At 58.5% G+C, this 57,671-nt stretch carries 38 protein-coding genes and 2 pseudogenes (1 of these 40 running past the window's edge); 22 read left to right on the plus strand and 18 right to left on the minus strand.

Going from position 1 to position 57,671, the window contains the following annotated elements:
• Window positions 1-2,400, minus strand: a 2,400-nt coding sequence (locus GQX66_RS19010; RefSeq protein ID WP_240870463.1) for a retention module-containing protein, incomplete at its 3' end; no start/stop codon positions are given.
• 531 nt (window positions 2,401-2,931) lie between these two features.
• Here GQX66_RS19010 and GQX66_RS19015 point away from each other — a divergent pair.
• The 3 genes from GQX66_RS19015 to GQX66_RS19025 all read left to right on the plus strand — a co-directional run bounded on the left by GQX66_RS19015 (window position 2,932) and on the right by GQX66_RS19025 (window position 8,002).
• On the plus strand, window positions 2,932-4,290 hold the full coding sequence (locus tag GQX66_RS19015) for a TolC family outer membrane protein (RefSeq protein WP_064383226.1): 1,359 nt from the start codon (window positions 2,932-2,934) through the stop codon (window positions 4,288-4,290).
• Window positions 4,291-4,470: 180 nt separating this feature from the next.
• Window positions 4,471-6,630, plus strand: a complete 2,160-nt coding sequence (locus GQX66_RS19020) for a type I secretion system permease/ATPase (RefSeq protein ID WP_102686009.1) — start codon at window positions 4,471-4,473, stop codon at window positions 6,628-6,630.
• Between the two features lie 10 nt (window positions 6,631-6,640).
• Window positions 6,641-8,002 (plus strand): HlyD family type I secretion periplasmic adaptor subunit, encoded by a 1,362-nt coding sequence (locus GQX66_RS19025; protein WP_085605682.1) that lies wholly within the window; start codon window positions 6,641-6,643, stop codon window positions 8,000-8,002.
• A 167-nt stretch (window positions 8,003-8,169) separates the two neighbouring features.
• Here GQX66_RS19025 and GQX66_RS19030 read toward each other — a convergent pair whose 3' ends face one another.
• Together GQX66_RS19030 and GQX66_RS19035 are read right to left on the minus strand one after the other, a co-directional pair.
• Window positions 8,170-8,763, minus strand: coding sequence for a DTW domain-containing protein (locus GQX66_RS19030; protein WP_240870465.1), 594 nt, complete (start codon window positions 8,761-8,763; stop codon window positions 8,170-8,172).
• Window positions 8,764-8,767: 4 nt separating this feature from the next.
• On the minus strand, window positions 8,768-9,661 hold the full coding sequence (locus GQX66_RS19035; protein WP_007956593.1) for a LysR family transcriptional regulator: 894 nt from the start codon (window positions 9,659-9,661) through the stop codon (window positions 8,768-8,770).
• A 430-nt stretch (window positions 9,662-10,091) separates the two neighbouring features.
• Here GQX66_RS19035 and speB point away from each other — a divergent pair, with 430 nt between their 5' ends.
• The 6 genes from speB (at window position 10,092) to GQX66_RS19065 (ending at window position 15,603) form a co-directional block, all read left to right on the plus strand.
• Entirely contained in the window at window positions 10,092-11,042 is a 951-nt protein-coding gene (gene speB, locus GQX66_RS19040; protein ID WP_007956591.1) for an agmatinase, read from the plus strand.
• 10 nt (window positions 11,043-11,052) lie between these two features.
• On the plus strand, window positions 11,053-11,475 hold the full coding sequence (locus GQX66_RS19045) for a nuclear transport factor 2 family protein (RefSeq protein WP_240870466.1): 423 nt from the start codon (window positions 11,053-11,055) through the stop codon (window positions 11,473-11,475).
• A 55-nt stretch (window positions 11,476-11,530) separates the two neighbouring features.
• Complete coding sequence (locus GQX66_RS19050) at window positions 11,531-13,042, plus strand: cytosine permease (protein ID WP_085747168.1); 1,512 nt, start codon at window positions 11,531-11,533, stop codon at window positions 13,040-13,042.
• A 79-nt stretch (window positions 13,043-13,121) separates the two neighbouring features.
• Entirely contained in the window at window positions 13,122-14,501 is a 1,380-nt protein-coding gene (locus GQX66_RS19055) for a sodium:solute symporter (protein WP_240870468.1), read from the plus strand.
• Between the two features lie 84 nt (window positions 14,502-14,585).
• On the plus strand, window positions 14,586-15,311 hold the full coding sequence (locus GQX66_RS19060) for an MBL fold metallo-hydrolase (protein WP_102717551.1): 726 nt from the start codon (window positions 14,586-14,588) through the stop codon (window positions 15,309-15,311).
• Window positions 15,312-15,354: 43 nt separating this feature from the next.
• Entirely contained in the window at window positions 15,355-15,603 is a 249-nt protein-coding gene (locus GQX66_RS19065) for a hypothetical protein (protein ID WP_007956577.1), read from the plus strand.
• A gap of 94 nt (window positions 15,604-15,697) precedes the next feature.
• On the opposite strand, the gene GQX66_RS28515 is transcribed toward GQX66_RS19065, so the two are convergent.
• Window positions 15,698-15,826, minus strand: a complete 129-nt coding sequence (locus GQX66_RS28515; RefSeq protein ID WP_003184145.1) for a PA1414 family protein — start codon at window positions 15,824-15,826, stop codon at window positions 15,698-15,700.
• Between the two features lie 142 nt (window positions 15,827-15,968).
• Entirely contained in the window at window positions 15,969-16,862 is an 894-nt protein-coding gene (locus GQX66_RS19070; protein WP_240870470.1) for a LysR substrate-binding domain-containing protein, read from the minus strand.
• Window positions 16,863-16,966: 104 nt separating this feature from the next.
• On the opposite strand from GQX66_RS19070, the gene GQX66_RS19075 reads away from it, so the two are divergent.
• The gene (locus tag GQX66_RS19075) at window positions 16,967-18,148 is read left to right on the plus strand and encodes an MFS transporter (protein ID WP_102686004.1); all 1,182 of its coding nucleotides are present in this window, start codon (window positions 16,967-16,969) and stop codon (window positions 18,146-18,148) included.
• Here the strand turns inward: GQX66_RS19075 and GQX66_RS19080 are convergent.
• The 3 genes from GQX66_RS19080 to GQX66_RS19090 all read right to left on the minus strand — a co-directional run bounded on the left by GQX66_RS19080 (window position 18,093) and on the right by GQX66_RS19090 (window position 20,537).
• Window positions 18,093-19,025, minus strand: a complete 933-nt coding sequence (locus tag GQX66_RS19080) for a DMT family transporter (protein ID WP_102686003.1) — start codon at window positions 19,023-19,025, stop codon at window positions 18,093-18,095. The two genes, GQX66_RS19075 and GQX66_RS19080, sit on opposite strands and share 56 nt — an antisense overlap.
• Window positions 19,026-19,250: 225 nt before the next feature.
• The gene (locus tag GQX66_RS19085) at window positions 19,251-19,655 is read right to left on the minus strand and encodes a DUF2177 family protein (protein ID WP_240870474.1); all 405 of its coding nucleotides are present in this window, start codon (window positions 19,653-19,655) and stop codon (window positions 19,251-19,253) included.
• A 45-nt stretch (window positions 19,656-19,700) separates the two neighbouring features.
• The gene (locus GQX66_RS19090; protein WP_085747174.1) at window positions 19,701-20,537 is read right to left on the minus strand and encodes a S1-like domain-containing RNA-binding protein; all 837 of its coding nucleotides are present in this window, start codon (window positions 20,535-20,537) and stop codon (window positions 19,701-19,703) included.
• Window positions 20,538-20,888: 351 nt separating this feature from the next.
• Here GQX66_RS19090 and GQX66_RS19095 point away from each other — a divergent pair, with 351 nt between their 5' ends.
• The 3 genes from GQX66_RS19095 to GQX66_RS19105 all read left to right on the plus strand — a co-directional run bounded on the left by GQX66_RS19095 (window position 20,889) and on the right by GQX66_RS19105 (window position 22,958).
• Window positions 20,889-21,077, plus strand: a complete 189-nt coding sequence (locus GQX66_RS19095) for a hypothetical protein (protein WP_016985943.1) — start codon at window positions 20,889-20,891, stop codon at window positions 21,075-21,077.
• A 217-nt stretch (window positions 21,078-21,294) separates the two neighbouring features.
• Window positions 21,295-22,011, plus strand: a complete 717-nt coding sequence (locus GQX66_RS19100) for a TorF family putative porin (protein WP_085747175.1) — start codon at window positions 21,295-21,297, stop codon at window positions 22,009-22,011.
• Window positions 22,012-22,088: 77 nt separating this feature from the next.
• Window positions 22,089-22,958 (plus strand): DUF6279 family lipoprotein, encoded by an 870-nt coding sequence (locus tag GQX66_RS19105; RefSeq protein WP_240870476.1) that lies wholly within the window; start codon window positions 22,089-22,091, stop codon window positions 22,956-22,958.
• Between the two features lie 62 nt (window positions 22,959-23,020).
• Here the strand turns inward: GQX66_RS19105 and GQX66_RS19110 are convergent, their stop codons facing one another.
• Window positions 23,021-23,413 (minus strand): transcriptional regulator, encoded by a 393-nt coding sequence (locus tag GQX66_RS19110; protein WP_240870481.1) that lies wholly within the window; start codon window positions 23,411-23,413, stop codon window positions 23,021-23,023.
• A 177-nt stretch (window positions 23,414-23,590) separates the two neighbouring features.
• Between GQX66_RS19110 and GQX66_RS19115 the strand changes: the two genes are divergently transcribed.
• Window positions 23,591-24,331 carry a thioredoxin family protein gene (locus tag GQX66_RS19115; protein WP_240870486.1) on the plus strand — a complete coding sequence of 247 codons (741 nt, stop codon included), beginning with the start codon at window positions 23,591-23,593 and terminating at the stop codon, window positions 24,329-24,331.
• Between the two features lie 229 nt (window positions 24,332-24,560).
• On the opposite strand, the gene GQX66_RS19120 is transcribed toward GQX66_RS19115, so the two are convergent.
• On the minus strand, window positions 24,561-24,953 hold the full coding sequence (locus GQX66_RS19120) for a hypothetical protein (RefSeq protein WP_236189416.1): 393 nt from the start codon (window positions 24,951-24,953) through the stop codon (window positions 24,561-24,563).
• The gene (locus GQX66_RS19125; protein WP_240870489.1) at window positions 24,950-38,113 is read right to left on the minus strand and encodes a hemagglutinin repeat-containing protein; all 13,164 of its coding nucleotides are present in this window, start codon (window positions 38,111-38,113) and stop codon (window positions 24,950-24,952) included. Before GQX66_RS19125 ends, GQX66_RS19120 begins: the two co-directional genes overlap by 4 nt.
• Window positions 38,114-38,556: 443 nt before the next feature.
• Here GQX66_RS19125 and GQX66_RS19130 point away from each other — a divergent pair, with 443 nt between their 5' ends.
• The 3 genes from GQX66_RS19130 to GQX66_RS19140 all read left to right on the plus strand — a co-directional run bounded on the left by GQX66_RS19130 (window position 38,557) and on the right by GQX66_RS19140 (window position 40,278).
• Window positions 38,557-38,832 carry a hypothetical protein gene (locus GQX66_RS19130; protein WP_007956561.1) on the plus strand — a complete coding sequence of 92 codons (276 nt, stop codon included), beginning with the start codon at window positions 38,557-38,559 and terminating at the stop codon, window positions 38,830-38,832.
• A 249-nt stretch (window positions 38,833-39,081) separates the two neighbouring features.
• Window positions 39,082-39,666, plus strand: coding sequence for a papain-like cysteine protease family protein (locus GQX66_RS19135; RefSeq protein ID WP_240870491.1), 585 nt, complete (start codon window positions 39,082-39,084; stop codon window positions 39,664-39,666).
• Between the two features lie 12 nt (window positions 39,667-39,678).
• Entirely contained in the window at window positions 39,679-40,278 is a 600-nt protein-coding gene (locus GQX66_RS19140) for a hypothetical protein (RefSeq protein ID WP_240870493.1), read from the plus strand.
• Between the two features lie 63 nt (window positions 40,279-40,341).
• Here the strand turns inward: GQX66_RS19140 and GQX66_RS19145 are convergent, their stop codons facing one another.
• The gene (locus tag GQX66_RS19145) at window positions 40,342-41,682 is read right to left on the minus strand and encodes a DEAD/DEAH box helicase (RefSeq protein WP_240870502.1); all 1,341 of its coding nucleotides are present in this window, start codon (window positions 41,680-41,682) and stop codon (window positions 40,342-40,344) included.
• Between the two features lie 191 nt (window positions 41,683-41,873).
• Between GQX66_RS19145 and GQX66_RS19150 the strand changes: the two are divergent.
• Window positions 41,874-42,718 (plus strand): annotated as a pseudogene (locus GQX66_RS19150) (mechanosensitive ion channel family protein); the annotation flags it as partial.
• A 340-nt stretch (window positions 42,719-43,058) separates the two neighbouring features.
• Window positions 43,059-44,813, plus strand: coding sequence for an SMEK domain-containing protein (locus tag GQX66_RS19155; RefSeq protein ID WP_240870504.1), 1,755 nt, complete (start codon window positions 43,059-43,061; stop codon window positions 44,811-44,813).
• 286 nt (window positions 44,814-45,099) lie between these two features.
• Here GQX66_RS19155 and GQX66_RS28520 read toward each other — a convergent pair whose 3' ends face one another.
• The 4 genes from GQX66_RS28520 to GQX66_RS19175 form a co-directional block, all read right to left on the minus strand.
• Window positions 45,100-47,259, minus strand: coding sequence for an SEC-C domain-containing protein (locus GQX66_RS28520; protein WP_276613588.1), 2,160 nt, complete (start codon window positions 47,257-47,259; stop codon window positions 45,100-45,102).
• A 161-nt stretch (window positions 47,260-47,420) separates the two neighbouring features.
• Window positions 47,421-48,188 (minus strand): hypothetical protein, encoded by a 768-nt coding sequence (locus GQX66_RS19165; protein WP_240870506.1) that lies wholly within the window; start codon window positions 48,186-48,188, stop codon window positions 47,421-47,423.
• 415 nt (window positions 48,189-48,603) lie between these two features.
• Complete coding sequence (locus tag GQX66_RS19170) at window positions 48,604-51,933, minus strand: UvrD-helicase domain-containing protein (RefSeq protein ID WP_240870511.1); 3,330 nt, start codon at window positions 51,931-51,933, stop codon at window positions 48,604-48,606.
• A gap of 1 nt (window position 51,934) precedes the next feature.
• Entirely contained in the window at window positions 51,935-53,158 is a 1,224-nt protein-coding gene (locus GQX66_RS19175; RefSeq protein ID WP_240870513.1) for a hypothetical protein, read from the minus strand.
• On the opposite strand from GQX66_RS19175, the gene GQX66_RS19180 reads away from it, so the two are divergent.
• A complete protein-coding gene (locus GQX66_RS19180; RefSeq protein ID WP_240870520.1) occupies window positions 53,142-54,290 on the plus strand; it encodes a TauD/TfdA family dioxygenase in 1,149 nt (382 codons plus the stop codon). The two genes, GQX66_RS19175 and GQX66_RS19180, sit on opposite strands and share 17 nt — an antisense overlap.
• Before the next feature lie 66 nt (window positions 54,291-54,356).
• Here GQX66_RS19180 and GQX66_RS19185 read toward each other — a convergent pair whose 3' ends face one another.
• A complete protein-coding gene (locus GQX66_RS19185) occupies window positions 54,357-55,805 on the minus strand; it encodes a hypothetical protein (RefSeq protein ID WP_240870521.1) in 1,449 nt (482 codons plus the stop codon).
• A gap of 192 nt (window positions 55,806-55,997) precedes the next feature.
• Between GQX66_RS19185 and GQX66_RS19190 the strand changes: the two are divergent.
• Window positions 55,998-56,534 (plus strand): annotated as a pseudogene (locus GQX66_RS19190) (mechanosensitive ion channel family protein); the annotation flags it as partial.
• 63 nt (window positions 56,535-56,597) lie between these two features.
• On the opposite strand, the gene GQX66_RS19195 reads toward GQX66_RS19190, so the two are convergent.
• Complete coding sequence (locus tag GQX66_RS19195; RefSeq protein ID WP_007956548.1) at window positions 56,598-57,239, minus strand: hydrolase; 642 nt, start codon at window positions 57,237-57,239, stop codon at window positions 56,598-56,600.
• A gap of 169 nt (window positions 57,240-57,408) precedes the next feature.
• On the opposite strand from GQX66_RS19195, the gene GQX66_RS19200 reads away from it, so the two are divergent.
• Window positions 57,409-57,671: the 5' end (the start) of a LysR family transcriptional regulator gene (locus GQX66_RS19200; protein WP_240870524.1), read on the plus strand. It continues 643 nt past the right edge of the window; the window shows 263 of its 906 coding nt (coding positions 1-263); the start codon lies at window positions 57,409-57,411; its stop codon lies beyond the right edge, outside the window.

Genomic DNA, 57,671 nt, shown 5'->3' on the forward strand with positions numbered 1-57,671 from the left:
CTCGTTGAGCACGTTGGCACCATTGGCAGTCGGGTGCGCTTCGTTGTCGACCAGGGTGTAGCTATAGCTGACGACGCCGGTTGCAGCGTTGAAACCGGTGATAGTCAGTGTGCTGCCCAAGGGAGTGACGGTAGATTGCGGGAAACCTGCTGCCACGCCATTGGTGACTACAGCGATGCCGCCGATGGTCAGTGTGGTGACGCCGTCCAGCGCGGTGATGGTGAAGGTGCCGCTTTGGGTCAGGGCTGGCGCATCGGGGCTGCTGCCGTCGCCGAGGTTTTTCTCGTAGACGGTGAGTTCTCCGCCATTCACGTCGAGGCCGTTGATGATTACCGGGTCGTCGTTGTTGTGGATCTGCAGCACGAGGTTTGCGGTGCTGGAGTCGCCGTCGGCATCGGTGATGGTGTAGGTGAAGGTCTCGGTGCCGTTGCCGCCGCCGTGCAGTGCTTTGAAATCGGCGTCGCTGGTGTTCAGCGTGTAGGTGTACGTGCCGTTGGCGTTCAGCACCAGAGTCCCGTAAGTCCCGGTGAAAGTGCCCGCCGTGATCGGGCCGGCATTCGGGCCGGTCGGTACGCGGTCGGCGCCTTGCACGTCGTTGGTCAGGACGTTGCCACTCAAGGTGAGATTGGTTTCCGAGGCAGTCCCGGCGTTGCTGTCGTCCACGCCTTTCGGCAGGTCGTCGACGATGTTCACGTCCAGCGTGGCGTTGGCGGTGGTGCCGTTGTCGTCGACCACGGTCACGGCGAATTGCTCGTTGAGCACGTTGGCGCCATTGGCAGTCGGGTGCGCCTCGTTGTCGACCAGGGAGTAGCTGTAGCTGACGACGCCGGTTGCAGCGTTGAAGCCGGTAATGGTCAGCGTGCTGCCCAATGGGGTGACGGTGGATTGCGGGAAGCCTGCTGCCACGCCGTTGGTGACCACGGCAATGCCGCCGATGGTCAGCGTGGTAACGCCGTCCAGCGCGGTGATGGTGAAGGTGCCGCTCTGGGTCAGTGCTCCAGAATCCGGGGCGCTACCGTCGCCGAGGTTTTTCTCGTAAACGGTGAGTTCACCGCCCTCGACGTTCAACCCGTTGATGATCACTGGATCGTCGTTGTTGTGGATCTGCAGCACGAGGTTGGCGGTGCTGGTGTCGCCGTCGGCATCGGTCAGGGTGTAAGTGAAAGTCTCGGTGCCATTGCCACCGCCATGCAGATTCTTGAAGTCCGCATCACTGGTATTCAGCGTGTAGGTGTAGGTGCCGTTGGCGTTGAGCACCAAGGTGCCGTAAGTCCCGACGAATGTACCGGGGGTGATCGGGCCGGCGTTTTCGCCGACGGGTACGCGGTCGGCGCCCTGCACGTCGTTGGTCAGCACGTTGCCGGTCAGCGTCAGTTGAGTCTCTGTCGCCGTACCGTTGTTGTCATCGAACGCTTTCGGCACGTCGTCGGTGATGTTGACGTCCAGCGTGCCGGTGGCGGTGTCGCCATTGCTGTCGCCGGCGATCACGGTGAATTGTTCGCTGAGGTTATTGGCACCGTCGCCCGCCGCGTGGGTTTCGTTGCCGTTGAGGGTGTAGCTGTAGCTGACCGTGCCGGTGGCCGGGTTGTAGCCGGTGATGGTCAGGGTGTTGCCCAGTTGTGTGGTGATCGATTGCGGGAAATCGATCGGCACGCCGCCGACAATCACGTTGATGCCGCCGATGCTCAGGCTGCTCAGACCGTCCGGCGCCGACACCGTGAAGCTGCCGGTCTGGGTCAGCGCGCCAGGGTTGGCGGCGGAACCGTCGGGCAGATTGGCTTCGTTGAGATTCAATTCGCCACCGGCAACAGACAGCCCGGTGAGTGTTACCGGAGTGTTGACTGGCGGTGGTGGTGGAGCGATCGGCGCGGTGTCGTCACCGTTGTCGATCACCGCGTTGTGGCGTTCTTCGGGAAACTCGGGAATGCCATTGAAACCGGCGGTGGGGAAACCGATGACCGGATCGACCCGGCCCGCCACTTCAGTCAACAACACGAAACTGTGACCGCCACCCAGCGCGCCCGGCGCGCCACCGGTGGCTCCGGGGCCGGCCGCGGTCGCTTCGGCGGATTGGGTCGGGTCATCGCCGGCGGCAATGGCTTTCTGGATCTGTTCGACGTCGGTCAGTTGCGACTCGCTCGGGGTCACCGCTTCCGGTGCATTGACGTGAGCCGCCTGATCGGCGAGCAACTGGCCGGTCATGGTCAGGCTGCTGTCGCGGCCGAGGGTCAGTTCCTGGCCGTTTTGCAGATGAACGGCAACCGCCCCCTCCGCCCCGGTGATCAATTGATCCCCTGCAAACAGCCGATCGCCTTCGACCAGTGCGCGACGAGTGCCGTCCGCCGACTGAGCGAAAACCTGACCAATGACTTTAGTGACGATCCCGATGAGCGTTGCCATGTGCATTCCTCCGCTGCCGACCACCGTCGGCGCTGGTTCGCGAAGCAGCCCATGGCTCAAGCGGGTTGTCGGGGCGACGCTCGCACCTCGACAGTTCGTTTCGCAGGTTGCGCAAATCCAGAAACGCCAGCGCCATCAGGCACTTGGAATCTCTGTTCGATGCAGCACGCCCACTAGCGCTACGTAACGGTGGTGAATCACCCGAGTGACAAAAAACTGTCGCTCATCAGCCGCTACGCGTCCCTCCCCTTTAGCAGTACTTCGCCGTATGTCGCAAAGTGAGTGGAACTTTCCTCAAGCCTTTCTGTGCTCCCTAAAGCGCATAAAACAAAGGCTTTCGAGTGGAACAATGTGCTGGATTTGGCGAACCGCATAAGTTTTTTTTGGCATAACCCTTATGAAAATTTTTTCTTAGCTACGCTTCAGGATGTTCTTAGCTCTGTTGTTACAGGCATGAAACGCTTTTTACTAAAAATATCGTCAATAAATTGGCGACAGCGAAACACCATCAGGACTCAGGGAGATGCACCCATGCGCGTACTAACCCCCCTCTGCAGCGCGGTTTTGCTGGCCATGGCTTGCACTTCTCAAGCCCAGGCCATGAACCTCACCGAAGCGATCCAGAGCACCATCGCCACCCACCCGGAACTGGCCTCGCGCGTGGACGCGCGCCTGTCAGCTGATGAACAGGTGAAGGTCGCCAAGGGCGGCTTCTATCCGTCGGTGGATCTGAACGCTGCTTACGGGCGCGGCTACAGCGACAACACCAACACCCGGGCCTTCGGTAACCACCACACCGAAATCCTCAACTACACCCAGTCCGAGCTGCGGCTGCGGCAGATGCTGTTCGACGGTTTCAACACCGCCAACGAAGTCGAACGCACCAAGGGCGTTTCCAACTCGCGCGCCTATTACGCGCAAGGCACCGCCCAGGATTTGGCCCTGCGCACCATCGAGGTCTACCTCGAAGTGCTCAAGCGCCGTGAACTGGTGACCCTGGCCAAGAACAACCTGCAGGCGCACTTGCGCGTCAACGATCAGATCGGCCTGCGCACCGAGCGTGGCGTGGGCAGCACCGCCGACTCCGATCAATCGGTCGCCCGTAAGGCGCTGGCGCAGAACAACCTCGACACCGCCGAAGTCGATCTGGCGGATGCCGAATCGAACTTCTACAGCGTGGTCGGGCGTATGCCCGATGAGCTGGAAACCCCGGCCTCTACCCGCGGCGAATTGCCCGCCACCTTGCCTGAAGCCCAGCAGAGCATGGTCGAGAACAACCCGTACCTGAAATCTGCCCAGGCCGACGTGCAATCGGCCGAGAGTCAGTACGAAGTCGCCAAGTCGCCGTTCTACCCACGCTTCGATGCCGAAGCCGCCGTCGGCGCCAACAACAACGTGCAGGGTGACGAAGGCCACGACAACGAATGGCGGGTCGGCGTAGTGATGAACTACAACCTGTTCCGTGGCGGCAGCGACAAGGCGCGACTGGCCTCCGACGCGCACCAGATCAACCAGGCGATGGACATCCGCAACAACGCCCTGCGTCAGCTTAACGAGAACATTCACCTGGCGTGGAACGCCATGCTCAACGCCAAGAAACAGACCCCGACCGCCCGCGAATACGCTGAAACCACCAAGCGTGTACGCGCCGCGTATCAGGATCAGTTCGGCCTCGGCCAGCGCACCCTGCTCGATGTGCTCGACAGTGAAAACGAGCTGTACAACGCCAACCGTCGCTACACCGAAATCCGCTACACCGAGGAATATTCGATGTACCGCGTGCTGGCGAACATGGGCCAGTTGTTGAGCAAGCAGCGCGTGGTGCTGCCGGCCGATGCGATTGCTGCGACCGAGGTGAAGAACGAAGCGCGCTTGCCCGAGCTGAAATAACCACTCTGCCGGAGCTGCCGAAAGCTGTGATCTGATCGTTCCCACGCTCCGCGTGGGAATGCAGCCCGTGACGCTCCGCGTCACTGGACGCGGAGCGTCCCTAGAGGCATTCCCACGCGGACGGTTCGACGCCTCGACGTGGGAACGATCAACTGAAGTAATGCCAGGGGAGCGATCAATATGACCAGCATGCAACCCGGTAACGCCGGGATCGATCCGCGGCTGAGCTTCGATGACCCGTTGCTCGACGGTCTGTTGATCCTCTGCAAACTCCATGGCGCGACGGTCAGTCGCGCCAGCCTGAGCGCCGGGCTGCCCCTGGACAAACAACGCCTGAGCCTGGACCTGCTGCCCCGCGCCGCCGCCCGGGCCGGGTTGCAGGCGCGCTTGTTGCGTCGGGAACTCAAGGACATTTCACCGCTGAACCTGCCGGTGCTGTTGCTGTTGGGCAACGGGCGTACGGCGGTGTTGCGACGTTTTGCCGAAGACGGCAAGGCGCTGATCCTGCCCAGCGAAGCCGACGGCGGCGAGCAATGGGTCAGCCGTGAAGAACTCACCGAACACTACAGCGGCCAGGCTCTGTTCGCCCGCCCCCGGCATGAACTGGAGGACTTGCGCTCACCGTTGGTGCCACGGGTGCAGGCGTGGTTTCGCGACACCCTGAAACTGTCGAAATGGCTGTACAGCGACGCGATCCTCGCCAGTTTCCTGATCAACCTGCTGGGCCTGATGGTGCCGCTGTTTGTCATGCAGACCTACGACCGCGTGGTGCCGAACCAGGCCACGTCGACCCTGTGGGTGCTGGCCATCGGGCTGTTGATCGGCACCGGTTTCGAACTGGTGCTGCGGGTGGTACGTGCGCATCTGCTGGACACCGCCGGCAAGAAGACCGACGTGATCCTTTCCGCGACTTTATTCGAGCGCATCACCGGCATGTCGATGAAGGCCCGGCCGGCGACCATCGGCGGATTCGCCCAGAGCATTCATGATTTCCAGGGCCTGCGCGAATTTCTCACCGCCGTGACCCTGACCAGCCTGATCGACCTGCCTTTCGTGGTGTTGATGCTGGTGGTGATCGGCCTGCTCGGTGGCTGGCTTGTGGTGATTCCGCTGCTGGCGTTTCCAATCACGATCGTGTTCGCGATGATCATTCAGGCCCGCCTGCGCGACACCGTGCAGAAAAGCCTGAGCCTCGGCGCCGAGCGTCAGGCGTTGCTGATCGAAACCCTCGGCGGCCTGGAAACCCTCAAGGCGTGCAGTGCCGAAAGCGAGCGCCAGCACAAATGGGAAAGCACCCATGGCGCCCTCACCCGCCTCGACAGCCACGCCCGTAATCTCTCGGCGCTGGCCACCAACGGCACACTGTTCATCCAGCAGTTTTCGGGGATGGCGACGATTGTGGCCGGGGTCTACAGCATCATCGCCGGCAACCTCAGCGTCGGCGCACTGGTGGCCACTTACATGCTCGGCAGCCGCGTGCTCGCGCCGCTGGGCCAGATCGCCGGGCTGATCACCCGCTACCAGCAAGCGCAACTGACCATGAAAAGCACCGACGCGCTGATGTCCCTGCCTCAGGAGCGCGACGGCAAACAACGGCCACTGGAGCGCACGCAACTGCAAGGCGCGCTGGACGCCAACGCGGTGACCTTCCACTACAACGGCCAGAACGCGCCGGCCCTGAACAACGTCAGCTTCAGCGTCAAACCCGGCGAGCGGATCGGTATCATCGGCCGCAGCGGCTCGGGCAAAAGCACCCTGGCGCGGCTGGTGATGGGCTTCTACGAACCGGAAGAAGGCCAGCTGCTGCTCGACGGCCTCGACCTGCGGCAGCTGGATGTCGCCGACCTGCGCCAGCAGATCGGTTACGTCGCCCATGACCTGCCGCTGCTGGCCGGCAGTCTGCGCGACAACCTGACCCTCGGCGCGCGCTACATCAGCGATTCGCGGATGCTTGAAGTGGCCGAACTGACCGGCGTTACCGAGCTTGCACGGCAGCACCCGCAAGGCTTCGACCGGCCGGTTGGCGAGCGCGGGCAATTGCTCTCCGGCGGCCAGCGCCAGGCGGTGTTACTGGCGCGGGCGCTGCTGCTAGACCCGCCGATCATGCTGCTCGACGAACCCACCAGCGCCATGGACAACAGCAGCGAAGACGTCCTGCGCCAGAAGCTGCACGGCTGGGTACAGGGCAAAACCTTGCTGCTGGTCACCCACCGCACCTCGATGCTGAGCCTGGTGGACCGGTTGCTGGTACTGGACAACGGCCGGATCGTCGCCGACGGTCCGAAAGAAGCGGTCATCGATGCACTGCGCAAGGGCCGGGTCGGCTCGGCAGCGGTCTAGGAGTTGCCCCATGTCTGCTTCTTCCTCTTCAAAACCCCGCGGTTATTTCGACAGCTTCGGTAAAAGCGCCGAAGCCGAATTCATGCCGGAAACCGCCGGCGCCTCGTTGCAGGATTCGCCACGCTGGTCGCGCATCACCGTGTGGCTGGCGGCGGCGCTGCTGATCAGTGCGCTGGTCTGGGCCAAGTTCGCGGTGCTCCAGGAAGTGACCATGGGCGAAGGCAAGGCGATTCCGTCGAGCAAGGTCCAGGTGATCCAGAACCTCGAGGGCGGGATCGTCACCGAGATCTTCGTCCGTGAAGGGCAAATGGTCAGCAAGGGCGACACCTTGCTGCGGCTGGATGACACGCGGTTTCTGTCGAACAAGGGTGAGAGCGAGGCCGATCGTTATGCCCTGACCGCGCAGGTCGAACGCTTGTCCGCCGAAGCCGAAGGCCGGCCGTTCAAGCTCTCGGACGAGGTGATCGCCAAGGCCCCGCAAGTCGCCGAGGACGAGCGCTCGCTGTACGAGCAACGTCAACGGCGGCTGGCCAGCGAGCAACGGACCCTCAGCGAACAACTGCGGCAGAAGGCGCAGGAACTGGCGGAATTTCGGTCGAAACAGGGGCAATACAGTTCGAGCCTGGCGCTGCTGCAACAGGAAATGAACATGTCGGAACCGCTGGTGAAAACCGGCGCGGTTTCGCCCGTGGAGATTCTCCGCCTGCGTCGTAGCGCAGTGGAAATTCGCGGTTCGTTGAATGCCACGACGCTCGCCATTCCCCGGGCCGAATCGGCGATCAACGAGATCAAGAGCAAGATCGACGAATCGGAACAGACCTTCCGCTCCGAAGCGGCCAAGGAGCTCAACGAGAAACGCACCGACCTGTCGAAAATCACCGCGTCGAGCATCGCCATCGACGACCGCGTCAGCCGCACCACCGTGACTTCGCCGGTGCGCGGGGTGATCAAGCAGATGAAGGTCAACACCATCGGCGGCGTGGTGCAGCCGGGCAGCGACATGGTGGAAATCGTGCCGCTGGAAGACAACCTGTTGATCGAGGCCAAGGTCCGGCCGCAGGACGTGGCGTTCCTGCATCCGGGCCAGAAAGCCATGGTCAAGTTCAGCGCCTACGACTACACGATCTACGGCGGGCTCAGCGCCAAGCTTGAGCTGATCGGCGCCGACACCATCACTGACGACAAGGGCAACAGCTTCTACCTGATCCAGGTGCGAACCGACAAAAACCATTTGGGCGGGGATGTGAAACCGCTGCTGATCATTCCGGGGATGGTGGCGACGGTGGACATCATCACCGGAGAAAAAAGCGTGCTGGATTACCTGCTCAAACCGGTGCTGAAGGCCCGGACCGAGGCGATGCGCGAACGCTAGTGATTGATCGCTCTCACGTTGATCGTTCCCACGCTCTGCGTGGGAATGCATCCAGTGACGCTCTGCGTCATCGTCGCGAAGGGACGCGGAGCGTCACGGGCGGCATTCCCACGCGGACGGTTCGACGCCTCGACGTGGGAACGATCAGGCGATCAGTACCCGTCCGATTAGCCACCGTGATTCTTCTGGAAAGTCTCCTCCCCCATCGCCGCAATCTGCCCCTCGATCAACGCCTCGAACGGCTTGAGCAACGGCTCGAACGACGTCGGCGCTTCCAGCGTCTGCAACGCCTGAACAATCGCTTCGATCGTCGACAACGCCCCCGGCCCCGGTGCCTTGCGCAGCCGATACCGCGACACCCCACCCTCCGCCAAAGTCACCCGTGGCAACGCCGCCAGCAGCGGATTGAGGTGCAGCATCTTGCGCGCCTTGCGCCACGTGCCATCCGGCACCACCAGCAACAGCGGTTCATCGGACGCGGCGTAAGCCTGCATCGGTTGCGCATCGTCTGCCGGAAACAACAACCGCGCCCGATACCCCGGCCGGTTCAGCAGCGCGGGCAGATCCTCGAACACTTCGCCAACAATCAGCTCGGCATTGTTCAAACCGAGCGCCGCCAGCCGAGCCGTGTTGAGCGCGTGATTGACCTCGCTCGGGTGCTGCAACAGCAACACCCGGGTGCGGCTGTCGAGGCTGGGGATCAGCGGGCAAAGGCAATGGGTTTGTGGGCGCAGGCAGCGCGGGCATTGGGGTCTGGACATGTTCTCAGGCCTGATTGAGCTGCGCTTTGAGCAGGTCGCGGAAAGTCTGTATCAGCGGCTCGCGGCTGCGGCCACGGCGCATGATCATGGAAAACGGCGCCTGATAACCGAAGGTCGCCGGCAGCAGCACCCGCAGATCGCCCTTATCGGCCCAGGCCTGGGCGTAGTGCTCCGGCAGATAACCGATGTAGGCGCCGGACAGCACCAGAATCAGCTGCGCCTCCATACTTTCCACGGTCGCGGCGCTGTGTTTGAAACCGTGGCGTGCGAGTTCGGCCTGGCTCCAGTAACCGCGTCCGACCATGCGTTGCTGGGTGATGACCTGCTCGGGAATCCGCCGCTCGTTGAACAACGGATGACGGCTGCTGCAATACAGCCAGTGCTGCTCGCGGTACAGCGGCATGTACACCAGACCGCTCATGCGCGTTGAGAATGCGCCGATGGCCAGATCGAGGCGGTTGTCCTGCACGCCGAGTTGCAGTTCGTAAGGGCTCATCACCGACAGATGCAAATGCACCGCCGGGTGTTCCTGGCTGTAGGCGCCGATGGCTTCGGCGAACGGCAGGGCCTTGTCGCTGACCGTCGAGTCGATCACCCCGAGGTTGAGCGTGCCGCGCAATTCGCCCTTGAGCGCTGCTGCGTATTGCTCGAAACCTTCGAGTTCGGCCAGCAGGCGCAGGGTTTCCTGATGGAACAGTTCGCCCTTGCTGGTCAGGCTGAAACCGCCGCGCCCGCGATGGCACAGCACCAGACCGAGCGCGGCTTCGAGCTGGCTCATGTAGGTGCTGATCGCCGAGGTCGACAGGTTGAGTTCCTGCTGCGCGTTGGCAAACCCCTGATGACGCACGACGCTGACGAAGATGCGCAACAGTTTCAGGTCGGGTAAAGCGTTGGCCATGTCTACTCCGGGCTTTGGAACTGTGTTGTCTGGTCAATCCACCCCTCACCCCAACCCTCTCCCCAGAGGGGCGAGGGGGAAAGGGAGCCGATCTCCATGGCCTTCAAATCTTGCGTCTGCCTCAGGACTCTCCTGAGCTCGACTCGATATTTCAGGTCGATGTCCCTCTGGAAAACAACTCCGTCGGTCCCCTCTCCCTCCGGGAGAGGGCTGGGGTGAGGGCAGCGATGTTCAGCCGATCACAAACCCCAAGGCGCACAAAGTCTATCTCCACCCACATCATTAGTTTAGAAATTTCTGAACTAAGTATTTGCCCGTAGCGATTCTTCCGCCCCACTACATTTCGCAGAATCGGCCCACAGCGGTGCCCGTGCCCCTTGCGAATGCGGTGCGCCGACATAAATAAAACAAAGACGATGAGGCCCTACCCGTGGACAAGATTCTTCACCAACCACTGGGCGGCAACGAAATGCCGCGCTTCGGCGGCATCGCCACCATGCTCCGACTCCCCCATGTACCGACCGCTGCCGGTCTGGACGCCGCCTTCGTTGGCGTGCCACTGGACATCGGTACTTCGCTGCGCCCCGGCACCCGCTTCGGGCCGCGCGACATCCGCACCGAATCGGTGATGATCCGCCCGTACAACATGGCCACCGGCGCTGCGCCGTTCGACTCGCTGTCGGTTGCCGACATCGGTGACGTGGCGATCAACACCTTCAACCTGCTCGACGCCGTGCGCATCATCGAAGAAGCCTACGACAACATCCTCGAGCACAACGTGATCCCGATGACCCTGGGTGGCGACCACACCATCACCCTGCCGATCCTGCGTGCCATCCACAAAAAGCACGGCAAGGTCGGTCTGGTACACATTGATGCCCACGCTGACGTCAACGATCACATGTTCGGCGAGAAGATCGCCCACGGTACGACCTTCCGTCGCGCCGTCGAAGAAGGCCTTCTGGACTGCGACCGCGTGGTGCAGATTGGTCTGCGTGCGCAGGGTTACACCGCTGACGACTTCAACTGGAGCCGCGATCAGGGCTTCCGCGTGGTGCAGGCCGAAGAGTGCTGGCACAAGTCGCTGGAACCGCTGATGGCCGAAGTGCGCGAGAAAGTCGGTGGCGGCCCGGTGTACCTGAGCTTCGACATCGACGGCATCGACCCGGCCTGGGCGCCTGGCACCGGCACCCCGGAAATCGGTGGTCTGACGACCATTCAGGCGATTGAAATCGTTCGCGGCTGTCAGGGCCTCGACCTGATCGGCTGCGATCTGGTAGAAGTCTCGCCCGCTTATGACACCACCGGCAACACCTCGCTGCTGGCCGCCAACCTGCTGTACGAAATGCTCTGCGTACTGCCGGGCGTCGTCCACCGCTGAGGGTCGGGTCATGAACGAACGTGATCAGGTTCTGAAAGCGGCCGCCGATCTGGTGTCCGCCTTCGCCCGCAACGATCGCGAAGCCTACTTCGGCGCGTTCAGCGCCGATGCCAGCTTCGTGTTCTACACCCTCGAACAGCCCCTGCTGTCGCGCGATGCCTATCAGGCGTTGTGGGACAGCTGGCGCGCCGAGGATGGCTTCGAGGTGCTGTCCTGCACCTCGAGCAACGCCTTCGTCAGCCTGCAGGGTGACGTGGCGATTTTCATCCATGACGTGGCCACCGAGCTGCGCATGCAAGGGGAGCGACATTTCAGCCAGGAGCGCGAGACGATTGTTTTCAAGAAACAAGCGTCAAGCCTAGAACAACAAGGCCATTGGCTGGCCTGCCACGAACATTTGTCCGCAATGCCGGAAGGGCTGCCATCCCCTTAGCCAAGACAGGTGACGCTCACGCACGATGAGCGCGCCTTTATGATCGGAGCAGATCATGAATAACAACAACAAAGACCAAAGCCTTACGCAGATTGAAACCCACGGGGTCGAACAGATCCCGGACAACGAACGCACCGCCGGTCCCGTGGACTTGTTCCGCATGATCTTTGGCGGCGCGAATACCTTTGCCACCGCCGTGCTCGGCAGTTTCCCGGTGCTGTTCGGCCTGTCCTTTCAGGCGGGCGTCTGGGCGATTGTCTCGGGCGTGCTGCTCGGCTCGCTGATCCTCGCACCGATGGGCCTGTTCGGTCCGCTCAACGGCACCAACAATGCCGTGTCGTCCGGTGCGCACTTCGGCGTGCACGGGCGGATCGTCGGTTCGTTCCTGTCGCTGCTGACCGCCATCGCCTTCTTCTCGCTCTCGGTGTGGAGTTCGGGAGATGCGCTGATCGGTGGTGCGAAACGCCTGATCGGCCTGCCGGAAACCGACCTGACCCTGGGCCTGGCCTACGGTCTGTTCGCGATTCTGGTGTTGACCGTGTGCATCTACGGCTTCCGCTTCCTGCTGTGGGTGAACAAGGTCGCGGTGTGGAGCGCGAGCCTGCTGTTCCTGCTGGGCATCTTTGCCTTCGCCGGTCCCTTCGATTCGCACTACGCCGGCACCGTCAGCCTCGGCCAGCCGGGCTTCTGGGCCGCGTTCATCGGCGCCGCGCTGGTGGCCATGAGCAACCCGATTTCCTTCGGCGCGTTCCTCGGCGACTGGGCCCGCTACATCCCGCGTGAGACCTCGCGCAAGCGGATCATGGCGGCGGTGGTGCTCTCGCAGATCGCCACCTTCATCCCGTTCCTGTTCGGCCTGACCACCGCGACCATCGTCGCGATCCAGGCGCCGGACTACATCGCGGCCAACAATTACGTAGGCGGTCTGCTCGCGGTGTCGCCGAGCTGGTTCTTCCTGCCGGTGTGCCTGATTGCGGTGATCGGCGGCATGTCCACCGGCACCACATCGCTGTATGGCACCGGGCTGGACATGTCCAGCGTGTTCCCGCGCCTGCTGTCGCGGGTCAAGGCGACGCTCCTGATCGGTGTGCTGTCGATTGCCTTCATCTTCATCGGGCGCTTTGCGGCGAACCTGGTGCAGAGCGTGTCGACCTTCGCCGTGCTGATCATCACCTGCACCACCCCTTGGATGGTGATCATGATCATCGGCCTGGTGGTACGTCGCGGCTTCTACTGCCCGGACGACCTGCAAGTGTTCACGCGCGGCGAGCAAGGCGGACGCTACTGGTTCAGCCACGGCTGGAACTGGCGTGGCCTGGGCGCGTGGATCCCGAGCGCGGCGGTCGGCCTGTGCTTCGTCAACCTGCCGGGGCAGTTCGTCGGCCCGCTGGGTGAACTGGCCGGCGGCATCGACATCAGCCTGCTGGTGACCCTCGGTCTGGCGTCGGTGATGTACCTGATGCTGCTGAGCCTGTTCCCGGAACCGGCGCTGGTCTACGGCCCGAAGGATCCCCGCAGCAAAGGCGCGCATGCGCCGGCTGAAGCGGCGCTGCGTCAGGCTGCCTGAATAAACGAATCGCCTGTGGGGGTCAGCCTTCTCCCACAGTGTTCCACCCCATAAAAAAGACAATCGGAGACACGCCATCATGGCTTTGGATTTATTCGTCGTCCTCATCTACGCCGCCGGCATGCTCTTGCTCGGCTACTTCGGCATGCGCAAGGCCAAGACCAACGAGGACTTCCTGGTCGCCGGGCGTAACCTCGGCCCGAGCCTGTACATGGGCACCATGGCCGCGACCGTTCTCGGTGGCGCGTCCACCGTCGGTACCGTCCGCCTGGGCTACGTGCACGGCACTTCCGGTTTCTGGCTGTGCGCGGCACTGGGTTGCGGCATCGTGGCGCTGAACCTGTTCCTGGCCAAGCCGCTGCTGAAACTGAAGATCTACACCGTTACCCAGGTCCTGGAAAAACGCTACAACCCGATGGCCCGCTCGGCCAGCGCGGCAATCATGCTGGCCTACGCGCTGATGATCGGCGTGACCTCGATCCTCGCCATCGGCACCGTGCTGCAAGTGCTGTTCGGCCTGCCGTTCTGGATCTCGGTACTGCTCGGCGGTGGCGTGGTGGTGATCTACTCGGCCATCGGCGGCATGTGGTCGCTGACCCTGACCGACATCGTCCAGTTCATCATCAAAACCGTCGGCCTGATGTTCATCCTCCTGCCAATCTGCCTGTACCGCGTCGGCGGCTGGGATGAACTGGTGCTGAAACTGCCGGCCACTGCCTTCAGCTTCACCACCATCGGCTGGGACACGATCATCACCTACTTCATGATCTACTTCTTCGGCATCCTGATCGGTCAGGACATCTGGCAACGGGTCTTTACCGTCAAGAACGAAAAAGTCGCTCAGTACGCCGGTAGCTTCGCGGGCATCTACTGCATCCTCTACGGTCTGGCCTGTGCCTTGATCGGCATGGCTGCACATGTGCTGATCCCGGATCTGGACAACGTCAACAACGCCTTTGCCGCGATCGTCAAACTGTCGCTGCCGGACGGCATCCGTGGTCTGGTGATCGCCGCTGCCCTGGCCGCGATGATGTCCACCGCCAGCGCCGGCCTGCTCGCCGCTGCCACCACCCTGACCGAAGACCTGCTGCCGAAACTGCGTGGCGGCAAACAGTCGAGCCTGGGTGTGAACCGTCTGTTCACCCTGCTGACCGGTGTCGTGGTGCTGGGTATTGCTCTGGTTGTGAACGACGTGATCAGCGCTCTGACCCTCGCTTACAACCTGTTGGTAGGCGGCATGCTGATCCCGCTGATCGGTGCGATCTTCTGGAAACGCGCGACCACTGCCGGCGCCATCGCCAGCATGGGCCTGGGTTTCGCCACCGCCCTGCTGTTCATGTTCAAGGACGGTCTGGATGCCAACACGCCGATCTACTACAGCCTGGCTGTGGGTCTGGTGAGTTTTGTGGTGGTCAGCCTGTTTTCCCGTCGCCCTGCCCCGGTGGCCAGCGCGGTCTAAGCTCGCTATAACGACTTGATGCTTTCTTCGGCGGGTGTGGCGTCGGTTGCCACACCCGTTTTTTTCGTCTGGAGAAAATGCTTGATGAAGATTGTTTCTCGCGATCAGTGGTTCGAAGTGCAAACCCTGAGCGACGGCATTCGGCTGATTCACGAGCCGTTCATCCGCCCGTTCTATCGCTGCAACCTCTGGCACATTCAGGGGCGGGACAAGGATCTGCTGCTCGACAGCGGTTCCGGCCTGGTCAGCCTGCGCGAACAACTGCCGTGGCTGACCGAACGACCGCTGGTGGCGGTGGCCAGTCATTGCCATTTCGACCACATCGCCGGGCACCACGAATTTGCCGAACGGCTGGTACATCCGGCCGAGGCGGACATTCTGGCGGCGCCGGATGGTGAGAATGATCTGAGCCGGGCCTTCGTCGGCGACGACATGTTCGAAGCGCACCCGGATTGCCCGTTGTGCTACGCCGAATACCGGGTCAAGGCTGCGCCGGCCACCGGTTTTGTCGAGGATGGCGATGTGCTGGACCTGGGCAACCGCGCGTTGCAGGTGCTGCACACGCCGGGCCATTCACCGGGCGGGATCAGCCTCTACGAAGCGGCCAGCGAAACCCTGTTCAGCGGCGACATCATTTACGACGGGCCGTTGATCGAAGACGCCTACCATTCCAACCTCGACGACTACGCCGCCAGCCTGCGCCGCTTACAGGCTCTGAAGATTCGCACCGTGCATGGCGGTCACTTCGGCAGTTTTTCCGCAGAGCATCTGCACGGGATGATTGACGAATGGTTGCGCCGCCACGCCTGAGGCCTGCTGTACTTCAGTCAGACTAACAACACAAAGATCTGCCATGAGAAGAGCTGCCGTGCGTGCTGCCGTGCACCGGTTCATCCTGCGCCTGCTGGAAAATCGTGAATTCGACGACAACACCAGCCTCGCGCAGCTGGGGCTGGAAAAAGCGGATATCGAGGATCTGATCTTCCATCTGGAAGATGAATTCGGACTGACGGCCTTCACCGCCGAAGAGGACCGGATGCTCAAGACCGCGAAGACCGCGAATGACCTGAGCCGGTTTCTGATGGAAATCGGGCGTCACTGAAAACAAAAGATCGCACCCGCCCGCCACTCCAATGGAGCGACAGCCGGGTGCGATCTTTTGTCGTTTAAATCCTTTGATCCTTCAAAGCGGGGCATTACCGCCGACGTGGCTGACGCCGACGCTGTTCGTCATCGGTGCGAATCGGGACCGGTTGCAGAGGCGGTTCGATCAAGCCGAGGGCAACACCCAAATCGTGCAGCCAGTTTTGAATTTTCTCTTTCATCGTCATGCCCCCTTCAGGGTGGTGCTGAGCGTCCGGAATTCTGAGGCCGCTTCGCACTGATAATAGTCCGAAGTCCTACGCAATGCTCGGCCAAATCCGCAATGATCTGTTACTGAATTGATCCAAATCCCTGACCGTACGTTCAAGCCGTTTCCCGCACGTCTTCGCCAGCCACGGGATAGAGCGTCTGCTGCTGTTCGATCCATGCGTTGAGGTTGGCACCGACCATGCCCCGCCGCCACATGAGCCATGTTGTCGCACTGGCAAAAGGCTCGGCCAGCGGGTGCACCGCCACGCTTTCGCGCCCCGGCAGGCTTGCGAGCATCGACTCCGACATCAGCGCCACACCACTGCCGGCAATCACGCAGGCAAGCATGCCCTGATAGGACTCGATCTCCATCGCCCTCCCCATCGCCGCCTGATAGTGGGCAAACCACGCTTCCAGCCGTGCACGATAGGCGCAGCCATGGCGAAAGGTGAATACCGCCCGACCTTCGACATCCCTGGCGCTGCGTATCGGCGGGTGATCGGCCTCGCTGATCAGCACCAGCCGTTCGTTGCACAGTGGCACACCGTCGATCCCGGCCAATTGCGGCGGGCCGTCCACCAGCGCCGCGTCGAGACGCCCGGTGAGCAGGCCTTCGAGCAATTCACCGCTGGGCCCGGACTGCACCTGAAGATTCACCGCCGGATATTGCTTGTGATAGCGCGCCAGCAGCGCCGGCAAATGGATCGCCGCCGTGCTGTACAGCGTGCCGAGCACGAAATCCCCCGCCGGTTGCCCGCCCATCACCGCTGCACTCGCCTGATCGCGAAGGGCGAACAGTTTGCCGGTGTAGTCCAGCAGGACTTTTCCCGCAGGCGACAACTGCAAACGCTGACGCTCACGGACGAACAGTTCGACACCCAGTTGCTCCTCCAGCTGTTTGAGCCGGGTCGACAGGTTCGACGGCACGCGGTGCAAACGTTCGGCGGCGCGGGTGATCGAGCCCTCCTCTGCCACGGCCTGGAAGATCCGCAATTGGCTGAACTCCACAACCTTTCTCCTGAACAGAACAAGTTACTCACTATTATTCAATTTTAAAGAAAGTCAATCAGTCCTAGCCTGACGGTCATTGAACCTCCAACGGAATTCAGAACATGTCACCGCTGATTCGCTTATCCGCCTGTTTCATTGCCCTGATGATGGCCATGGGCATCGGGCGTTTCGCCCTCACCCCGCAATTGCCGCACCTGCTCAGTGAAGGGCAGATCGACCTGACTGCCGCCGGTCTGATTGCGGCGGCCAACTACCTCGGTTATCTGCTCGGCGCGGTGGATGCGATGTTTTCCCGCCGGCCGGATCAAGTGCAGCGGCGCCTGCACGGCGGTCTGTGGTTGTGTGTGTTGCTGACGCTGGCATCGTTCTGGGCCAACGGTTTCTGGTCGCATTTGTTGCTGCGCTTCGGTACCGGTGTGGCGAGTGCCTGGGTGCTGGTGATGATTACTGCGTTGAGTCAGCCGCTGGCTGCGGCGGCGGGTCGTCCGCGATTGGGCGCGCTGGTCTTTGCCGGGCCGGGGCTGGGGATTTTTCTGACGGGATTGCTGGCGCTGTTCTCACATCTGGCGCAGCAGACTTCCGCGACTCTGTGGCTGATCTATGCCGCCGTGGCGCTGGTGATGTTGCTGGGAATCGTGCGGATCCTGCCGCAACCGGGCGGCGGTGTGCCGGTCGTGCCGGCTGCCGTGAGTTCATCAAATCGTGGCATTGGGCGCTTGGCGGCGGTGTATGCCTTGTATGGCGTGGGCTACATCATCCCGGCCACGTTTCTGTCACAGATGGCCAACGCGCAATTTCACGGGCAGTGGCAGGCCGATCTGTTCTGGCCGTGCTTTGGCCTCGGTGCCGCAATTGGCGTTTTGCTGGTAAGTTTGCGTCGGCACGATCCGCAAACCACCCGGCACTGGTTGATGGCGACGTTGTGGCTGCAGGCTGCCGGGGTGTTCGCTTGCCTGTTGGGCAGCGGCCTCGGTCTGGCATTGGGCGTGGTCCTGTGCGGCACGCCGTTCCTGGCCTGCATGCAACTGGTGATGCAACGCTCCCGGGAACTGGCGCCCCACGCCACCCAGCGCAACGCCGGCCTGCTCACCGCGTGCTTCGCCGTCGGTCAACTCAGCGGGCCGTTGCTGGCGGCGGTCAGCAGCCATTTCAGCGGCGGCCTGCAACCGGCGCTGGTGATTGCCGGCAGCGGTCTGCTGATTGCCGGCGGTCTGGCCTGCAAATCGGTTACGGCTGACCGAGGGCTTTGCGCAAACGCCGACGCACCCACTGTTCCGCGCTGACGAAAGTGATGCCGAGCAACACCAGCACGGCGCCGATGATGAAGTTCAGGCTCAGTTCTTCGCCGAGCAGCACCACGCCGAACGTGACGCCGAACAACGGTGTCATGAAGGAAAACACCGCGAGGTTGGCCGCCAGATAACGGCGCAGCAGCCAGAACCAGGTCAGGTAACTGAAGAACGACACCACCAGCCCCTGGAACAGCACACTGCCCACGGCCACGACGGTCAGGCTGACGTGGGTGATCTGGCCGCTGAGCAGCGCGATCAGCAACAGGCCGATGAAACCGACGATCAGTTGATAGAACAGGGTCAGGGTCACCGGCGCCTCGGACAGGCGCGAGGCGCGCACCACCACGGTGGTCGCGCCCCAACTGGCACCGGCCAGCACGCCGAGGGCATCGCCCATCAACATCCGGCGGTCGAGGTTGTCCCACGACACGCCGCCGGCAAACGCGATGGCAATGCCGACAAATGCGAGGAAGATCCCAACCCATTGCACCGGTCGTAGGCGCTCGCTCGGCAACAGAAAATGCACGCCCAGCGCGGTGAAGATCGGCGCGGTGTAGAGGAACACCGACATGTGCGCGGCGGTGGTCAACTGCAAGCCTTCGGAGATGAACAGGAATTCGAGCCCGAACAAGGCACCGGCCAGCAAGCCGCCGCGCCAGGTAGCGCCGACCTGATCCCAGCCGCCCTTCCAGCAGATCAGCAGTCCTACCAGCAACGCGGATATCCCCGACCGCCCCGCCGCCTGCATCACCGGCGCAATGTCGGTCGCCGCCCACTTGATCATCACCTGCTGCACGCCCCAGATCAGGCACAGGCCGATCATCACTTGCAGGGCAAACCCGTCGGCACTGCGCCGACTGACGCTCACCTCGACACCTCTAACACATACAACATGGCAGTTTTTCCAATGGTCAAACAAAGCCCCGGCTCTTTGTCCGGGGCGAAAAGTAGTGAGTGGATTATTAACCAGTCAGCCAGAAAAAGCCGTCTGGAAAAGACATTTCATGCTCCCGCAACGTCAGCGGAGAATGGCTGACGACTGCGCCGTCAATCGCTGGCAAGCCAGCGATGGCGTCAGGTCAGGCGACCAAGATCAACGAGCTGATCTGCCAAACCGGCTGGCCACAACAAATCCGACCGTACAGGCCAGCGCCGTGGCGAACGTCCCCCAGGCCCAATCCATCAGCGACACCTGCGTCGACCAGCCGCGCAATGTCGCCCAGTTGGTCAGGTCATAGGTGCCATAAGCGACCAGCCCGAGCAGCGCTCCCATCCGGGCGGCGCGTTGCCAGGTCAGCGACGGCAACACCACGAACACCACACAGCCGAAAACATACAGGCAATAAAAAACCGCTGCTGGCACCAGCAACGGTTTTTCGAGCATCAGCGAACCGAGCAGTTCGCGATAGGTCGGCGCCATCAGCACGCCAAGCCAGACGCCGTCGAGCAGAAGAAACGTCAGCAGCGTGGCGACGTAGGCAATCAGTGGTTTTTTCATCTGCCCGACCTCAAGTAAGCCCATGCAACATGGGCCACGTCAGGCTCAGGTTAGTTCAATGCGATCGGCGTGAATGACGATCTTGCCTTCCTTGTACAACGAACCGATGGCCTTCTTGAAGTTGCCCTTGCTGACACCGAACAGGCTGCTGATCAGCGCCGGATCGCTCTTGTCGCTGACGGCCAGGGTGCCATCGTTTTCGCGCAACTTGGAGAGGATCTTCGAGTTCAGGCTGCTGGCTGCTTCCTGCCCCACCGGTTGCAGGCTCAGGCTGATCTTGCCGTCGGCGCGCACTTCCTTGATGAAGCCTTTCTCGCGCATGCCGGAACGCATGAACTTGAAGATTTCATTCTTGTGAATCAGACCCCAGTGCTTGTTGTTGATGACGGCCTTGAAACCCATGTCGGTGGATTCGGCCACCAGCAGATCAACTTCCTGGCCCACGCTGTAGTTGGCCGGGGTTTTGTCCAGATAACGATCCAGGCGCGCGGTCGCGGTGATGCGGCGGGTGTGCTTGTCGAGGTAGACATGCACCACGCAGTACTCGCCGGCGGTCATCTGGCGTTTTTCTTCGGAGTAAGGCAGCAGCAGATCCTTCGGCAGGCCCCAGTCGAGGAACACGCCGATGCTGTTGACTTCAACAACTTTCAAACTGGCAAATTCACCGACCTGGACTTTTGGTTTTTCAGTGGTGGCAATAAGTTTGTCGTCACTGTCCAGATAAATGAAAACATTGAGCCAGTCTTCATCTTCGCTGGGAATATCTTTAGGAATATAACGGTTGGGCAAAAGAATTTCGCCGTCGGCACCGCCGTCCAGATATAAACCGAAGTTAGTGTGTTTAACCACTTGCAAACTGTTGTAACGCCCGACTAAAGCCATTTCCAATACCCTCATTGCGTGGGCGGCATTCTACCCGGTTTTGCCGGGTTCGTCGGTCGCCAGATCGGACGGCCGAGTGAAAATCTGCGGGAGGCCTTGATTTTCCTGGATTTCGCGCCGCACGCGCGCCACTCGTCAGGCCAGCGTGACGGCTTTTGCCTGATCCCGAGGCCGGCCAGCATCCTCAAATCGAATAAATGTTGTTATTTAAAACAGCAGGTTAGCAGGATATTTCGAATAATTAATCGAGAATAATCCACCTGCACGCTGGGTTATTCCGAGGGATATTTACCAAGCAATTGTCAAGTTATTCCTGTACGATGCTTGGCCGAGTTACTTTTCTACAGGTTAATGGCCGCCATGCGTGTAAAAGCATCCACCAGCAAAGCAAAGCCAGCTCCAGCCGTTGAAACCAGCGAATCGATCAACGATCAGATCGCGGCATTCCTCAAGTCCGGCGGCGAGATCCAGCAAATTGCCAAGGGCGTCAGCGGCCAGACGTTCGGCCCGTCCAAGCAGATCAGCCTGGGCAAGAAGTAACACCCCGCAGTACACCTGTCCAAAGGCGCTTTGAGCTTCGAAGCGTCTGGACCGGAATCCCTCGCAAGACCTTTCTTACGTTTAATCAAACATTCAAAACTGCAAAAATCGACGAACGGCCCTCGATGCCGATCATTCGCCGGTATCCTTGCACGCGTCTGGATCAAGCGTTTCAGCAGGTTTGTCGCACCTGCGCTCGCTGCTCAAGGAGTGACGCATGCTCAAATCTTCCTGTTTATTGCTTGTAGGCCTGCTGGCGAGCCCGGTGGCGCACGCGCAAATTTTCCAGCGTGAGCTCGGTGACTTCGACCTCAAGCTCGGCACCACGCCCAGCCGCAGCATGGCCCAGGGGCTGGTCAAGCCTTCGGCGGTCGGCTCGTTCCACGGCGGCCTGGACTTGAGTCACGACAGCGGCCTGTATGTCGGTCAGTACGCACCGAGCATGGGCCTCACGCCGGGGAAGAATCTCGAAATCGATTCCTACGTCGGCTTTAAACAACCTTTCGATCAGACCCTCGGCTACGAAGTCGGGATGATCCATTACAGCTATCCCAAGGTCGACACCCTCGACAGCCAGGAACTGTTCGGTGGCCTGACCTTGCTCGGCAGCCGAATCGGCATCGCCCTGAGCAACGATCCGGACAAACAGAACAACACCCTGTTTGCCGACCTGGGCGGCAATCAGCCGTTCGGCATCGGGATCAGCATGAAATACACCACCCATCAGCTCAACACGCCGGTCTCGGTGGACGGGGGGTATGTCAGCAGTTTTACCGATTGGTCGGTGAAATTTTCCCGGCCGTTCATGGGCATCGACCTCGACCTGATCTACAGCAATTCGAGCCTCAGCGGCAGCGATTGCTCAGCCTATTCCGGGCATAACAGTCAGTGCGACGGGCTGGTCACGCTCAAGGCCGAACGCGCGTTCTATTGATTGGCTGAACTGCCGGGGCCATCCTGCGTTCACATGAGCATCAGACCCTCAAGGCTGGCTTTCGCAAGGACTCGCCCATGTCTAGCTGGTTCAAACGCATCGCGATTCTACTGATCCTGACCCTCGCTCTCGGCGCCTGCAGCCGTGTCGGCCTGGCCTATCGCAACCTCGACGTGATCATTCCGTGGACGCTCAGCGACTACCTGGACATGAACGGCGAGCAGAAAGGCTGGTTCAACGAACGCCTCAGGGAACACCTGAGCTGGCACTGCACCACGCAACTGCCGGGTTATCTCGACTGGCTCGATCGCCTGCAAACCATGGTCGAGACCAATCAGGTCACCGACGCCGCGCTCCAGGCCCGCACCGCAGAAGCCAAGCAGGCGATCGCCGAAACCGCTCGGGAGATCACTCCGTCGGCGATTGAATTGCTGCAAGGGCTGGATGATCGGCAGGTTGCTGAAATGAACGACGCCTTTGCCAAGGATTTGCAAAAGCGTCAGCAGGAATACCTCAAGCCTCCGCTGTCACAGCAGATTGCCGAACGTGGCGCGCGCATGGACAAGCGTCTCAACGACTGGCTCGGCCCGTTGAGCGCCAAGCAGGAACAGCGGGTGATGGCCTGGTCGACCGCCCTGGGCGATCAGAACACCCAGTGGATCGCCAACCGTGCGCATTGGCAGAAGCAGTTCAGCGCAGCGGTGGCGCAACGCAACAGTCCTGAATTTCCACAACGGATCGAGACGCTTCTGGTCAATCGCGAGCGGTTATGGACAGCGGATTACCAAATGGCCTACGCCAATACGGAGGCGCAGGCCCGTTCGCTGTTCGTCGATCTGATGGCCGACAGTACGCCGCAGCAGCGCCAGCGCCTGTTGAAAAAGATCGAGGGAGTGCGCAAGGACTTCAATGATTTGAAGTGCCTGAAGGCCGCACAAAAAAGCTGAGATCACTGCAAAACCCATGTGGGAGCGAGCACGTTCGCTCCCACATTTTTTTGTGCAAAGCCTCAGGCGATCTGCGCCTTGGAGGCCACCTCATCGAACGTCAGCTCATCCAGCGCATCTTCCTGATCATCCAGCACTTCGCGCGGATGATCGTTGCCGGGAATGCTGCTGTCGATCAGGCTCAACAGGCTGGATCCGCGCGGGGTCAGGCTGAAGTTGTTGCCGGTGCTGCCCTCGTCTTCGCCACGGGGCTGGATGTAACCGCGCAACAGCAACAATTGCTCATAGTCGCAGGCGAGCGTTTTCAGGTGATCCAGATTCTCGATCGGCTGGCCCGCCGACGCTTTTTCCGCCGCATAGTCTTCGGCGAAAGACCGTGGCGCAAAGCTGTGGCCCGCGCCGTTCTGCACTTCATGCAGCAGGCGTTCAATCAAATCCCAGTTATAAGTCGTCATCCTGATTCAACCTCCGGTGCGCGTGATTTTTTGGCGCGTTCACAGGTTGTGACCGGAGCGCTGCGCCACCGTTCAGGATTATTCGGCGCCCCGACCGACCGGCGGTCTGTCGATTTCCCGAGTGGTTGAACGACTAGTCTGAGACAGACGGTTTCAACCCCCGCAGGAGAAATCATCATGAACGTTGAGAATCATCCGGTGGTGTCGCGCGAAGAATGGCTCGCCGCCCGCAAGCAGCATCTGGCCGATGAAAAGGCCTTCACCAAAGAACGCGACCGCCTCAGCGCCAAACGCCGCGCCCTGCCATGGGTAAAGATCGACAAGGATTACCGCTTCATGGGGCCGAACGGCGAATTGAAACTCGCCGACCTGTTCGGCAAGCACAGCCAACTCGTCGTTTACCACTTCATGTTCGCCAAGGGCTGGGAGGAAGGTTGCCCGGGCTGTTCATTCCTCAGCGACCACATCGACGGCGCCAACCTGCACCTGGCCCATCACGACATTGCGCTGGTGGCGGTGTCCCACGCACCGTTCGCCGAATTCCAGGCCTTCAAGCGGCGGATGGGCTGGGCATTCGACTGGGTGTCGTCGGACGGTTGCGATTTCAACTACGACTTCGGCGTGTGCACCCGTGCTGAGGATGTCGACGCTGGCAAAGCTACGTACAACTACGAAAAGACCGACAGCGCCGAGGAAGAAATGCCCGGGCTCAGCGTGTTTTATCGCGCTGACAACGGCGAGATTTTCCACACTTACTCAACCTACGCGCGAGGCCTGGACTTGCTGGTCGGTGCCTACAACTACCTCGACCTCACGCCCAAGGGCCGGAACGAGGACGAGATCATGGAGTGGGTGCGGCATCATGACCGGTATGAAGAAGGGGTGAGTGCGGGTTGCTGCCATCGGCCACAAGACTAGCTGTCACGAGTGATCAGACCTGGCAGCCAAAAGGCCTGTCTCAGAGAAACAAAGGGCAAGATTCATTTCGCATTTAAAGCGCCCTTTGTTCTCCCGCCCTCTACCGTGAGCCGACTCCAGATAATTCGAACAAAAACCATCGTCGTATCTTTCCAGAAAGCGCTTGCACTCAAGAAAATTCAACCACACCTCTCTACAAACTCTTGAATACCGAGCGCCAAACTTGGACTTACTCGATCATCTTCTTGAAAATCACAAGCTCATGATCCCTGACGGCATATATCGACTCATACTGAAAGGAAAACAGGAAACGCGTTTCCATGGCTGCTGTAACCTCGGCCATAAAACGATCCAGCTCATGTGCACTTTCCTCCAGCGTACTTATCGGGCAATGCACTACCAGTCTCGCGCCTATCATCCAACCCAAAGGATCCGCTTGATCCGTAGCGATACCTTCCAGACACGGATAATCGCTGTATACGAAAAAAGCATTCGACTCTGAAAAACTCCCGGAAAAGCCGGAACTCTCGAGTTCAAGCGAGGCCCCCATCGTTGCGAGCACATTCTTTATTTTCTCGACGGGAGGATGCCCCTCAAACTCGAACACCATCATTATGCTCATGGCTTGCGTACCTCAATCACTCGGAACTGGCCATCTTTCAATAAGTAAAGCTTCTTTAAATTCGGCACTGGATATTCTGCAATGTTCTTTTCAATGTCGTCAAAACCTAGCGGCGAATCTGCAAGATTCAAAACGATTGTTTGCGCCTGCTTCAAAACTTTATCCTTGATCGTTTGCGATACAGAATATGTGCTTCCGGTATGAGGCGAAGCCACATCCGCTATCTCTCCGTTGATTTTAAGATCCGGATTTGCCGCATTTTTCTTAACATTAGGAAGCTGCTCCACATCAAACCCTGCATTAGCAAGAGCCTTGGCAGCCTCGTTCTGCCTCTTGATAGAGCGAACCATATCTGCCGAGGCATTCCGTGGCGGAAGTTCGGGGTCTCCTGACAGAGAACCTATTTTGGGTAACGTCGAAACACCTGCCTCACTGTCGGTCAACCCGCCCGTTGATGGAGGCTTGGAGTCGATCACCGGTACATCCGAATCCCGCACAACCCCCTGCAGCTTGTTGATTTGATTCTTGATAAGGTCCAGATCAAACGATGCGCTGATTTTTTTGACAGTCTCAACCGTAACGTCAATGCCCATCCGCGACAGAGTCAGGGCGCTATTTGCCGAACTGCTCCCGCCGCCGGCCAACAGTTGTACAACCAGGGCCACTGCCTGACCCATTTGCCTGCCAAGGTTTTCTGCGTTGGCATCGCCGCCCTCAACGACGGCCTGGCCGATTTGATCTATCTGGGACTTGAAGGCAGCAGCCACTGCTTTACCTAAAAGCGCCTGCGCTTCATCGGAAGCTGCAAAATCCTTGACCGCTTGCCAGCTTTCCAGCGGATCGCGCAAGAGCATGACGGCGCTATCCAGGGTCCCCAGGCCTGCTCCGGCCATACCGTCCGTGAAACCTTTCATGACGCCAGTCGTTGTCAGCAGATCCTGACGTACCGAGGTAAGCCCCCACTTCTGGATAATCGCCATTTTCTTGAGCAGATTAGGCTCTTCATCCAGTTCCTTTTTGGCCTGGATATATTGCTGCGTCGCCAGCCAGTTGTTATCGACGTTCGCAACAGCCGCATTGTTGGCAGTGGCTGCACCGTTGGGGTTACCCGCTGCAGCAATGGCGGTAACCAGGCTGGTGATGAGGTTACGTTTGGTTTCACGGTCTGCTGCCGTTTCAGTCGGATCCGGATCTGCAAACAGTGCTGTCAGAACACTGGCTGCTGCTCCACCCAGCGCCCCCGCCGAACAGCTCTGATTGCTGGCAGCCGCACCGGCACAGCCGAGAATCGCATGCAGGCCGGCGTGTACCGGGCTACCTTCTTTTAGTCCTTTTACAACCAACCGCCCGATGTAATCCGATCCCTGTTGCTGAACATAGTTAACGACCATGTTCTGGGCGAACTGCGCACTGCTCCCTGTCACACCTCCACTGACACCCGCAACCAACGCAGTCGTGATCTGCCGATAAGTACCTCCAGGCCCCCAGTTCTTGTTGATGTCCTGAATCTGCTGAGTGAGTTGGAAATAGTTGGCCCGGTGGATCGCCTTGTCGGCGTCCGACAACTTCGGATCATGCGCAGCAGCCAGCTCTTTATCAGCTTGTAGCTTCTTGGCGTCGGCTTCCTTTGCACGACTTTCGATGAACTGCGAAACGTTCTGCACAAACTTGCCGACGATTTCGAAATCCACACCAATTTCCTGGGCGTCGAAAATCGGTTTGAGCTTGTTGCTGCCGTCACGATCGCTGGACACATCAGTGTTGATCGCTGCGATTGTTTGCTCAGCGGTTTTTCCGGTCAGCTCCTGTTGTTTGCCACTGTTAGTGATGGTTACGGCGGCACCGCTGATCCCGCTGTGAGTGGTGCTGCTCGAATCACCGCTGGCAAACAGGACGATCGGTGTATTGGCGTTCGCACCTTCCTTGGAGGTTACGACCGGGCCGCCCCGGGCCGGCGTGCCACTGGCGTTGCCGCCTTCTTTCACATTGAAGCCATAACCACCACTGAGATTGATGCTGCTTGCGTCGTACTCGGCCTTGTTCTTGATGTCGGAGGTGGTCAGCGTGCCCGTGCTCAAGGTGTTTTTGCCATCGGCGACCGCTTTGTCGGTGCTGGCGATTACCGCCCCGACCAGATCGGTATTGCCCTTGACCTCGACCTGAAAGCCCCCGTCGCCAGCCTTGATGCCCGATTGCTCGGACACACTGGCGTACTCGCTTTGCATGTGCTGCGCAGCAATCCCGCCACTGACGCTACTGGTGCCGTAGCAGAATGGCGGAACGCAGATACTCAACCCGACGTTTGCACTCAGCTGTCTGGACGTATAAGTACTGGTGTCCTGCTGACTCTCGACATTGAGATCACCACCGACCTTGACCTTGACCGCTTCACCGGTGGCCACAGCCCCTTTGATGTTGGTGTCACCACCGCTCTGCAGGCTGAGCGTCTGACCCGACTTTATTGAGGTGTTGGTATGGGTGACATCATCACCATCGCTGCTGCCACGTCCCTTGTTGGCAGCGAGCTCGAAGGTGATGCCGTTGCTTTCGCCGAAACCGAAACCGATGCCTGCGCTCCAGCCACTGTTGCTGTTAGCGCTTTGTTGATGAGCGGTATTTTGCGCGGACAACAGATTGATTTCGCCGTCGGCCTTGAGGCTGACATCGCCGCCGCCTTCGATCCGGCTTCCCACCACATTGATGTCACTGTCAGCACCGGCTCCCGTAGCAACAATGTTGACGTTGCCACCGGCGACAACATCGCTGGCGACGACATTGCGGCCACTCTGGCTGCTGTTCATCTGGCTCTGGCTGTTGCTCAGATTGACGCTGACCTTAACGCCGCCTACCGGGTTCTGCATCATCGCCTGGCCGGCATCCAGTGCCTGATTGGCACTCATGGCGGCGTTCACCGCTGCCAGCGCCACCATCCGGTCATCGCTGGTTTTCTGCGCCGCCTCACCCATTTGCTGAATGCCACGAAGGGCATCAACCAGTGGAATGCTGACCGTCCCACCGATAGCCGTGCGGTTTGTACTGGCTGTCTTATTCGTATTGAGCGTATCGAATCCCGCCTCGATATCGACGTGTTTGGCTTTTATATCGATGTCACCCTGAGGCGTAACCAGTTGGCTCGCGCTCTGGGTGTAATGGTCCCCGGCAGTCAGGGAAATATTTCCGCCCAGGGAGGCGATCTGACTGCCCGACTGACGGGTCGAATTGCTCTGATCGGTTTCCTTCGTCTTCACAACCCCGGTAGCGGGCTGCCACCAGGAGCCGATTTGTCCGGATTTCGTACTGCCGGATTTCGAGCTTGAGGACTGGGTGTTTTCGGCGCTGGTTATTTCCAGATTTCGCCCGGCATCGATGCCGATATTCTTGTCGGCCACGAGCGTACTGCCCTCGACAACCGAATCGCGGCCACTCTTGATCTGAATACTGCCGGCACTGATGTCGCTGCCGATATTCTGCGTGGACGACTGTTGGGCATGCTGGGATTTCTGGGTCGACGAAAGCTCGCCCGACAGCGAAAACCCTGTCTTGCCGGAGCTCTTCGACTGGCTGGAGGTTTGCGTCTCTTGAGCAGCACCAATCAGAACATCATTGGCCGCAGTCAGCTTCACCTCGTTTTCCGCACGCAGGGCAGCCGCTTGCAACGTAATGTCGTTATCCGATTTAAGCTCGATATCTTTTGCACTGAGTTCAGTGCTGTTCAGGCGTGTCTGCGTCACTTCACTGCTGCTGGACTTGCTTTTGGTCCAGCCTTTTTTCGATGACGCATTGGCTTGGCTGTAGGTGTCCTCAGCAGCGAGCAGGTTGATATCGCGACCTGCGGTAGCGAGCAGCGTTCCATCGCTGTTGAGCTTGGCGCCGGTCAGATTGATGTCCTGCCCCGCCGACACCACCAGCTTGGAACCCGCTTCGACGGTCGAGCTGACGGACAAGACCGTCTCGCTTTCACTCATCGTCGACTTTTTCTTGCCGAACGAGCCTTTTTTGGTTTTCGAGTAGTAGTCGTAATCGACATCTTCTGCCGTTGCGATATTCACGTCATCACCGGCGAACAAGTACGCCTCGTTGCTGGCGCTGATGCGGCTGGCTATCAGGTTCAAATCCTTGCCTGCACTGACAGCGATGTCACGACCGGAGTTGATCACGCTCGACTGCTGGGACACATTCAGGGATTCAACCTGGGTGCGCTTGCTACGCGACACGAATTCGCTTTCATTCGCAGCAGAGGTCACGAGGACATCATTGCCGGCGCTCAGGCTGAGATCCCGTTTGGCATCCAGGCGACTGGCCACGACTGCCACATCATGATCGGCACTGATCGAAAGATCCCGCCCTGACGTCACTTCAGCGCCATGCTGAGTAATGGTCTGATTGAGGAATTTGCTGCCACGCGAATCCGTGTAACGCTCCTGTACCGAAGTGATGCTCACATCACGCTCGGCATCAAGCGTCATGTCCCCACCGCTTTTCAACACACCGCCGGTATTGCTGATATCGCGCCCGGCGTTGATCTTCAGATCATTGGCCGCTTCGATCCGTGCAGCGTTGTTGAGCACGTCGCGATGCTGCAGCGTGCCGCCGTAGTTGGTGTCGTAGCTATACACATCACGCTGATTGATCACATCGCCACGGGTGGTGGTCAGGCTGACGTCCTTGCCGGAAATAATGCCGCCGGACTTATTGATGATGTCGTTACCGGCCTTGAGCCTCAGGCGATCCCCGGCTTCGATCAATCCGCTGTTGGTGAGGTTGTTTTCGGCCTCTGCCCACAAGTCGTTCGAGGCACGCAGCGTACCCGCGTTGTTCAGGTCGGTACCGGCGATCAGGGTCACGTCGCCGCCCTGAATCAATGCGCCGTTCGGCGCCAGTCGGTTATTCGCCTGGGCCAGATACAGCACCGGCACCAGCACTTTCTCACCGTTCACTTCGTGTTCTTCGAGCCAGACGATGTCGTGGGTCAGCGCCGCCACTTGCTGGGCCGTCAGCGTCACGCCCATCGACAGGTTGAGCTCGTTCTTGCTGGTGACGGCGTTGTTCATCAGGTACTTGAACATCGCTTCATCAGACGTCTGGCCGTCGATAAAGCGCTGGCCGGTCCGGGCCACCACGGCTTGCTGCACCAGGCGTTGTTCAAACAGGCCATCGCCCAGGCGCTTGGCGCTGTTGTCGGGGTCATAGCCAAGTTTGGCCAGCAAGTAATCGGAACTCATGAACTGCTTGAGATCGGTCAGCGCCGGATTGGTCTCGATCAGATATTTGTGCGGGTTAGAGCGCACGCTGGTATCGGGCAGGCCCTGAACACGCGGAACATTGAAGGAAGCGTTGCCACGATTGGGCAGCATTACACCCACCGGCCCGTCACCGGCGACAGCGCCGACATAGACCTGCACGGCCTTGTCGTTGAGATCGAGCGAAAGCCGGGCGGCCAACGCAAGGTCGCGATTTTTTAACGACACAGGGTCATTCTGGTCGAACTGGTAATCGCTGGCCTTTCTGACCGGCATACCGCCCGCATGGCCCGATGTGGCGGCGGTGACGGAGCCAATCGTCCAGGACTGGCCCGCCACCAGAGTCGGCTCACTGCCCCCCTTGCCACTGAGACGGAACAAACCGTTATCACCGGTTGGCAAGGTGAATCCCGGCAGTGCCAACGGATTGACTTGTTGTTGCGCAAGATCCGGAGGCAATTGCGGATTCAAGAAAACCACGGTGGGTTTCGCCGAGTTTTTCACCCCGGTGTCTGCCGTGCCTTTTACCGTGCCGTCGAAATGGGTGTACGGGTTGAGGTTGCCGTTGCTGATCGTGGTTTTAGCGTTGATCCACACGGCTTGCCCGGCCTGGACGATAGAGGAAACACTACCGCCGCCGTTGGTGAAGATCCTGCTGTCGTCTTTGAGCTGGCCGGCTAATATCGCGCCGGGAACGGCAACTTCCGGCCCGACGCCAAAGTTACTGTTTACGGTCGTGGTTTTTTGTTTCCCCAGATCGATCAGTTCATCGCGAGAACCGCCCTTGTCAGGCTCGTGCACCGTTTTCATGTATCGGTAAACGTACTGCGAGTTTCTTCGCGCATAGTCGTTCACCTGACCGCTGAAATTGCCAACGAGCTGGTCGGGGATGTAGGAGAGCTTATAGGTTCGTGAACGAGTAAAGCTGCCTGACTGCAATCCACGATTGTCGAATGAATCAACATCCAGCGTGATGTTTTTCCCGGAAGAGATCGAAGAAGCAATATTGGAGAACGCTCCAACGTTGGCGTTTATGTTTCCCGATACCGATACCGATGCCTGAGGCCCACTGATGGAAGATTGCGAGTCATAGCGTTCATTTACGTAAAAAGTATTGGTTCCCCAGTCCAGGGTGATATCCCCGGAGATAAACTTCTCTTCGCCAATCACCCCTTCAGTCTTGTTATTGAAGCTATTGGCCGACAGCGAGAAGTCACCATCGACATTGATCGAGGCTGCAAGGTTGTTGACGCTGTTCGCGCGTCCGCCGTATTGCCCGCCAATCGTCAGGTTACCAATGCTGTAGACGTCACCGGTCTGGTTGGTGAACTCATTCACCAGCAGGTTCATGTTGCCGCCGCTGAAGATCAGACCGCGATTATTGGTGAGGCTGGCCGTTGTGATCGTCAGATCCTGCGCAGCGCCCAACGTACCGGTATTGCTGACGCCGCCGGCATTGATCGTCATCGCATAGCTGGATGTCAGACGTCCGCCGGCGTTGTTCAGCAGGCCGCCGACGTTAACGGTGGTCAAGCCACTACCGCCGATACTCGCAGCGCTGGTCAAGCCCAGTTGCGCCGCTGTGAAGGTCATATCCCCCAGGCTGCTGACCCGACCATTGCCGCCGTAAGCACCACCGATCTGGAAATCCATGCTGCCATCACTGGCGATCAACCCGTCGTTGCTCCAGTTACCGCCGCGCGCCACCAACTGGTTCGAAGCGAGCAACTGACCGCTCGAGGTCTGCACGAAATTGCCGACATTGACCGTCAAGCGCCCGGCCTGGATCACGCTGCTGTTGGTCCAACTGTCGGCGTTGAGGGTCAAGCCGCCACGAGTCACCAGCGATCCGCCGGCGTTCATCACGTTAGCCGTGGAGATACCGAACTCGCCCAACCCGACATGTGTCACCGAACCGCCGGCATTGAGGAAGCTTGGTGCGGCCAGGGTGAAATCGGTGTTGGCGGTTTCCACCAGGCCGTTGCGGTTGTCGAACAGGCTGCCGATCTGGAAGTCGGTCTTGCCGCTGGTGCCCAGGGCGCGCAGTTTGCCGCTCTGGTTGTCGAGGTTGGTGGCACGCACAGCCAAGGTGCTGGCGCTTTCGATCAGGCCACCACGGTTGCTCAACCCAGTGCCCGCACCGAGATCGATGACCCCGCCGCTGACCTGCCCGCCATTGTTGTTCATCGAGCCGGTGCTGACCTTTACCAAGCCTTTGGCATAGATCCCGCCACCGCTGTTGTCGAGCGCATTGGCGCCAGCGTCGAGCAGGATGTCCCCGGTATTGGCGGCGATACGGCCGCCATCGCTATAGATGCCGCCCAGTGCACGCAGGTCGAGGCGGCTGCCTTCGATCTTGCCGCCCTGGCCGTTGCGCAACACGCCGGTCAGACGGGTTTGCAGCAGGCCCTTGAGACTGGACAGCATCCCGCCCCGGTTGTCGAGACTGGCAGCGGTGATGTTCAGATCGCCGGTCTGAGCGATGAGTTTACCGCCCTGGTTGTCGATGGCCCCGGTACCGGTGTTCACGGTCATCGCAGTGAAACTCTGCACCGCGCCTTTGCCATTGTTCAGCGCGGCGGCGGTCAGGTTGACGGCGGCATCGCGGCTGGAGATCAGGCCGTCGGCGTTGTTGTACAGGGTGCCGTCGGCCTTGAGGTCGAGTTGGCCGTTGGCCGAAATCGTGCCGCCCGCGCTGTTGTTCAGATCACCGTGGGTCAGCAGGTCGAGCAGGCTCTGGCTGATCAACTGGCCGCCGCGGTTGTCGACGCTCGCTGAGCGCTTGATCACCAGCGGCCCGCTGCTGCCAAGCGCGCCGTTGACGTTGGTCAGGGCGCCGAGCAGGTCAAGGGTGACTCTGTCGTCACCGACCAGACTACCGCTGGTATTGTTCAATTGGCCGCCGGTGAAGGTGAGGGCTTTTTTCGCGCTGACGTTGCCGGAAGTGTTGTTCAGGCTGGACGAGCGGAGATCAAGGGTGCCGTCACTTTTGATCAATCCGCCCGAGGTGTTGCTGATCGTGCCGCCGGCCACGGTCAGGATCTGCTTGCCGCCACTGCTGACGGTGCCGCCGCTGTTATCCAGATTTGATGCCTTGATGCTCACATCGCCGGCACCACCCACGCCCCCCTTGCTGTGGTTGAGCAAGGCGCCACTGAGGTCGATGCTCACGTCTGCGAACCGGCTGGAAATCGCGCCTTCCTGGCTGTTGTCGACAGCGCCGCCGCTGACGCTCACGCCCTTCCAGCCAGACACCAGACCGGCCTGATTCTTCAGTTCAGCCGCCGTCACGGTCAGTTGATCGTTGCTGATCAGGTTGCCGCCACGGTTATCCAGACTGTTGCCGGCGAGGCTGAAGCTGTTGACGCTGGAGATCTCGCCCTGCTGGTTGTTCAGGTCACGCAAGGTGGCGATGCTCAGCACGCCTTTGCTGTTGATCACGCCGCTCTCGTTATTGAGATCACGCAGATGGGCAAAACTCAACAGCCCTTTGCTGCTGATCAGACCGTCCTGGTTGTTCAGATCCTGCGCGGTGGCGCCCAGATCAATCGCGAGGCCCGAGACGCCGACAAGCGTGCCGCCCTGATTATTCAGACCGGTGCTGTTGAGGTTCAGCTGCTGCGCGGCGCGAATGCTGCCCTTGCCCTGGTTGTTCAGCAAGCCATCGACAGTGACGTCGATATTGCTGTCGCTGAGCAGTTCCCCTTCGCCGCTGTTATCCAGACTCGCCGCCCGAATCTGTAAGGCTGCCGCCGCGATCTTGCCTTTGACCGACGTCAGCGCGTTGTCGATTTTCAGCGTCAGTTTCTGGTTGCTCAGCAGTTGTCCAGTGCTGTTGTCCAACGAATGAGCAACCAGCTCAAAGGCCTGATCGCTGGAGATCTCGCCGCCCCGATTGTTCAGATCGGCGAGATTTTTCAGCTGTAACCGGTTCGGTGCGTTGATGACGCCGCCCTGATTATTCAGCGAACCACCGTTCAGATCGACACTCACGTCTGCGCCGCTGAACAACTTGCCACCCTGTTGATCAAGTCCTCGGAAATTGGCGATCAGCGTCTTGCCAGCACCCAGACTGCCACCGGTGTTGGTGACCTGACCGGCAGTGATTTCCACCTGGTCGTCAGCGTAGATGCTTGCCTGGCTGTTGTTGAGGGCGCCGGTATTGATTTCCAGTTTTGCCTTGCTGCTGATCACACCGTTTTGCTGATTATCGAATGCGCTGCTGTTGAGGATCAGATTGCTGTCAGTCAGCAGTTTTCCGCCCTGGTTGCTAACAGCGTCACGGGTGTCGACGGTGAGCGCCTTGGCGCTGGAGACGGTGCCGGCATTGTTGTCGAGACTTTGCGCAGCGATCGCCAGAGTACCTTCACTGACGACACTACCTTGCTCGTTGTTCAGATCCGCAGAGAGGCTGATCGCGAGATCTTTCTGGCTGGTGACACGTCCGCTGTTTTCCAGCGTCTTGCCGGTCAGCGTCAGGCCTGTATCGCCAGACAGCAGGCCTTTGTTGCGGTTGATGACTTCGTTGACGGTCAGCGCCAGATTGCCCCCCGCGAGCATGTAGCCACTGTCGCTGTTATCGAGCCACGCGCCGATCAGACTCACTTCGGCCTTGCTCGACAGTTCACCGCTACGGTTGTCGATACGGTCGATGGTGAGTTTCAGCGCTTTTGTCGCGCCTACCAGCCCCTCCTGACGGTTATCCAGTTTTGCAGCGACTACGGTCATGCCGTTGTCGGCGATGACCACACCACCCTGGTTGTCGAACAGGTCAGTCACCGCGAGGTCGACATCGCCCCGGCTCAGAATTTCACCCTTCGTGTTGTCCAGACTGGCGCTGCGCGACTCGAGGCCGGCGGAGGCGATGAGGCCTTTGACGTTGCTCAGGGCACGATCGATGAGCAAGGTGATTTTTTCATTGCTGAGCAGTTTGCCGCCATCGTTGTTCAGGCTTTGGGCGGTCAGGTTCCAGGCTTTGGCAGCGGAGATTTCTCCCCCGCTGTTATTCACGTCCTTGAGGTTTTTGAGCAGCAGCTGACCCGGCGTATGAAGATAGCCGCGCTGGTTGTCGAGCAGGCCGTTGTTCATGTCCAGGGTCAGGTCGGCGTTGCTGAACAACTCGCCGCCGTCCTGCTCCAGCGAAGTGAGCGAAGCTTGCAGCTTGTTCTGGCTGCCGATGGTGCCGCCGGAGTTGTCCAGGTGCGCAGCCGTGAGTAACAGCGTGCCGTCGGTGGCGAGACTGCCGCCCTGACGGTTTTTGAATTCCCCGGTGGTCAGGGTCGAATCGGCCTTGGCGCTGATGATCCCGTTGTCGCTGTTATCGAGGCTGGCGCTATTAAAGATCAGGCCCTTTTGCGAGGCGATGAGACCGCCCTGGTTCGCCACCGCACCGACGCTGGTCAACGCCATCGCTTCGAGGCTCGACAGTTTGCCCAAACGGTTATCGAGGCTGCCGGCCGTGAGGGACATCTGCCCCTCGCTGCTGATCAGGCCGCCCTGGTTGTCCATAATGTCGTCGAAGGTCAGCACCAGCGTGTTCTGGCTGACGATGCGCCCGCCAACGTTGCTCAGGCCGATACCGCTGAGGGTGCTCGCGCCTTTGCTGAAAATCAGGCCGTTGGTGGCGTTGATGATCTGCGCGACTTTCAGGCCCAACGTGGTGTCGGACAGCACTTTGCCGCCCTCGCTGTTGTCCAGGCGTGTGCCGTTGATGTGCAGGTCTTGCTGGCTGGAGAGCGAGCCGCTGCGGTTGTCGATCTGCTCGACGTTGACGGTCAGGGTCTTGAGCGAGCCGACGAGACTGTCCTGGCGATTGCTCAGCGTCTTGCCGGTCAGCAGCAGATTGCCTTCGGCAACCAGTTCGCCACCCTGCTGGTTGAGGTTCTCGATATTGGCGTCGATATCGCCCTTGCCGGAAATGCGCCCGGCATCGTTGGTCACCGTTTTGGCCTTGAGGCTCAACAACCCGCTCGACGTGAGCAGGCCGCCATTGCTGTTATCCAGCGTGTTGCCTTCGAAGGTCAGCGCGGCTTTACTTTCGAGGCGCCCCTTGTCGCGGTTGTCCAGTTCACTGATCAGCAGTGTCGTTGCCTGATCGGCGCGAATTGTCCCGCCACGATTGTCGGTCTGGGTACTGCTGATGGTCAGGGTATTGAGGCTGGAAATCTTGCCCGCGCGGTTGTCCAGGCGCGTGGCCTGCACGTCCATCGCGCCGTTGGCCTGTATCAAGCCCTTGTTCCGGTTGTTCAATTGATCGCTGATGCGGGTGCTCAGCGTGCCTTCACTGGTCAACTGACCCTGTTGGCTGTTGTCGAGTTGTTGCGTTTTTACCGTCAGAGTCTGTTTTGCACCGATCCTGCCGCCACGGTTGTTGATTGCGCCGAGTGCACTGATGTCCAGCAAACGCCCGGCCATCATCAGACCCGCAACGTTATCCAGCGAGGTGACGGTCAGTACGGTGTCGGTCTGGCTGGTGAGTTCGCCGTCAGCGTTGATGAGCTGGCCGATATTGGCGGTGAGGCTGGCGCTGCTGTTGATCACGCCTTTGTTGTTCAGTACCTGACGGGCATTGAGGCTCAATGCGCCATTGCCCTGCACCTTGCCGGCGTTACGGTTATCCAGCGTTCCCGCCGTGATCGCAGTAGTTTGCCCGCTGAGTGTGCCGCCCTGGTTGTTCAGCGTCTGTGCGGTGTTGACCGTCAGGTTGCGGCTGGCGGTGAGACTTTTGCCGCTGTTGTCGAGGTTCTGCGCAGTCAGGTTCAGATCACCGCTGGCGTTGCGGCTGCCGTCGGCATTAACGCCCGACTCGATGGCGCCGGCGTTGGTCAACTGGCCACCGGCACTGAGGTTGATGCTGTCGCGAGCGGCAAGGGTCTGCCGGTTGGTCACGCTGCCCTGGGTCTGCACACCCAGTGCGGTGCCGGCGTAGACCGGCCCGCGTGCGTCGAGGCTGGCGGCTTTGACGTTGACTGCACCGGTTGCCGAGGTGTCGGCCAGACTCAATTGACCGTTGGCGTCGAGCTGGATATCACCGCCGCTGGCGATCAGTTTTCCGTCGAGTTTCACCCCGACCCCGGCTTCTGTGCCGACCAGTTTGATCGCCCCGGCGTACATGCCGCCCAGCGCCGATGAGTCGATGGCCAGTTGCGGTTTGCCGCTGCCATCATCGGCACGCGCCGTGGCATTCAAGGTCTGTGCGTTGACGTCGTTGCGCCCGGCCACAATCGTCAGGTTCTGTGTCTGGATCTCGGCGTTGATCTTTGCGCTGCGGGTGATGATTTCAAAGCGATCGACGTTGGTCGCATTAAGACCTGAACCTTCGATGGCCACAGAACCCTGATCAACCTGAAAGCGATCCAGACGACCGTTGTCGAGTACCGGTTTGCCGGTGGTCAGCGTCACGCGCGGCGAGTTGATGAACCCGCAACCGTTACAGGTAATGCCATACGGGTTGGCGACGATGACCCGCGCCGATTGCCCCGCCACTTCTGTGTAACCACGCAACTGACTCGGATTGCCGCTGATGACTTCGTTGAGAATCGCCTGCGCCGAACCGCTGTTCTTCAGGTTCGGGTTGCCGATGACATGGCCGCCCAGTTGCGTGGCAGACGTCTGGCTCGAGCCGTTGTTGAGGATGACGCCCTGCGCCCCGACGTTGTAATCGTGGAACTGGTTGTGCGACAGCCCGCTGCCATTGGGCGTGGCAATGTTGATGATCGGCACACCGTTGCCGGCGTGATCCAGCGAAGTGTTCGGATTGGCCACCACAATGCCGTCGGCCTGTGCCCACATCGGTTGCCAGAACATGACGTTCGCCAAAAGAAATGCCAGCCCGCGCTTGGGCATGCCCAGGAACGACTTACGGGTTTTCACGGCAGCAGGAGACTGGCGAGCGAGAAAGGCGTATTGGCGAACGTCCATGTTTAATTCTCATTGCAACGGCAAGGGATCGGGAAAAACGACAGGCAAAGCAATCCCTGTCCGGCAGGAAACAGCCATGCCGGAAGAGTGGAAGAAAAACGATGGGGATAAATGCGCGCGTTGGTCAGAACGTCCAAAACGATGCTAAACGTTCGCAAGATGGCCTGCGAAAAGTCTGTTCGATCCCTCGAAACCGCACGCTGATATCAACGTGATGGCGCGATGGTAGATTGCCATCATTCTGGCGTCAATAAGCCGTGACGCAGCATTTTCGACAACCGCTCTAGAACGAAGCTTTGCGCGACGATGATGATTTTTTGGCGTAAATGGCGACTCGTTAGTCAGACGATTTGAGGCTGTTTTCGCAGCAAACCTCTGAACTTTTCACCGGGCACAGCCCTCAACCGGTTAACCCGCCTTAACCGGAACTGAGGCCTGCCCCCATGAAAACTCTGCTCAAGCTCACCCTCGCCGCCACGCTCGCCTGCGCTCTGCCCGTCTGGGCCTGTACGCCGGAAGAAGCCACCGCCAAACGCGAGCAACTGGCCAAGGAAGTCGCGAAGCTCACTGAGCAAAACCCGACCAAGGCCAAGGAGATCAACGCCGAGTTGCAGAAAATGGATCTGGGCACTGCCTCCGCCGATCTGCCGGACAAATGCCAGTTGATCGATCAGCGCTTGAAGGAACTGGGTTCGGCGGAGAAAAAAACCGAGGGATAACACCCGCTCAGACAACGGCAGGCTTCGGCATCGATCAGGCTAAATCGATACCAAAGCCTGCTTCCTTTTGTCCGGAAATTTGCGTTAGTGCATTTTGTTATTTGCATAAATGCATATTCAGACCTAGGGTTACCCCGAGCCTGATCGGAACCGGCCATCGGAGATGGCAACCCTTGAACACCGATCGCTCGGCAATACCGTTATCCCGCAAACGCGGAACGTTTGTTTTCATTCATGGAGGATTGAAAAATGTTAACCACTGAAACAACGGCATTCACTGGCAACACCCTGCCCGGGTGCCTGATCGGCCATCTGCTCGACCCGCAACTGGTCGAGGTCGAAGCGGCCCCACAGGCCAGGGCCCTGGCTGCCTCGAGTCTCAACTTTACGATGCAGCAGCAGACCCAGACCAACTGGTGCTGGGCGGCGGTTTCCGCTTCGGTCGGCAATTACTACGGCACCGGGTCCTGGACGCAGTGCGGCGTGGCCAGCACCCAACTGGACCGCAATTGCTGCAGCCAGCCGGGGCCGTGCAACGTCTACGGCTATCTGGATTCGGCCCTGCAAACCACCCGCAGCTACAACGGGATGAATCAGGGTTCATTGCAGATGTCGGCCATCCAGAACCAGATCAACATGGGCCGCCCGATCGGCCTGCGCTGTGCCTGGTACGGTGGCGGTGCGCACTTTCTGGCGATCTACGGCACCAACGGCAATTACGTGCTGGTCGCGGATTCGATCTACGGCTATTCGACCCGCGCACTGAACGCGTTCCCCGGCTCCTACAACGGTGGCGGCAACTGGACTCACACTTACTTCACGGCGAAAAACTAGGAGGGCGACATCATGCAACTGACTTATCCAAAGGCGCCTTCCAACGGCGTACAGACCTTGCGTCCGGCCCTGCAGGCCGCGTTGCAGACCCAGGGCTTCGGCGTCAATCGCCAGTTCGCCAGTGCGGCGCCTGCGAAAATCAGCCTGAGCGAGGCCTATCGCGGCTACTCGCTCAGCCTGGACGATCTGAGCGATGGCAAAGGCCTGAAAGACGCCCGGCTCGGTGACTGGCATTACCTGGTGTTTGCCGACGGTGTGTCGATTGCCGATGCGCAATTGGCCGAAGTCCGCGGTCACGTCGAGTTTGCCTCGTTGAACCACGGCAATCTGGCGAGCGCCACGGTCGATGCGCTGAAACTGGCCGAGCAATCGCCGCAGCTGAAGGGCAAAACCGTTGAACTGCGGATGTTGTTTGTTTCTGCGCTGCACCTTGTGGCGATCTGGCTGCACGCGGCGGGTGAAGATGTGCTGATCCCGATCGAGCCGACGCCCAAGGAGTCGGCGCTGCCCGGGCTGTACAGCGAGGCAGCCCTGCTCGCGCAGCTCAAACCGATAGCCGATCAGGCCAAGCGGCGCTTTGATGCCGACACCACTGGCCTGCTGGGCAGTTGATAAACCCTGGCGATAAAAAAACCCGGACCATGTCCGGGTTTTTCTTTGCCTGCCTGAAACGACTTACTCAGCCGCTGGCTCTGCCGGCTTGCGGCGCTTGAGCGGAGCCATGCCATCGCTGCTCACCAGAGAGTCTGGTTTCGGACGGTTGGCGCTCTTGCGCTTGGTCGGGGTCTTGGCGGCGGTTTTCTTCTTGTCGCCCTTGGCGTCGGTCTTTTTCTTCTTCACGCCGACGGCCTTGCCCGAGGCCTTGACCTTTTTCGGTCCGCCATAGGTGCCTTTGACTTCCTTGATGGTGCGCCGCTCGAAGCTCTGCTTCAGATAACGCTCGATGCTCGACATCAGGTTCCAGTCGCCGTGGCAGATCAGCGAGATCGCCAGACCGTCGTTGCCGGCACGGCCGGTACGACCGATGCGGTGCACGTATTCGTCGCCGCTGCGTGGCATGTCGAAGTTGATCACCAGATCCAGGCCATCAACGTCCAGACCACGGGCCGCCACGTCGGTGGCCACCAGGATCTTCACGCCGCCCTGCTTCAGACGGTCGATCGCCAGCTTGCGATCCTTCTGGTCTTTTTCGCCGTGCAGCACGAACGCTTTGTATTCCTGGGCGACGAGGCGACCGTAGATGCGGTCGGCCATGGCCCGGGTGTTGGTGAAGACGATGGCCTTCTGGTAGGTCTCGTTGGCCAGCAGCCAGTTCACAATCTGTTCTTTGTGCTGGTTGTGGTCGGCGGTGATGATCTGCTGACGGGTGGTGTCGTTCAGCTGGCTGACCGCGTTGAGCTGCAGGTGCTCAGGGTTGTTCAGCACCTTGGCGATCATCTCGCGCAGGCCGGAACCGCCGGTCGTGGCGGAGAACAGCATGGTCTGCTGACGGTTCGGGCATTCGTCGACCAGACGCTGCACGTCTTCGGCAAAACCCATGTCGAGCATGCGGTCGGCTTCGTCGAGCACCAGCACTTCGACTTCTTTGAGGTCGAGGTTGCCAGCGTTCAGTTGCTCGATCATCCGGCCCGGGGTGCCGATCAGGATGTCCGGCACCTTGCGCAGCATGGCAGCCTGGACCTTGAAGTCTTCACCGCCGGTGATCAGGCCGGACTTGATGAAAGTGAACTGCGAAAAGCGCTCGACTTCCTTCAGGGTCTGCTGGGCCAGCTCGCGGGTCGGCAGCAGGATCAGGGTCTTGATGCTGACGCGGATCTTGGCCGGGCCGATCAGGCGGTTGAGGATCGGCAGGACGAAAGCGGCGGTCTTGCCGCTACCGGTTTGCGCCGTCACCCGCAGGTCACGCCCCTGAAGCGCCAGCGGAATGGCCGCGGCTTGCACAGGCGTTGGCTCGACAAATTTCAGCTCGGCCACGGCTTTGAGCAGGCGTTCGTGCAGGGCGAATTGGGAAAACACGGGTGCTACCTCGAAGATATGCAAAAAATCAGCTGCATAGGTTACCGGTTTCGAGCGCTCAGGCCGAGTTTCTTTATGAAATACGCCGTAATCAGTGGCTTTTTTGTTGCTCGATTTGTCTCCAACGGTAATACACAGCGTCTTAAATGCTCTAATCGCCCGTCGCGTCTTACAGAAGAATCGTCTCTCTCATGGATTTCAAACAGCTCTGGCTCAACGCCCAAGACCTCTGGGGTACCCTCGAACAGCACCCGCTCCTGCACGCCGGCCTGGCTTTGCTCCTGCTGCTGGTGATCGCGCTGGTCCTCGGACGAGTGGCGCGCTACCTGATCCTGCATGCCAGTCGCATGCTCGGTCGCCAGCCCGCGCTGCACTGGATCAATGACTTTCGGCATAACAAGGTGTTTCAGCGCCTGGCGCAGATGACGCCGTCGCTGGTGATCCAGTTCGGCCTGCATCTGGTGCCGGAACTGAGCAAGACCGCCATGGTGTTCCTCGGCAACGTCGCGCTGGCGTTCACCATTCTTTTCCTGCTGCTGTCGGTCAGCGCCCTGCTCAATGCACTGCTGGACATCTACGCCCGCACCGAACACGCCCGCACCCGCTCGATCAAGGGTTATGTGCAACTGGCAAAAATGGTTCTGTACGTGTTCGGCGCGATCATCATCGTCGCCACCCTGATCGACCGTTCGCCGCTGTTGCTGCTGTCGGGTCTGGGTGCGATGTCGGCGGTGATCCTGTTGGTCTATAAGGACACCCTGCTGTCGTTCGTCGCCAGCGTACAGCTGACCAGCAACGACATGCTGCGGGTCGGCGACTGGATCGAAATGCCGCAGGTCGGCGCCGATGGCGACGTGGTCGACATCACCCTGCACACGGTCAAGGTGCAGAACTTCGACAAGACCATCGTCTCGATCCCGACCTGGCGTCTGATGTCCGAATCCTTCAGAAACTCCCGCGGACGCCCTCAGAAAACATACTATTCCCAGCAAGCCCCCTATCCCCATTGGGTGCTTTGCTAGTACGCATACTAGATTCCGGCTGTACTACTTCAGAACTGAACCGTCTATCTCTCCCCCCTCCACGTATCAACTCCCCCTACTCCGCAAGCCCCGCAAGCGATACAAAGTTGAGCGCGCGTCACTGATTCTCCACCCCCTACCAATCCGACATCACCACAACCACCGCACAGCAGCGCAGCCTTAGCTTGGGGCCCTGGGCCTGGTGGACGCCGTGTACCTCCAAAACGAGCATCTGCACTGCTATGAACTGAAAAGGCGAGTGACGTTGGAAAACGGGTGGCGTTATGACATCGCATGATTGTAGGATCTCTGTTCTTGGCACACCCAGTGAAACCACTACTCAAGGATAGAAAAATGCTGGAACGGAAAGCTTTGCTTGATGAGATCGCTACTCACTTTGCTGTACTTAAATTCTTTATTGAGACGAACACCGCCTCTGGATTTGTTGACACAAATATAGTAAGTGAAGATTTTGTCGCTAGCATATTGAATGTTTCGCACAAGTGGAACCTAGCCAATACCAACCAAACGACCACGAACGCCAAGTCCATTGATTTACTGGACGAATCCAATCGAATTGGGGTTCAAGTAAGCTCACGAGTCGACTCGAAGAAAATCAACTCAACGATCAACGGCTTGATCGAGAATGAGCATCGTACAAAAATAGGTGAACTGTTCTTTTTTTCACTGAAACAAAAGCAAACCAGATACAAAGTAGATGCCGAGTGCCCAGGCATTAAATTCACCACTAAAAACGTGCTGGATTTCAACCAAGTCATACGCAAAACAAAAGCTCTGTCAACCGGGGTTGATGACCTTAGGCAGATGCGTGACGTCGTGATAAAAAACTTCTCCGAAATCCCTAGGCGCATAATTGAAAAAGCGACGGCCATAAGCAACTGGCTATCACATTTCGACGACTCGATTGTTGACAAAAAACTGGAAGAGCTCCTAGGGCGATCCTTTCAAACAGGAGAGACGCTTAAAGCCCAAGTCATTCTCCTAATCGAAAAGAACGAACTAAACCAAGCCAAGGAATTGCTAGACAGCTTGGCCAACAGCAGCAGAAAGATGGCGGCACAGGATTTCATTGATATAGCCAACCTCTATACACTGCTGGGCTCCGACCAAGCAGATATTTATTATTCTCATGCTGCAAGCCTGGATCCCGAAAGCGTAAAAGAAGCCAACCTCTATGCGATAGGGCTTATGCTTAGAGGCAAACTACCGGAGGCTGAGAAGGTCTTTAAAGCGTGCCTCGAAAAAGAAGATATCACTCTCAAAGAACGAGAGGCAGTACTTGGGAACCTGGGATTCCTTTATAAAAACAACGGGCGCTTCTCTGAATCCATAGACGCGTTTGAAAAAGCATTGGTAATATCCGACAGCATTGATCACAAAATAGGTCGAATAAAGCACCTTAACGGTCTAGGCAGCTGCTATCTAAATCTAGAAAACCTGGAACTATCCGACCAGTACTTTAGTCAAGCCAAGTCATTGCTTGACGACACGCTGAAAACCTCAAAGGACGATAGCGAAAAGAAAGAACTGCGTTCGATCAAGTCAAATTTACTGACAAACATCGCCATTCGTTTGAAGCACATGGCTGAAATCTCAGGCGACGAAAGCTTGTTCCACCAGGCACTGGAGTTCCTTGACCAGGCCGTTGACTTGGCGGAGATGATGGGCGACTCAAGAAGCCTGTTACGGCACTACGGAAATATCGCCAACATCTACCAGGGACTCAAGAACCTGGAAAAATCGCGCGAGTACAACGTTAAAGCCTACGAACTATCAATCCAAGAAGAAGACAAAAGGTCGCAAGTAGCATCGCTTTTAAATATCGGCCTAGTTGACAAGGACGAAGGAGACCTACTCTCCGCAAAATCCAACTTCAAACTCGCCCTCAAACTGGAAAACAACGTATACCCAAAAATTCGAGCTAATCTACTGGCCAGCTCCGCGCTTGTCCATAAGGCGCTGGGAGAGCACTCAGATGCCCAAGAGCATTATGACCAGGCCGAAAAGCTTTACAAAGAACTGGGCCTGCAAGACTCCCTATATAGCTTAGAGGTAAGATTTTCACAGGTGGGTGCTGCAGGATCATAACTGCTGAATTTGATCCTTGATAGGTTTCCATAGCGAACGAGCCGCCTATTGAAAGCTTATGCTTAGCCTTAGGCTATATACGAGATGCATCCGAGCTCGCCCATGCTGCATTGAAAACGGGCTCGGATGCTCCCTTACAACCCCTAAACTCCGCTTCCTCAGCTGCTTTTGCCTGACCTGACCTCAAGACCTTTAACAGCCTCTAGAGCCCATTTGAGGTTTTATGAGGCCGGCCTTCATCCAAGCATCCGGCGCTGCTGGCAACCAAGCATCGATTCAGATGCCCTCACAGACAGCACTTTTTGTACTTGAGTCCACTTCCGCAGGGGCACGCATCGTTACGCCCATGCTTTTTGGGGGCAAACAATCTCTCCATGGCCTTCAGGCCCTGTCTAACAGATGAAGATGGTTTCATTTCCCTTGTTAGGTCATCCAGCGGGGTAGACTTCTCCCATGGGAAATTGAGCGTTATGCCAAACTGAATTTCGCCATTAACCCCCACCGAAACCCCGTACCATTCCGGCGTCTGATGGGTGTACTTGCGTTTGGCACAGTGCACCTCAAGCGTCCTGATGGCTTCCTGGCTAGGAGCGGGGTTACAGTGAAAGCAAATCCCCGCCCCATGCTCAGTCATACCAATCGTAAAATCATGGCGCTTGCCATCGATTTTCGTCATGTTGGTCAAGCGTTCAATGGCCTGATGAACCGCATCACACGTTTCTCCGCTCATAGAAAGCAGAGTGAAACCCAGTTCAAGAATTGCTGGGTTAGGTCGGCGCTCAATTTGCTCAATCAAGCGCTCGTAGTACGTCCCGTTCATCCTAGTGAGAATACCTTCAGGGACTCGCTGGCCCGGGAGCCCTTCCCGCCGGACAACCATGGCGGTATCTAAATCTGCTGCGATCGAGTCCTCCAGCATCACCATATTGAACTGATCGTCGAGCCAGAGATTGCACCGCAGATGATAGGCCAGGGTTGTGAGCTCGTGCCCTGCCATCAGCTTTGATGATGACTCTGAGCGCATTCGGACATAGCTTAGAAAACGCAGGGGCGTATCAAGCATCTCCGCAAGGACATCCAGCAGGAATACGTCCATCACCAAAGGTGGACGAACGACCTTATCGGCTGAGTATTTGAGGTATTGGCTGGCTTGGAATGCTAAAGCCGGGTAGTGATCGGACACGACGCAGAACGGATAGATCTCTTTGACTTGCTTCGGAAGCACGACCGCTTGGCCTTGATCGTCTTCGAGGCGGCAGCTTCCAGATCTAATAGCTGTCGCGCATTCAGCCCCTTGGTCATAGGCCTTCTGAATGGCGGCAGCAAAATCAGCCTTGATGTGTCCATCACTACCTTTGCGGGCCGCTAAGGTCAGTTTTTTGGCTTTCGCCTGAACGATGATGATCCGATCACCGAAGATGACCAACACGTCCGCTTCAGCGACGATCCGCTTCCCCTCGAACAAGTTGACGTTGGTGTGGACGTTCGACCTTCCGAAGACCGATGCCAAGCGGCGCAGAGAAAACCGTTCAGTAAATGCACCACGATTGTCGGAGGCCTGTTGCTTGTAATCCTTATCCTGATTCATCCAGAAGAAAGGCGACTCGTACAGGGCTTCGTAAATCATGTGATGAGAAAACAGAAGTACTGAGTCCCGACCTGTTGGCAGCAGAGGCGTAGCTGCTACCTGGTTGAAGTCCCCAACCTCCCTGAACAGGCCATTATCACCACTAAACGTCAGCGCTTTGAAAACTGCCTCAACGACATCCAGTTCCTGGCCCGAACAATGGGCTACTTCATGCGCCCTGAACTCGAAAAGCTCCAGCACCGAGCCTGTCGGCATCTGGCCTAGCTGGGGTTCACCAGTCAGTCGCGCTCCGTTGTTAGCTCGCTCGTTCATCAACGAACACATCGCGTTCGCCACTCGTAAAGCTTGGGCGCTGCTGAACCCCATGACCCGCTCTAACCAGGCATCATCCGGAGCGTGTTTCTCTGCAAAAAAATCTCGATACTGGAAGCTGTAGGCTGATTCGGTGGCATAGAAAATGGGCTCCTTCATCATCGGCCCTTGCCAAAAATCCTCCACGACTTCGCCCTTCTGGGCTTGTGGGGCCAGCTCGCCGATCACCTGACCGTTCAGAGCACTGTGAAGCTCACCCAATAGCTGATCAGTGCGGGAGGCATAGCCTCTAAGTGTGGCGTCATCGACCTCAGACAGATCGAGAGGCTGACGCATCATCAGACCCAACACCGTGCTTATTTCATTGCGGTTGAGTCTTTTACGGTCAAATATATGATCAAGGTCAGAGGGCTTGTGCTCGCCTTGAAACGACACAAAGTTGTCGCGATGACAAATCCCGGCTATAGCGTGAGCGTAGCCTGGTCGAGCCGTCAGATTTATCAGTTCCTTGAAAACTTCGGCTTCACTTCGGTGCGTGGGATTCATTCCTGCTGCTCCAAGGTTCGTGATTCCTATGGGAGGGTGGACTTCCCGTCTCCCCCCCCCCACCATCGGTGATGTTGCTTGGCGACCTTACTCGTTGGATTTTGGCACTTATCGCTTTTCGGGTATGGCAGCGCTCAAGCGACATTCTAGTCAGCCGAAATCTACACCTTGAACTCCCTGGCCATGGTGTTAACGACATAGGGGTGGGCTGTGGGTTGATTGTCGACGTCCAAATCGAAGCGAGCTGCCTCGTAGTCCGGCTCAAAAGCCACGGGATGCTTCGCTGAAATTCGCTCTGACTGGAATGTACGAGCCTGCCCCGGGAATTCGTAAACCACTTTGAGAAGACGCCGCTCGTGCGTCGGCAGGTTCCAGTAGTCATTGGTACTGGCAACGGTGCCCACATAGAGGAAGCGCAAGCCATAGTCACGCAGATGGCGCTTGCCCTTTGGGAGCGGAGGGAAGTCCATAAGCGTCAGCAGGACAGGCAGCACATCCTGAACACCCATGTCCCGGTAACGCCAGATCCCGTGGCGATCAGCGTATTTGAGGACGGAGACGAAATCGAAGACCGAGGCGTAACCGATGATCCGGTCGAATTCTCGCCAGTGATACCGCCAGGTCGCAAAGAAGCCCTCTCGAAGCCTCTGGGCGTCAGCGGCATTGCCCTGTCCAGGATTGAGTGCGCGGTAGGCTTGAGCGTTGAAGGCTTTGACCGGACAGGGAGCGCTGTCCTCGAAGTGGACGAAATTTGGAGTGCGCAGCTTGCTGTGCTCAGCTCGCAAGAACACGTCTTGTCGGCAGATATCGCAAAGGGCCGGAGGTCGTACTCGCTCCTTGCCATTGTTATCAACGGGCTTGCCATATGCGTCTTCATAGCCCTGGGCATCCAGGGTTTCGAGGGTGTCACGGTGTAGTGCTGTCCGCATGCCGATTCTCGACTGAATGAAGCGGTCATAGTGGCGACACTTCGACTACCAAGCAACGACCAGTTGGTCTCACAGCAGCGAGATAGAGCCATCCACCCTAGAGAGTCATCAAATAGCGGCATTACCTCTCGACACGCCCAGATTGTAGTAGTGGAGGCTCCCCGCATTCCCTGAGGCCAAACTCATAGAGTGGAGAAATCCGCTCTTCCATCACACATCTGTCAATTGCCGAATCAAGAGCTCGCATGTCAACAGCGCTGATCGCTCTCTGCTGATCTTGCGGCAAGTTTATATAGGTCATAACTACTACTTTCCTTATCTACTATCTTCATCCCCTTCCCTCGTCAACCTCAACCAGGCGGCGCTTGGGTCACCGCCAATGATGGGGATGGTCAAAGCTAGCAACCCAGACGACTCAGTGTCTCTGAGCACAAATCGTCGAATAGGCGCATCGATTGCAGTGTTTGCCTCGGCTCGCTTTACGCTCACCAGCACGCAATGCCCCGATCGCCTTAAACACACTGGTACTGCTCGCTCTTGCAGACGGAACTGCATCTTCAGAAAGCCCCGTGACGAGCGAATGAATGGAAATTCGGCTGCAACGCCTGCCTCCCAGGTTCTCCAGGATGGGTCGAACATTTCGCGCTACCGCACTCAGGCCTACCCCCGTGCGCAGCCAGATCACATCACCACTCGCCTCGCGAAGCATCCACGGCATGCTAATGACCTGGCCATTCACATTGGCAGTCGTCTCGGGAACGTAAGACGCGCTACCCGGCTGCCATCCAGCACCTCGATTGAAGGCGATCCAGGCGTGTTCTATCAGCATTTTGTCCTCCTCCCATGTCGGCAACGGCTTCTCGCCCCAGGCTTGCAGGAAGGCTTCATCGGTCTTCATTCCATCCCGGTAGACGTATTCGAGCCCTGCCAGCACTGCGCGACGGGCCCGAATTGAGACATCCAACTCCTGCTCGATCGGAAGGCCCAATTCGTGGGCATAGTGATATTGCAGGGAGCAGGTCATGAATCCATCAAGGGCGGCGTAGGTCATCGCCACGGGTGGTGTCATGGATACGCGCGAGACAGGCGCCGCTACTGGAACAGAGGCTCGCGCGACACTGGCAGCGATGACTGAAGGATCACACAAGGGATCGGGAATCGTCGCTGCGTCAGTGCCGCCGTAGACCTTCAACCGATCTTTCGCCCTGGACAGGCCAACGTACAACAGATTGTTCCGCTCGATTGCCTCACCTTGGAGCCGCAGGGCTTGCGTGCTGTGCAACGCTTCAGGGGGCAGCAGCAACGCCTGGCGCTCATCAAAACGTGGCGGCGCTTCTGCGCCAAACTTGCTCTTTTCCACGTTGGCCATGTGCACGACGTCGAACTCAAGCCCTTTGCTGCCATGGACGGTCATGAGCCTCACAGCGTCGATCGCAGCCGCCTCGGGTGGAAGCGCGCGCTCCGCCGAGCGTTGCCCGATGTAGCGCCGAAAATCTTCTCTGACCAAAAACTTCGATAACGTCGCCTGGCTACCTACGCCATCGCTGTTGCGAACCCCGTAGAGGAATTGCCACAACGCCAGGCGATTGATCTGCGCCGCAGCAGACTGGTCAGCCAGCGACTCCAACCCAAAGCCTTTTTCAAACAGGAGGTCACAGACAAACACCCAAGGGCGAGAGCTTCGCGTTGCACCTTCCAACAAATCACTCAACTCCTGGACAACCTGCTGCCCTTGCGCCGAGAGGCCTGCAGTGGGACGGCTCAGCCAACGACCACGCTGGTGGTTGAAACCGAGCTTAGACTGGTTCGTCAGCGTCTCGATGTCTGCCGCCGGCATCCTCAAGTTTGCACGCCCGAACAAGCCGAGGAGCGCTCCAGGCGAACGCTGCGTCAGCAGTTGCATCAGGCACATGAACTCTTTGACTTCAGCCCTCTGATTCAACTCACCCAGGTGCAACACAGGAATGCCAGCCGCCTCGATGTCTTGAGCAAGCTTGTCTACTTGGGCATTCGTTGAGCTGATGATGCCCTGACTGCCGTACCAGTGCCCTGCCGCTCGACACTGAGTAATCTCGCCGACGATGACACTGCTCTGAGCATCCCTTTGGGTGTGGAATAAAGCTGGCATGACCCCGCTCACGAAGCGAGAAGGTGATACAGGATCCAGGGGCACGAATGGCTGCAACACATGGTAGGTTCCAGCCCGCTCAACCAGACGAAGAATCTCTGGAGAGCTGCGCCGGTTGATGTCCAAGCTGTACCGTCTGATAGAGGCGGCCTGTCCTCTAGCAACGTACGCCTCGTCAAACTTGAGCAAACTTTGGATCGACGCACCACGCCAGTGATGAATAGCCTGACGAATATCACCGACCACCCACAGGTAACGTTGCGGCGATCCAATCTTTTTGACGAACTCGATCATCACATGATTGACGTCCTGGTACTCATCTACCAAGACGTGATCGTACTGTTCTAGGAAGGCAGCCAGGGACGCACGATCATCACGAGCCTGTACAGTGGGTCGAACCAGAAGGTCTGCATAGTCCACCCACCCTTCCCGCCGTAGTACCGCTTCGTAGGCCCTGTAGAGGGTCACTATGTCGTTCCGCTCTCGCTCGACATCGGGCTCAACCGCCGGCAATGCTCGAACGATCGCAGCGTATTCGTCCGGGGTGACCAATTCTTCTTTGAGACGATGGATGATCCTCAACACATCAGGCAACCAGTCATACGGGTTGCTCAACCTGAAGAAATATTCGAGCTGCAGGGTGGGCAGTTCTTCGACCATCATTCTGACTTGCTGCAGCGCGTCAGCAATCTTGATCTGAGGTGTCAGACCGAAGAGAAGGTGGTGCTTTCGCAGGAGCTCAAGCCCAAACGAATGGAAGGTGCCAGCCCATACCTGTGAAGCATTCGGAACATTGGCTGCGGTCAGTCGCTCGACAAGCTCCTGGGCGGCACGGTTGGTAAAGGTCATCACCAAAATTCTATTGGCGGGAACCCCACTGGCGATCAAATGGGCCACTCGGTGTACCAACGTCGTGGTCTTACCGGTTCCTGGGCCCGCAACCACATTGACGAACTTCTCCGGAGCCTCAGCCGCAAGACGCTGGGCATCGCTTGGGGGATGTGCGGGAGCCGGAGGAACTGGAGGGACATCTGGGAGCAGCAGCGCGTCAGCCAATTGCTGCCTTACGACTTCTAGCGGCAACAGAAAGTGCGTCGATATCAATCGAGAACGCCATCCTGTTGACCACAATGTCCTGGCCGCCGTCCTGGGGAGCAACAGCTCTCGCGCAAAGACGTTTGCTTGGAGCTCGTTGCGCTCCCATGCACCATACCCTTCCACGACCGCACTTCCGGCGCTGGTGCTGCTGGGATTGCTAGTAGCAGCGGTGGTATCAGCTTCATCGTCGGGGTCGGCGATGAAAGACACTGTAGAGGTACCCGGAGCAGGTTGAGGTGAGTCGAGATACCAATGGCCCAGTTCGTGAGCCAACAGATAAGCCTTCGCCTCCTGTCGAACGTCATCACGAATCAGGATCGTGCGCATCGACCGCTGCAGGAGCGCATCTGACCCGCCCAATGCATAGTCATCGGGTGACACCCACTCGATCGCAATGCCTAACGTCGCTTCAGCAACGTCAATCAGTTGCTGGCTGGTCGGATACTGTTCACCGCACGCAGCGATGAGTTTCGCCCGTGCATTGATAGCCTGAATTCGTGCACGGTCGAAAGGATTCATATCAGTCCCCTAAGCCCAACAGTTGCGCCTCTTCGTCATGAGGTAAGTGGAGCGCTTTCACCGCCTCCTCCCAAGAAACAGGCTCTGTTAACACTCTTGGTTGGCCGTTGGGCGCCTTAAAGGAAGGTGCCGCTAGCTGACGGAAATTCAGACTCACCGCTTCATTCATCGCTTCTGGCGAAACCTGGAAGTACTCGGCGACATCTCTCATCAAGACACCCGGTGCACGAACTATCCCAACCAGCACCTCGTTGACCAATCTTCGCTTGCCGGGAAGGCCCAGGTGATTGGCCAGCTCATTGGCTTTAGGGCCTACAAGGCCTGCAATCGCGGCTTGAGCACGTACCACTTCAGCTGGATCAGCGATTACTCGGGCAGCGGTAGTAGCGACTGCTTGGGCAGTGGTAGAGACTGCCTGGGCTTGTGGGCAATGAGAAAGCTCCTCAGCCAATAGCCCACCGACGATTTGAGAAGCAGACCGTCCGTATTCTTTCGCGGTCAACTTGAGCTCCAGACTGAGCTTGCGATCAAGTCGGGCCATCCATTGTTCGGACTGGCCATCATAGCTCGCCACCTTCTGCTCATAGCCGTCGAGCACCTTTCTCCCGCTACGCTCTTCGATCGCATCCTCAAAACGCTCGTAGCCACGCTCGACCATCTCTCGAACGAGCACAGAGAATTTCTTGCCCTGCTCCTCCGCAACGGCCTTAAGCACTTCATGCATAGCTACCGGCACATACACGCCTACCGTCTGCAATGTGCCCTTGGTGCTAGACACGGATGCAGATCGCGGCGCCTGCGATGCACGAGGCAAAGCGGGTTCGTAATGACTGCGCATAGACACCTCCTGTGGCGACGCTTGGGTTTGTAGACCTTCGGGAATCACGGGCCCGGGTTCGTCCTGCCCTGGCTCACCCTGCTGCTGTTGCTTCTGGTGCTGTTTCGGTTGTTTCGGGGCATCTTGAAGCGATGATGTTGTTGAGCGATCCATGGTCGGCGGAACCACCATGTTGGCGGTCAGGTCGGCCATGACCTGCTTGGCCAGAAGATCTGGGGTCGCCGCCTGCACCTCCAGGATCTGCCCCTCCGGCATCGTAACCGTACACCGACAAACGCCCCCTACCACCTGAAAATCCGCCGTCGCAGACACCCATCCCAGGTAATCCGACCACGCCCTAAGCGGAGCGTTGAGGGATGGGGACGGCAAATTGACATTACGTTTCATGGTAGACTCTGGGCATCTGGACGGAAGCAGTGGCGCACTAAAAGTGCGCCTGTATATCATCTTTATATCACTTGCGATGGCAGGGACACAATTGATCGACGCTCATTTTTCCAAGGCTATCCGAGGTTCAGTGAGCCAATGGATGCACGATAACTCGCTCGAATCCTGCCTCGCAGCGCTCGACAACCCAGTGGATCTTGGCGCCTACCTGCTACCCCAGGTCATCGCTGCTCTCACCGCTGTGGACGTCGATCTGTACGACGTCCAGCGCAGTGCTTGGACGAATCCGTTGATCCATCTGCGCGCTGTTTTTGACATTCACGATCTGCCAGATACGCCAACTGCGTTCATCCCCGTGCCTGACGTTGCCAGCACCGTCGCTGCCAGGGCCAGTGCAGTGGTCTGCCTCGCCGCGCTCAATTCGGACACCATTTCATATGGCTCCGAGAATGACGGCCAACTGTTCGTGAACTTGGTGGTGCTTCCGGGCGACGGTGACTTTGCTGACAAATCAAAGAGCAATATGCGCGGCCACACCGACGGTGTGTCGTTCCCGGTTCGCGGACAGCCGCATGAGTTTGACCAGCGCGTAGCACCCTCCCCTGACTTCGTTTGCCTGAGCGGTCTTCGTAATCCCAACAGCACTGCCACCACGGTCATGCCCCTCTCTGCAGTCCTGCAGAAGCTGACGGACGAGGAGATCGAAGAGCTGACGAAGCCTCAGTACATCCTCCGCCCCCAAAAAACTTTCAAGGTTGGGCTGCGCAAGCTCTTGGGCAAGGACAGTCCTCTGCTGGAGGTAATGGTGGACATCCAGCTGCTGTTCGAAACCCAGGATGGACACTGGATTCGCTACAGCCACAGTGCGGCAGATACCGATTTTGACTCTGAGCTTGCGAGCCAAGCGATCAAGAGTTTCGAGCAGGCCTGTCAGGAATGCTCCGCGTCGGTGGTCATCGCACCTGGCGATATCCTGCTCGTGAACAATCGCGTTGGACTGCATGGGCGCGGCGTAGTGGGTGGCGAGGCAGGTGGCGACTCACGGTGGCTGCTGCGAACCTACGGGCTGGATACGCGGGAGTTGCGGGCTGAACAGCGCTATCCCGACAGTACCTTCAAGCTCTACCCGTGATTTGGGCGGGATGCTGTGTTGCATCCCGCTCCATTTCCTGGCGCTGACCTTTTTTACTCAACAAGATCAGGTCATAGCGACCGACTGACCATACGAGTTTCGTTCGTCGTTGTACGCGGTGCAAAGCACGTGGATCACGCCTTCTGTATCTTCTACAGTCCAATCTGAATTTGGTCGCCACGTGGAGTCATAGAGACCCATCAAGGTATCCTCTTGCCATCCAAACTCGGAAAACACTACCGCACCGGTAGGAAACTTCACGTACTCATCCACAAACAGTCCATGCTCGGGCATATGGCCTTCCAGCCCTGGAGCACCCCCAAAGTCAGGCATCCTGAAAACTGGCCAGCCCATCTTGGCAAAACAAGCGTTCCAGAGTGCACCAGACACTACGGCATCACCTCCTCGCTCGAAGTACTGAGGAGCAACGCTATGGTTGCCACCAGGAATCATCAATCGATCACAGAGCATGAAAGCAAAGGTAGGCCCCTGGGCAAACTGAGACTCCTTGAAGGCACCCCTCGCCTTTTTCATCAGTGTATTAATCACTAACAACAAAGAACGCGGATCGTATGACCCATCATCAAACGGTGGCTTAAACGGAGCAATCTCCCTTTCTGCCATTGCTACCTTATTACCTTGCAGAAGTTGGTCTTCGATTTCAATATTCTGATTCATCGCATCTTCATGCATCTGATCTGATCGAAGCGGAGCCTGTACGAGATCCAAAGACTTCAGTTCAACATAGAATGTTTTCCCATTCGGCAGAACGCAAACGAAGTCAGGCATCGAGTCTTGCCTGGCGACGATCCGCTTAGTCTTGAAGTGCTTGCTGAGTTTTGAATATACAAGAGCCTCGCCGTAGTATTCAAACACCTGCCTGAAACCCTGGCTATCAGACACATCCTTCACGCGACCGAAGGATAACTTCAGCTCTTGAACAAGGGCCTTCAGCTCATCATCCGCATATGACTCTTCCTCCAGCCTTTTTAGATGATCCCAAGAAATAGATCTCAGGCTGTGATCTTCCGAAAGCCCATGGAACTGGTGGCACCAGTAGAGATACTTCTCGTTTACTGGAAAGACCTTTTCATGGGTGCGATTATAAATCCCTCTTAACTCAATCGCTTGCTCAGGTGTGAGAGTTGTTTGGGACGCGACAGTTAGAAGATTGAGTAGCGCGCTTAGGTCTGGTTTGAGAGATGGCAAATGCTGTTCTATCACTCGCGTTATGGCATCAAGTCTTTCGTAAGCAAACACGCCCAAGTGAGTGGTGCGTTCTTCTCTCGGGAGAGTGCGTTGGTACATGAGACCTTCGTGAAGAGCCAGTGACAGAGCTGACGCACCTTCAGGCTGAGGGTGCGGGGTTTGGTGGGGTTGTGGAGCCTGGCGGAGCTGTTGAGCTTGGTGCGCTTCTGGTGATGTTGGGCTGAGCTCTGTGGAAGCTGGCATTGGCTCTAAAGGCTTAAGGTTCTGCTCTGGCAACAGAGCCAGAGGAGTGCTAGGTGATTCCATTCGGGGTAGATCCTTTTAGGGGTTTCTGGGCTTAGTACTTAGTACATAGTTTGTGGAGATTGGGTCAAGGCACCGGGGGACATCCTAGGTCGGAAACCTGGGTTGATGAAAGGAAAGGTGGTTTTTTTGGGCGTTTCGGGGGGGAGGGGCTGCGGGGAAGGTCTAGATAGTATGAAAATTTACCGGTTGTAATGGCGCGGCATGCAGCAGTCCGGCGGACGACGGATCAAGCGCAGCCTGTTCATCGACGCCAGCGGTGTGCGGTTCATCCGCGACGATGAAGAAGAAAAACTCTCCCAGGTGCACCTGCTGACCGCCTACATGGGCCGCAAGAAAGCCGAGCTCAAGGCCTGGAACGAGGCGCAGGGCAACGTTGCGGCAATGTCGGCCAACCGCCGGCGCATGACCAACATCGGCACCTTCCGCGCCTATGCCTTGGCTTACTTGAAGAGCCATCCGGAGATCCAGCCGAACATGACCTGCATGGTCCGCCAGATGCAGACAACGGCCCAGGGCATCCCGCTGGAAATCTACTGCTTTACCACCACCACGGTGTGGGCCGATTACGAGCGGATCCAGGGGGATATTTTCGATTACCTGCTGGCGGTGCTGCCGGAGTTCGGGTTGAGCCTGTATCAGCAGCCGAGTGGTGGGGATTTACGCTCCGGGATATTGCCGGCAGTCCTTGGCGCTAGCCACATTCCAGAAGCCGAAAAACATCTGATGTAGCGCTTTCTTCAAATGCAAAAAAAGACGCAACCTTGGTTGCGTCTTTTTTGTCCTGCCGATTTATCAGGCCTGCCGCTGCGGTGCCTTGTGCACCATGGTGTAGGCGTAATCGACGCCCATGCCATACGCGCCGCTGTGTTCCAGCACCAGGTCCATCACTGCCTGATAGGTGTCTTTGTGCGCCCAGTCACGCTGGTATTCGAGCAGCACTTGCTGCCAGGTCACCGGTACTGCGCCCGCCTGAATCATCCGCTGTACCGACATGTCGTGGGCTTCTTTAGTCGTGCCGCCGGACGCGTCGGTGACGATGTACACCTCGTAGCCTTCAGCCAGGGCTTCCAGGGCCGGAAAGGTCAGGCAGACCTCGGTCCACAGCGCGGCGATGATCAGCTTCTTGCGCCCGGTGGCCTTCACTGCGTCAACCAGCGCCTTGTCTTCCCAGGAGTTCATCGAGGTGCGTTCGATCGGCTTCTGCTCAGGGTGTACCGCCAGCAGCTCCGGCCAGATGTAGCCGCTGAAGCTTTCGGTTTCGACCGAGGTGTAGATGGTCGGCACGTTGAAGATCTTGGCAGCCTTGGCCAGGCCGACGGTGTTGTTCTTCAGGGTCTGACGGTCGATCGACTGTACGCCGAAAGCCATTTGCGGCTGGTGGTCGATCAGGATCAGGGCGGAGTTGGTTGGGTTCAGCAGTTCACGGATAGACATGGCGCGTTCCTTTTGATGTCGATTCAGCGTTTCGATTGGGTAATGAGTGAGTCGAGTGGCTGGCCGTCTTCGGCGTTGTTGTCTCGGCTTGGATGTCACTTTAGGGGCTGGTAGATAAAGGGACAATTACATAAAATCGAGAATCATTGATTCTAAAAAAGGGACAATCATGGATCGCATCGAATGCATGCGCGCCTTCGTGATGACGGTCGGCGAAAACGGCTTCGCAGCCGCCGCCCGGGCCATGGACGTGCCCCGCTCGAAAGTCAGCAAACAGATTCAGGCGCTGGAAGACGCCATCGGCGTGCAACTGCTGCAACGCACCACCCGCAGCCTGCACCTGACCGAGGCCGGTGCCGAGTATTTCGAAGCGGCGCGGGAAGTGATTGCGGCACTGGACGAGGCCGAGCAGCGGGCGCGAGACGGGGTGGG

The sequence above is a fragment of the Pseudomonas sp. B707 genome (genome assembly GCF_022496685.1).
Lineage (GTDB): Bacteria > Pseudomonadota > Gammaproteobacteria > Pseudomonadales > Pseudomonadaceae > Aquipseudomonas > Aquipseudomonas paraglycinae.

Excerpts from the sequence above, each read along its gene's own strand:
- GQX66_RS19095 (WP_016985943.1), top strand. The coding sequence starts at position 20,889 with ATGGCCGCCATGCGTGTAAAAGCATCCACCAGCAAAGCAAAGCCAGCT.
- GQX66_RS19135 (WP_240870491.1), top strand. The coding sequence starts at position 39,082 with ATGTTAACCACTGAAACAACGGCATTCACTGGCAACACCCTGCCCGGG.
- GQX66_RS19065 (WP_007956577.1), top strand. The coding sequence starts at position 15,355 with ATGAGAAGAGCTGCCGTGCGTGCTGCCGTGCACCGGTTCATCCTGCGC.
- GQX66_RS19030 (WP_240870465.1), bottom strand. The coding sequence starts at position 8,763 with ATGTCCAGACCCCAATGCCCGCGCTGCCTGCGCCCACAAACCCATTGC.
- GQX66_RS19075 (WP_102686004.1), top strand. The coding sequence starts at position 16,967 with ATGTCACCGCTGATTCGCTTATCCGCCTGTTTCATTGCCCTGATGATG.
- GQX66_RS19050 (WP_085747168.1), top strand. The coding sequence starts at position 11,531 with ATGAATAACAACAACAAAGACCAAAGCCTTACGCAGATTGAAACCCAC.
- GQX66_RS28520 (WP_276613588.1), bottom strand. The coding sequence starts at position 47,259 with ATGAATCCCACGCACCGAAGTGAAGCCGAAGTTTTCAAGGAACTGATA.
- GQX66_RS19130 (WP_007956561.1), top strand. The coding sequence starts at position 38,557 with ATGAAAACTCTGCTCAAGCTCACCCTCGCCGCCACGCTCGCCTGCGCT.
- GQX66_RS19140 (WP_240870493.1), top strand. The coding sequence starts at position 39,679 with ATGCAACTGACTTATCCAAAGGCGCCTTCCAACGGCGTACAGACCTTG.
- GQX66_RS19055 (WP_240870468.1), top strand. The coding sequence starts at position 13,122 with ATGGCTTTGGATTTATTCGTCGTCCTCATCTACGCCGCCGGCATGCTC.
- GQX66_RS19185 (WP_240870521.1), bottom strand. The coding sequence starts at position 55,805 with ATGGAATCACCTAGCACTCCTCTGGCTCTGTTGCCAGAGCAGAACCTT.
- GQX66_RS19125 (WP_240870489.1), bottom strand. The coding sequence starts at position 38,113 with ATGGACGTTCGCCAATACGCCTTTCTCGCTCGCCAGTCTCCTGCTGCC.
- GQX66_RS19060 (WP_102717551.1), top strand. The coding sequence starts at position 14,586 with ATGAAGATTGTTTCTCGCGATCAGTGGTTCGAAGTGCAAACCCTGAGC.
- GQX66_RS19085 (WP_240870474.1), bottom strand. The coding sequence starts at position 19,655 with ATGAAAAAACCACTGATTGCCTACGTCGCCACGCTGCTGACGTTTCTT.
- GQX66_RS28515 (WP_003184145.1), bottom strand. The coding sequence starts at position 15,826 with ATGAAAGAGAAAATTCAAAACTGGCTGCACGATTTGGGTGTTGCCCTC.
- GQX66_RS19195 (WP_007956548.1), bottom strand. The coding sequence starts at position 57,239 with ATGTCTATCCGTGAACTGCTGAACCCAACCAACTCCGCCCTGATCCTG.
- GQX66_RS19025 (WP_085605682.1), top strand. The coding sequence starts at position 6,641 with ATGTCTGCTTCTTCCTCTTCAAAACCCCGCGGTTATTTCGACAGCTTC.
- GQX66_RS19165 (WP_240870506.1), bottom strand. The coding sequence starts at position 48,188 with ATGCGGACAGCACTACACCGTGACACCCTCGAAACCCTGGATGCCCAG.
- GQX66_RS19090 (WP_085747174.1), bottom strand. The coding sequence starts at position 20,537 with ATGGCTTTAGTCGGGCGTTACAACAGTTTGCAAGTGGTTAAACACACT.
- GQX66_RS19115 (WP_240870486.1), top strand. The coding sequence starts at position 23,591 with ATGAACGTTGAGAATCATCCGGTGGTGTCGCGCGAAGAATGGCTCGCC.
- GQX66_RS19015 (WP_064383226.1), top strand. The coding sequence starts at position 2,932 with ATGCGCGTACTAACCCCCCTCTGCAGCGCGGTTTTGCTGGCCATGGCT.
- GQX66_RS19020 (WP_102686009.1), top strand. The coding sequence starts at position 4,471 with ATGACCAGCATGCAACCCGGTAACGCCGGGATCGATCCGCGGCTGAGC.
- GQX66_RS19170 (WP_240870511.1), bottom strand. The coding sequence starts at position 51,933 with ATGAATCCTTTCGACCGTGCACGAATTCAGGCTATCAATGCACGGGCG.
- GQX66_RS19045 (WP_240870466.1), top strand. The coding sequence starts at position 11,053 with ATGAACGAACGTGATCAGGTTCTGAAAGCGGCCGCCGATCTGGTGTCC.
- GQX66_RS19035 (WP_007956593.1), bottom strand. The coding sequence starts at position 9,661 with ATGGCCAACGCTTTACCCGACCTGAAACTGTTGCGCATCTTCGTCAGC.
- GQX66_RS19155 (WP_240870504.1), top strand. The coding sequence starts at position 43,059 with ATGCTGGAACGGAAAGCTTTGCTTGATGAGATCGCTACTCACTTTGCT.
- GQX66_RS19110 (WP_240870481.1), bottom strand. The coding sequence starts at position 23,413 with ATGACGACTTATAACTGGGATTTGATTGAACGCCTGCTGCATGAAGTG.
- GQX66_RS19175 (WP_240870513.1), bottom strand. The coding sequence starts at position 53,158 with ATGAAACGTAATGTCAATTTGCCGTCCCCATCCCTCAACGCTCCGCTT.
- GQX66_RS19105 (WP_240870476.1), top strand. The coding sequence starts at position 22,089 with ATGTCTAGCTGGTTCAAACGCATCGCGATTCTACTGATCCTGACCCTC.
- GQX66_RS19120 (WP_236189416.1), bottom strand. The coding sequence starts at position 24,953 with ATGAGCATAATGATGGTGTTCGAGTTTGAGGGGCATCCTCCCGTCGAG.
- GQX66_RS19100 (WP_085747175.1), top strand. The coding sequence starts at position 21,295 with ATGCTCAAATCTTCCTGTTTATTGCTTGTAGGCCTGCTGGCGAGCCCG.